Origin of the sequence: Salipiger marinus, assembly GCF_900100085.1 — a bacterium.
GTDB lineage: Bacteria > Pseudomonadota > Alphaproteobacteria > Rhodobacterales > Rhodobacteraceae > Salipiger > Salipiger marinus.
In genome coordinates this window covers 1-56,157 of sequence record NZ_FNEJ01000019.1, presented here as the reverse complement: position 1 = coordinate 56,157, position 56,157 = coordinate 1, and the positions used below count along the sequence as shown (strand labels likewise).

General features: G+C 67.3%; 53 protein-coding genes (1 of these 53 only partly in view). 28 read left to right on the top strand and 25 right to left on the bottom strand.

The window, feature by feature from the left end; genetic code table 11:
• Both BLR51_RS18985 and BLR51_RS18980 read left to right on the top strand, forming a co-directional pair.
• On the top strand, positions 1 to 469 hold the final stretch of the coding sequence (locus tag BLR51_RS18985; protein ID WP_089849927.1) for a M23 family metallopeptidase. It extends 833 nt beyond the left edge of the window; 469 of the gene's 1,302 nt are visible here — the last part of the coding sequence; its start codon lies beyond the left edge, outside the window; the stop codon is at positions 467 to 469.
• Positions 459 to 971: a bactofilin family protein gene (locus BLR51_RS18980; RefSeq protein WP_089849925.1), complete on the top strand. Its 513-nt coding sequence runs from the start codon at positions 459 to 461 to the stop codon at positions 969 to 971. The genes BLR51_RS18985 and BLR51_RS18980 overlap by 11 nt, the downstream gene beginning before the upstream one ends.
• A gap of 125 nt (positions 972 to 1,096) precedes the next feature.
• On the opposite strand, the gene BLR51_RS18975 is transcribed toward BLR51_RS18980, so the two are convergent.
• The 3 genes from BLR51_RS18975 to BLR51_RS18965 form a co-directional block, all read right to left on the bottom strand.
• A complete protein-coding gene (locus BLR51_RS18975) occupies positions 1,097 to 1,681 on the bottom strand; it encodes an HNH endonuclease (protein ID WP_089849924.1) in 585 nt (194 codons plus the stop codon).
• 191 nt (positions 1,682 to 1,872) lie between these two features.
• Complete coding sequence (locus BLR51_RS18970) at positions 1,873 to 2,538, bottom strand: alpha/beta hydrolase (protein ID WP_089849922.1); 666 nt, start codon at positions 2,536 to 2,538, stop codon at positions 1,873 to 1,875.
• The gene (locus BLR51_RS18965) at positions 2,535 to 3,164 is read right to left on the bottom strand and encodes a DNA-3-methyladenine glycosylase family protein (protein WP_089849920.1); all 630 of its coding nucleotides are present in this window, start codon (positions 3,162 to 3,164) and stop codon (positions 2,535 to 2,537) included. Before BLR51_RS18965 ends, BLR51_RS18970 begins: the two co-directional genes overlap by 4 nt.
• A 135-nt stretch (positions 3,165 to 3,299) precedes the next feature.
• On the opposite strand from BLR51_RS18965, the gene BLR51_RS18960 reads away from it, so the two are divergent.
• Entirely contained in the window at positions 3,300 to 4,517 is a 1,218-nt protein-coding gene (locus BLR51_RS18960; protein WP_089850001.1) for an MFS transporter, read from the top strand.
• A 5-nt stretch (positions 4,518 to 4,522) separates the two neighbouring features.
• On the opposite strand, the gene BLR51_RS18955 is transcribed toward BLR51_RS18960, so the two are convergent.
• From BLR51_RS18955 to BLR51_RS18930, 6 genes are all read right to left on the bottom strand, one after another.
• On the bottom strand, positions 4,523 to 5,287 hold the full coding sequence (locus BLR51_RS18955) for a squalene/phytoene synthase family protein (RefSeq protein ID WP_089849918.1): 765 nt from the start codon (positions 5,285 to 5,287) through the stop codon (positions 4,523 to 4,525).
• Entirely contained in the window at positions 5,284 to 6,912 is a 1,629-nt protein-coding gene (gene cimA, locus BLR51_RS18950; RefSeq protein WP_089849916.1) for a citramalate synthase, read from the bottom strand. The genes BLR51_RS18955 and cimA overlap by 4 nt, the downstream gene beginning before the upstream one ends.
• Before the next feature lie 112 nt (positions 6,913 to 7,024).
• Positions 7,025 to 8,386: a cysteine--tRNA ligase gene (gene cysS, locus BLR51_RS18945; protein ID WP_089849914.1), complete on the bottom strand. Its 1,362-nt coding sequence runs from the start codon at positions 8,384 to 8,386 to the stop codon at positions 7,025 to 7,027.
• Positions 8,387 to 8,622: 236 nt separating this feature from the next.
• Positions 8,623 to 9,786, bottom strand: coding sequence for an endolytic transglycosylase MltG (gene mltG, locus BLR51_RS18940; RefSeq protein ID WP_089849912.1), 1,164 nt, complete (start codon positions 9,784 to 9,786; stop codon positions 8,623 to 8,625).
• 1 nt (position 9,787) lies between these two features.
• A complete protein-coding gene (gene fabF, locus BLR51_RS18935; RefSeq protein ID WP_089849910.1) occupies positions 9,788 to 11,044 on the bottom strand; it encodes a beta-ketoacyl-ACP synthase II in 1,257 nt (418 codons plus the stop codon).
• Positions 11,045 to 11,159: 115 nt separating this feature from the next.
• On the bottom strand, positions 11,160 to 11,954 hold the full coding sequence (locus BLR51_RS18930; RefSeq protein WP_089849908.1) for a glycosyl transferase: 795 nt from the start codon (positions 11,952 to 11,954) through the stop codon (positions 11,160 to 11,162).
• Between the two features lie 200 nt (positions 11,955 to 12,154).
• Here BLR51_RS18930 and BLR51_RS18925 point away from each other — a divergent pair, with 200 nt between their 5' ends.
• A complete protein-coding gene (locus BLR51_RS18925) occupies positions 12,155 to 12,457 on the top strand; it encodes a DUF2934 domain-containing protein (RefSeq protein ID WP_089849906.1) in 303 nt (100 codons plus the stop codon).
• Between the two features lie 292 nt (positions 12,458 to 12,749).
• Here BLR51_RS18925 and BLR51_RS18920 read toward each other — a convergent pair whose 3' ends face one another.
• Positions 12,750 to 13,205, bottom strand: a complete 456-nt coding sequence (locus BLR51_RS18920; protein ID WP_089849905.1) for a hypothetical protein — start codon at positions 13,203 to 13,205, stop codon at positions 12,750 to 12,752.
• A 66-nt stretch (positions 13,206 to 13,271) separates the two neighbouring features.
• Entirely contained in the window at positions 13,272 to 14,288 is a 1,017-nt protein-coding gene (locus tag BLR51_RS18915) for an NADP-dependent oxidoreductase (protein ID WP_089849903.1), read from the bottom strand.
• 96 nt (positions 14,289 to 14,384) lie between these two features.
• Here BLR51_RS18915 and BLR51_RS18910 point away from each other — a divergent pair, with 96 nt between their 5' ends.
• Positions 14,385 to 15,350: a LysR family transcriptional regulator gene (locus BLR51_RS18910; protein ID WP_089849901.1), complete on the top strand. Its 966-nt coding sequence runs from the start codon at positions 14,385 to 14,387 to the stop codon at positions 15,348 to 15,350.
• Between the two features lie 140 nt (positions 15,351 to 15,490).
• Here the strand turns inward: BLR51_RS18910 and BLR51_RS18905 are convergent, their stop codons facing one another.
• Positions 15,491 to 16,558, bottom strand: coding sequence for an SDR family oxidoreductase (locus BLR51_RS18905; RefSeq protein WP_089849900.1), 1,068 nt, complete (start codon positions 16,556 to 16,558; stop codon positions 15,491 to 15,493).
• Positions 16,559 to 16,658: 100 nt separating this feature from the next.
• Between BLR51_RS18905 and BLR51_RS18900 the strand changes: the two genes are divergently transcribed.
• Positions 16,659 to 17,048 carry a winged helix-turn-helix transcriptional regulator gene (locus BLR51_RS18900; protein WP_089849898.1) on the top strand — a complete coding sequence of 130 codons (390 nt, stop codon included), beginning with the start codon at positions 16,659 to 16,661 and terminating at the stop codon, positions 17,046 to 17,048.
• Between the two features lie 38 nt (positions 17,049 to 17,086).
• Here the strand turns inward: BLR51_RS18900 and BLR51_RS18895 are convergent, their stop codons facing one another.
• The gene (locus BLR51_RS18895; protein WP_242656779.1) at positions 17,087 to 18,103 is read right to left on the bottom strand and encodes an HNH endonuclease; all 1,017 of its coding nucleotides are present in this window, start codon (positions 18,101 to 18,103) and stop codon (positions 17,087 to 17,089) included.
• Positions 18,104 to 18,188: 85 nt separating this feature from the next.
• On the bottom strand, positions 18,189 to 18,857 hold the full coding sequence (locus tag BLR51_RS18890; RefSeq protein WP_089849894.1) for a GntR family transcriptional regulator: 669 nt from the start codon (positions 18,855 to 18,857) through the stop codon (positions 18,189 to 18,191).
• 113 nt (positions 18,858 to 18,970) lie between these two features.
• Here BLR51_RS18890 and BLR51_RS18885 point away from each other — a divergent pair, with 113 nt between their 5' ends.
• From BLR51_RS18885 to BLR51_RS18840, 10 genes are all read left to right on the top strand, one after another.
• Entirely contained in the window at positions 18,971 to 20,479 is a 1,509-nt protein-coding gene (locus BLR51_RS18885) for an ABC transporter substrate-binding protein (protein WP_089849892.1), read from the top strand.
• An 84-nt stretch (positions 20,480 to 20,563) separates the two neighbouring features.
• The gene (locus BLR51_RS18880) at positions 20,564 to 21,481 is read left to right on the top strand and encodes an ABC transporter permease (RefSeq protein WP_089849890.1); all 918 of its coding nucleotides are present in this window, start codon (positions 20,564 to 20,566) and stop codon (positions 21,479 to 21,481) included.
• Positions 21,482 to 21,508: 27 nt separating this feature from the next.
• Positions 21,509 to 22,405 (top strand): ABC transporter permease, encoded by an 897-nt coding sequence (locus BLR51_RS18875; protein ID WP_375342691.1) that lies wholly within the window; start codon positions 21,509 to 21,511, stop codon positions 22,403 to 22,405.
• A complete protein-coding gene (locus BLR51_RS18870; RefSeq protein WP_089849888.1) occupies positions 22,405 to 24,066 on the top strand; it encodes an ABC transporter ATP-binding protein in 1,662 nt (553 codons plus the stop codon). The genes BLR51_RS18875 and BLR51_RS18870 overlap by 1 nt, the downstream gene beginning before the upstream one ends.
• Entirely contained in the window at positions 24,063 to 25,643 is a 1,581-nt protein-coding gene (locus BLR51_RS18865; protein ID WP_089849886.1) for a gamma-glutamyltransferase, read from the top strand. The genes BLR51_RS18870 and BLR51_RS18865 overlap by 4 nt, the downstream gene beginning before the upstream one ends.
• A 12-nt stretch (positions 25,644 to 25,655) precedes the next feature.
• Positions 25,656 to 27,050 (top strand): M20 family metallopeptidase, encoded by a 1,395-nt coding sequence (locus tag BLR51_RS18860; protein ID WP_089849884.1) that lies wholly within the window; start codon positions 25,656 to 25,658, stop codon positions 27,048 to 27,050.
• Complete coding sequence (locus BLR51_RS18855; RefSeq protein ID WP_089849882.1) at positions 27,050 to 27,865, top strand: sulfite exporter TauE/SafE family protein; 816 nt, start codon at positions 27,050 to 27,052, stop codon at positions 27,863 to 27,865. The genes BLR51_RS18860 and BLR51_RS18855 overlap by 1 nt, the downstream gene beginning before the upstream one ends.
• 31 nt (positions 27,866 to 27,896) lie before the next feature.
• On the top strand, positions 27,897 to 29,405 hold the full coding sequence (locus BLR51_RS18850; protein ID WP_089849880.1) for an amidase: 1,509 nt from the start codon (positions 27,897 to 27,899) through the stop codon (positions 29,403 to 29,405).
• Positions 29,406 to 29,422: 17 nt separating this feature from the next.
• A complete protein-coding gene (locus BLR51_RS18845; RefSeq protein ID WP_089849878.1) occupies positions 29,423 to 29,755 on the top strand; it encodes a RidA family protein in 333 nt (110 codons plus the stop codon).
• Positions 29,756 to 29,764: 9 nt separating this feature from the next.
• Positions 29,765 to 30,982, top strand: coding sequence for an NAD(P)/FAD-dependent oxidoreductase (locus BLR51_RS18840; protein WP_089849876.1), 1,218 nt, complete (start codon positions 29,765 to 29,767; stop codon positions 30,980 to 30,982).
• Between the two features lie 16 nt (positions 30,983 to 30,998).
• Here BLR51_RS18840 and BLR51_RS18835 read toward each other — a convergent pair whose 3' ends face one another.
• Positions 30,999 to 31,475 carry an Lrp/AsnC ligand binding domain-containing protein gene (locus BLR51_RS18835; RefSeq protein ID WP_089849874.1) on the bottom strand — a complete coding sequence of 159 codons (477 nt, stop codon included), beginning with the start codon at positions 31,473 to 31,475 and terminating at the stop codon, positions 30,999 to 31,001.
• 140 nt (positions 31,476 to 31,615) lie between these two features.
• On the opposite strand from BLR51_RS18835, the gene BLR51_RS18830 reads away from it, so the two are divergent.
• Positions 31,616 to 32,635: a 1-aminocyclopropane-1-carboxylate deaminase gene (locus BLR51_RS18830; RefSeq protein WP_089849873.1), complete on the top strand. Its 1,020-nt coding sequence runs from the start codon at positions 31,616 to 31,618 to the stop codon at positions 32,633 to 32,635.
• 129 nt (positions 32,636 to 32,764) lie between these two features.
• On the opposite strand, the gene BLR51_RS18825 is transcribed toward BLR51_RS18830, so the two are convergent.
• Complete coding sequence (locus BLR51_RS18825; protein WP_089849871.1) at positions 32,765 to 34,597, bottom strand: ABC transporter ATP-binding protein; 1,833 nt, start codon at positions 34,595 to 34,597, stop codon at positions 32,765 to 32,767.
• A 235-nt stretch (positions 34,598 to 34,832) separates the two neighbouring features.
• Here BLR51_RS18825 and BLR51_RS18820 point away from each other — a divergent pair, with 235 nt between their 5' ends.
• The 6 genes from BLR51_RS18820 to BLR51_RS18800 all read left to right on the top strand — a co-directional run bounded on the left by BLR51_RS18820 (position 34,833) and on the right by BLR51_RS18800 (position 43,393).
• Entirely contained in the window at positions 34,833 to 36,542 is a 1,710-nt protein-coding gene (locus tag BLR51_RS18820; protein ID WP_089849869.1) for a peptide ABC transporter substrate-binding protein, read from the top strand.
• A 284-nt stretch (positions 36,543 to 36,826) separates the two neighbouring features.
• Positions 36,827 to 37,864, top strand: a complete 1,038-nt coding sequence (locus tag BLR51_RS18815; protein WP_089849867.1) for an ABC transporter permease — start codon at positions 36,827 to 36,829, stop codon at positions 37,862 to 37,864.
• The gene (locus BLR51_RS18810) at positions 37,857 to 38,837 is read left to right on the top strand and encodes an ABC transporter permease (protein WP_089849865.1); all 981 of its coding nucleotides are present in this window, start codon (positions 37,857 to 37,859) and stop codon (positions 38,835 to 38,837) included. Before BLR51_RS18815 ends, BLR51_RS18810 begins: the two co-directional genes overlap by 8 nt.
• Positions 38,838 to 39,022: 185 nt before the next feature.
• Positions 39,023 to 40,066: a YeeE/YedE family protein gene (locus BLR51_RS18805; RefSeq protein ID WP_089849862.1), complete on the top strand. Its 1,044-nt coding sequence runs from the start codon at positions 39,023 to 39,025 to the stop codon at positions 40,064 to 40,066.
• 83 nt (positions 40,067 to 40,149) lie between these two features.
• Entirely contained in the window at positions 40,150 to 40,824 is a 675-nt protein-coding gene (locus BLR51_RS27465; RefSeq protein WP_131821842.1) for a heme oxygenase-like domain-containing protein, read from the top strand.
• The gene (locus BLR51_RS18800) at positions 40,817 to 43,393 is read left to right on the top strand and encodes an HWE histidine kinase domain-containing protein (protein WP_242656778.1); all 2,577 of its coding nucleotides are present in this window, start codon (positions 40,817 to 40,819) and stop codon (positions 43,391 to 43,393) included. The genes BLR51_RS27465 and BLR51_RS18800 overlap by 8 nt, the downstream gene beginning before the upstream one ends.
• A 113-nt stretch (positions 43,394 to 43,506) precedes the next feature.
• On the opposite strand, the gene der is transcribed toward BLR51_RS18800, so the two are convergent.
• Positions 43,507 to 44,973: a ribosome biogenesis GTPase Der gene (der, locus tag BLR51_RS18795; RefSeq protein ID WP_089849859.1), complete on the bottom strand. Its 1,467-nt coding sequence runs from the start codon at positions 44,971 to 44,973 to the stop codon at positions 43,507 to 43,509.
• 224 nt (positions 44,974 to 45,197) lie between these two features.
• Positions 45,198 to 46,724 (bottom strand): aldehyde dehydrogenase (NADP(+)), encoded by a 1,527-nt coding sequence (locus BLR51_RS18790; protein WP_089849857.1) that lies wholly within the window; start codon positions 46,722 to 46,724, stop codon positions 45,198 to 45,200.
• A gap of 460 nt (positions 46,725 to 47,184) precedes the next feature.
• Here BLR51_RS18790 and BLR51_RS18785 point away from each other — a divergent pair, with 460 nt between their 5' ends.
• Positions 47,185 to 47,862: a PRC-barrel domain-containing protein gene (locus tag BLR51_RS18785; RefSeq protein WP_089849855.1), complete on the top strand. Its 678-nt coding sequence runs from the start codon at positions 47,185 to 47,187 to the stop codon at positions 47,860 to 47,862.
• A gap of 27 nt (positions 47,863 to 47,889) precedes the next feature.
• On the opposite strand, the gene BLR51_RS18780 is transcribed toward BLR51_RS18785, so the two are convergent.
• The 5 genes from BLR51_RS18780 to BLR51_RS18760 all read right to left on the bottom strand — a co-directional run bounded on the left by BLR51_RS18780 (position 47,890) and on the right by BLR51_RS18760 (position 52,202).
• Complete coding sequence (locus BLR51_RS18780; protein ID WP_242656777.1) at positions 47,890 to 48,612, bottom strand: gamma-glutamyl-gamma-aminobutyrate hydrolase family protein; 723 nt, start codon at positions 48,610 to 48,612, stop codon at positions 47,890 to 47,892.
• Positions 48,609 to 49,586 (bottom strand): amidoligase family protein, encoded by a 978-nt coding sequence (locus tag BLR51_RS18775; protein ID WP_089849851.1) that lies wholly within the window; start codon positions 49,584 to 49,586, stop codon positions 48,609 to 48,611. The genes BLR51_RS18780 and BLR51_RS18775 overlap by 4 nt, the downstream gene beginning before the upstream one ends.
• Positions 49,570 to 51,339 (bottom strand): sensor histidine kinase, encoded by a 1,770-nt coding sequence (locus BLR51_RS18770; protein WP_089849849.1) that lies wholly within the window; start codon positions 51,337 to 51,339, stop codon positions 49,570 to 49,572. Before BLR51_RS18770 ends, BLR51_RS18775 begins: the two co-directional genes overlap by 17 nt.
• Positions 51,340 to 51,465: 126 nt before the next feature.
• Positions 51,466 to 52,023, bottom strand: coding sequence for an RNA polymerase sigma factor (locus BLR51_RS18765; protein WP_089849846.1), 558 nt, complete (start codon positions 52,021 to 52,023; stop codon positions 51,466 to 51,468).
• Positions 52,020 to 52,202 (bottom strand): NepR family anti-sigma factor, encoded by a 183-nt coding sequence (locus BLR51_RS18760; protein ID WP_089849844.1) that lies wholly within the window; start codon positions 52,200 to 52,202, stop codon positions 52,020 to 52,022. The genes BLR51_RS18765 and BLR51_RS18760 overlap by 4 nt, the downstream gene beginning before the upstream one ends.
• A gap of 129 nt (positions 52,203 to 52,331) precedes the next feature.
• On the opposite strand from BLR51_RS18760, the gene BLR51_RS18755 reads away from it, so the two are divergent.
• The gene (locus tag BLR51_RS18755) at positions 52,332 to 53,132 is read left to right on the top strand and encodes a response regulator (RefSeq protein WP_089849841.1); all 801 of its coding nucleotides are present in this window, start codon (positions 52,332 to 52,334) and stop codon (positions 53,130 to 53,132) included.
• Positions 53,133 to 53,257: 125 nt separating this feature from the next.
• On the opposite strand, the gene BLR51_RS18750 is transcribed toward BLR51_RS18755, so the two are convergent.
• Both BLR51_RS18750 and BLR51_RS18745 read right to left on the bottom strand, forming a co-directional pair.
• Positions 53,258 to 53,422, bottom strand: a complete 165-nt coding sequence (locus tag BLR51_RS18750; RefSeq protein WP_089849839.1) for a DUF1328 domain-containing protein — start codon at positions 53,420 to 53,422, stop codon at positions 53,258 to 53,260.
• Positions 53,423 to 53,452: 30 nt separating this feature from the next.
• Positions 53,453 to 53,641: a PLDc N-terminal domain-containing protein gene (locus tag BLR51_RS18745; protein WP_089849835.1), complete on the bottom strand. Its 189-nt coding sequence runs from the start codon at positions 53,639 to 53,641 to the stop codon at positions 53,453 to 53,455.
• A gap of 291 nt (positions 53,642 to 53,932) precedes the next feature.
• Between BLR51_RS18745 and BLR51_RS18740 the strand changes: the two genes are divergently transcribed.
• The 3 genes from BLR51_RS18740 to BLR51_RS18730 all read left to right on the top strand — a co-directional run.
• Complete coding sequence (locus BLR51_RS18740) at positions 53,933 to 54,193, top strand: PepSY domain-containing protein (protein WP_089849833.1); 261 nt, start codon at positions 53,933 to 53,935, stop codon at positions 54,191 to 54,193.
• Between the two features lie 158 nt (positions 54,194 to 54,351).
• Positions 54,352 to 55,146 carry a 2-keto-4-pentenoate hydratase gene (locus BLR51_RS18735; RefSeq protein WP_089849831.1) on the top strand — a complete coding sequence of 265 codons (795 nt, stop codon included), beginning with the start codon at positions 54,352 to 54,354 and terminating at the stop codon, positions 55,144 to 55,146.
• A gap of 416 nt (positions 55,147 to 55,562) precedes the next feature.
• Positions 55,563 to 56,157, top strand: a 595-nt coding sequence (locus BLR51_RS18730; protein ID WP_165616881.1) for an AMP-binding protein, incomplete at its 3' end; no start/stop codon positions are given.

Below are 56,157 nucleotides of genomic sequence, written 5' to 3'. Positions count from 1 at the left end.
TTCTGCCGATACCGAACGCGCCAACCGCATTCTGGGGCAGATGGACCGGCTCAACCTCTATCGCATCGCCGCTGAAAAGGCGCCCTTCGCCGTGCCGCTGAAAGATGCGTTCCGCTTCACCTCGGGCTTTGGCCGCCGCTGGGGCCGCATGCACGAAGGCACCGATTTTGCCGCTCCGCACGGCACCTCGATCTATTCCACCGCTGATGGCGTGGTCACTTTCGCGGGCTGGATGTCCGGATATGGCCGTCTGGTGAAGATCCAGCACGAGTTCGGCATCGAGACTCGCTATGCCCATATGTCCAAAATCACCGTGAAGGTGGGGGAAAGGGTCTCGCGCGGGCAGCAGGTTGGTGCTATGGGGAATACAGGACGCTCGACGGGCACCCATCTCCATTACGAGGTTCGTGTCGGCGGTGAAGCTGTCAATCCCATGATCTACATCAAGGCTGCAAACGATGTTTTCTAAGAGCAAGATCAACGAGCCCGGACCCAAGACCGAGGACAGCTCGGTCAAGACCGCGACGCCGGATCTGCCGCCGCGCTCCGGGTCCGATTTCAAGCCGTCCGCACCCAAGCCGAAGCCGGCAGCCTCGGTCCTGTCCAGCGATCTGCACATCACCGGCAACCTCAAGACCACCGGCGACATTCAGGTCGAAGGCACGGTAGAGGGCGACATCCGCGCCCATCTGCTGACCGTGGGCGAAACCGCCACCATCAAGGGCGAGGTCATCGCCGATGACGTGGTGGTCAATGGCCGCATCGTGGGCCGGGTGCGCGGGCTGAAGGTCCGCCTGACCGCCACCGCGCGCGTCGAAGGCGACATCATCCACAAGACCATCGCGATCGAATCCGGCGCCCATTTCGAAGGCTCCGTGCAGCGCGCCGACGATCCGCTGTCCAGCAAGGGCAAAGGTGGTGCAGCACCCGCAGGCGCGCCTGCCGCAGCCCCGTCGGATCCTGCCGCCTGAGGGCAGCCCGCCACAGACCAGACGTCAGACGCCGGGCCCTGCCCGGCGTTTTTATGTGCCGAGCCCGGATGCGGCGCGCGGCCCCCCTCCCCTGCCGGCAGGCATGACCCGCGGCTGCGGGCCGTTCAGGCCTGCAGTTCGGCATCCCAGTACAGGAAATCCATCCAGCTTTCGTGCAGATGGTTGGGCGGGAACTTCCGGCCCACATTCATCAGCTCGGAGGCGCCGGGCTGGCGCGGCGGCTTGCGCAGGCTCATGCCCACCTGCCGCAGCGATTTCGACCCCTTGCGCAGGTTGCAGGGCGAACAGGCCGCCACCACGTTCTCCCAGCTGGTGATGCCGCCACTGGCGCGGGGCACCACATGGTCAAAGGTCAGATCGCCCTTGCTGCCGCAATACTGGCAGCGGAATTCATCCCTCAGAAAAAGATTAAAGCGCGTGAAGGCCACGCGCTTTCTGGGTTTGACGTAATCTTTCAGCACCACGACGCTGGGAATTTTCAGCGTCATCGAGGGGCTTCGCACCTCCTCGTCATATTCGGCGATGATGTCGACCCTGTCGAGGAAGGCCGCTTTCACCGCCTCCTGCCAAGGCCATAAGGACAGAGGATAGTAGGACAGCGGCCGATAATCCGCGTTCAGCACCAGCGCCGGGTGGTTCCGCAGCGCCGCCGGTTCCCTCACGAAATGTGTTCTGAAATCGCCGTCCATGGGTGACTCGTCCCCCGCCCTGTCTGCTTGCCGTCAAGCACCAGAGCGGGACCACCCGCCCCAGCATCCCAGCCACTATATATCGCGGGAGACTTCTGGCAAGCCTCGCTATATGCGGTGACTGCCCTGTGGATAGGTCATGCCCATGACAGCGGCATGACAAGACAGGGCCAATGCCGGGGGCGTGAGGCTCAGAAACCGCACTTGTCGCGCAGGAAGGCCAGCGCCACACCCAGCCCGTCGGGCGCGATGCCATGGGCGGTGCCCTGCATCACGTGGGCATAGACCTCTTTCCAGCCCGCCTCCTGCAGCGCCTCCACGGCGGCGGGCAGCGACTGTACCGGCACCACGTCATCCTCGTCGCCATGCAGCAGCAGCACGGGCGGGCGGCTCTGCACCTCGTCCGCCAGCGACTCGGGGTCGAGCAGGCGCCCGGAAAAGCCCACCACGCCCGCCAGCTCGTCCTCGCGGCGCGGCGCCACATGCAGCGCCATCATCGTGCCCTGCGAAAACCCGACCAGCGCCACCTGTTCCGGCATCAGATCCTGATCCACCATCAGCGCATCCAGAAACGCATCCAGATCCCGCACCGCGCGGGCCATGCCCTGCATCGATTCCTCCTCCGAGGATCCGTCGATCCACGGAATCGGAAACCACTGAAACCCGAACGGCGCCCCCGCACAGGCCTCGGGCGCGTCGGGGGCGACAAACAGCGTGTCGGGCAGATGCTCCGCCAGCGGATCGGCCAGCCCCAGCAGATCGGCGCCATTGGCGCCATAGCCATGCAGGAACACCACGCAGGACCGGGTCTCCCCGGACAGGGCCTCTTTGCGGCCAGCCTTCAGAACACGGGTCATGCTATCCCTTCCCTCTGCTTTTGCACATGGTAGTAGGCCCAGAGCGCGCGCGCCGCAACTGCCCGCCACGGGCTCCACGCCTCGGCCATGGCGCGCAGGCCGCGCTCCCTTGGCCGCTCCTCCAGATCAAAAAGCAGCCGCGCGCCTTCCTGCAGGGCCAGATCGCCGGGCGCAAAAACATCGGCATGACCCAGCGAGAACATCGCATAGATCTCGGCGGTCCAGACCCCGATGCCCTTCACCGCCGTCAGATCCGCCACCACCTGTTCGGTGGGCGCCTCGCGCAGCGCGTCAAAATCAATGCCTGCCGCCGCCAGCGCCTGCGCATAGCCCGCCTTCTGCCGCGACAGGCCCAGCCCGCGCAGCGCCTCCGGATCCGCCGCAAGGATCGCTGCAGGCGTCACCATGCCCGCCCCCTCCAGCCGCGCCCAGATCGCCCGGGCCGAGGCAACGCTGACCTGCTGGCTGACGATGGCCGACAGAAGCTGCGCGAACCCGTCCTCCCGGCGCCGCAGCGGCAGCGGCCCGGTCAGATCCAGCGCATGGGCAAAACGCGGCTCGGCCGCCGCCAGCCACGCCGCCCCCTCCGCGACGCAGGCCTCGCTGGTGATGATGCGGCCCGCCATGTCCGCTCCTTTTCTTCTGACCTCAAATATCCCGGGGGTCCGGGGGCAGCGCCCCCGGCCTCGGCCCCAGCCTGCGGCACCTTCGCACAGCCATGGCTCTTGCTCCAGCCGCGGCTTGCGCCTACCGATATGCGCATGAGCAGCCAATCCCCCTCCCGCGCCACCCGCAACGTCACCGTGCTTGTTCTGGCGCAGGCTCTGCTGGGCGCGCAGATGCCGATGATCTTCACCATCGGCGGGCTGGCGGGGCAGTCGCTGGCCACCAATCCCTGCTTCGCCACCCTGCCGATCTCGCTGATCGTGCTGGGCTCCATGCTGTCGGCGACGCCGGTCTCGGCCTTCATGCAGCGCTTCGGACGGCGCGCGGGCTTCCTGCTCGGCACGCTCGGTGGCACGCTGGGCGGCGTGGTCGGTGCGGTGGGGCTTTACCTGCATTCCTTCCCGATCTTCCTCGCGGGCAGCCTGCTCACCGGGCTCTACATGTCGGCACAGGGCTTTTACCGCTTCGCCGCCGCCGACACCGCCCCCGAGGCCTTCCGCCCCAAGGCCATTTCCTATGTCATGGCGGGCGGGCTCGCCTCGGCCATCATCGGCCCGCAGCTGGTGAAACTGACGGCGGGGGCCTATGTGGTGCCGTTTCTGGGCACCTATGGCGCGGTCATTGCCATCAACCTCGTGGGCTCGCTGCTCTTCCTGTTCCTCGACATTCCGCGCCCGCCCAAGCCCGATGCCGATGCCCCGCGCGGGCGCAGCGCGCTGGAACTGCTGGCCACACCCCGCATCGCCGTGGCGGTGATCTGCGGCATGGTCAGCTACGCGCTGATGAACCTCGTGATGACCTCGACCCCTCTGGCGGTGGTGGGCTGCGGCTACGAGACCTCGGATGCCGCCAATGTGGTCACGGCGCATGTGCTGGCGATGTTCGCGCCCTCTTTCGTCACCGGCCATCTGATCGCGCGCTTCGGCGTCGAACGCATCATGGCGATCGGCCTGATGATTCTCGCCGCTGCGGGCGGGGTCGCGCTGACCGGCGTCGCGCTCGAGAATTTCTTCGTGGCCCTCGTGCTTCTGGGGATCGGCTGGAATTTCGGCTTCATCGGCGCCACGTCCATGCTGGCGGGGGCGCATACGGCGGCGGAGCGCGGGCGGATGCAGGGGCTCAACGACCTTCTGGTCTTCGGCGGCGTCACCTTCGCCTCGCTCGCCTCGGGCGGGCTGATGAACTGCTCGGGCGGCACGGCACAGGCGGGCTGGACCGCCGTAAACCTCGCCATGGCGCCGTTTCTGGTGCTGGCGGGCGCCGCGCTGATCTGGCTGGTGCTGCGCCCGCGCGACAGCGCCCCCCAGAGCTGAGCCCGCTAAAGCAGCAGCCCCCGGCGCAGCAGCGACAGGCGGCGCAGCACCTCCGGGCCGCCCAGCCGACCCTCGGGCACCGCCGCCGGATCGCGCAGCGCCCGGCGCAGGATCCCCGGCGCGCGCCAGCAGGCCAGCTCGGCAATGCTCAGCGGCCGGTCCGCCTGCCCCGACACGCCCTCCAGATGTCCGCGCAGCAGCGCCGCAAACTCCGCCTCGGTCATCGCGGGCAGCGGATTGACCCCGCGCGCCAGAAACTCCGGCACCGCCAGCAGGTAATTGGCCAGGGCCGACCGTGTTCCCGCCGCGCGGGCCCGCGCCTCCTGCGCCGATCCCAGCGCCCGCGCCGCTGCCCACAGCAGCGCGCCGCCGGTCTCGGCCAGATAGGCGCGCAGGGTCGGCACATCCGCCATCGGCTCGCGGGCGGCATCGCGCCGCCGCGCCTCGACCACCGGCATCAGCAGCCGCGCGCCTTCGGCATCCAGCAGCCGCGACAGCGGCGTGGCCACCTCGTGCCGCCGCACCCCCGCGCCCGAGGCGATCTCCGCCAGCACATCGGCCCACCACTGCACCCGCATCTCCGCGATCAGCGGCTCCTGCGTGGCCCAGGGCGCGCGCGCCACTTCAAGGTTGAAGGCATAAAGCACAAAAAGCCCGGGCCGCTGCGGCGCAGGCGCCGCCATGACGGCGGCGAACCGGTCGGGATCGCCCCGCTCCACCAGACCCGCACAGGCGGTCACATCCGCATCGAACCCCAAAGTCCCGCTCATGCCGCAGGCCCCGCGCCGCAGTCGCGGATCAGCTTCCAGCGCACCGCATCCAGCAGCGCCTCGAACGAGGCGTCGACGATGTTCGCGCTGACCCCCACGGTCTGCCAGCGCCGCCCCATGCCGTCCTGACTGTCGATGATCACCCGGGTCACCGCCTCGGTGCCGCCTTGGGTGATGCGCACCTTGAAATCCACCAGCCGCATGTCGTCGATCACCGACTGGTAGCGGCCCAGATCCTTGGCCAGCGCTTTTGACAGCGCATTGACCGGCCCCTGATCGCAGCCCGCCGCATCAAGGCTTTCCGACACCGACAGCGTCTGCTCGCCATCGATGCGCACCACCACCACCGCCTCCGACAGCGTCACCCGGCGTCCCTGCGCGTCGCGCCGCCGCTCGATGGTCACGCGGTAGCGCTCCACCTCGAAAAACTCCTGCAGGCAGCCCAGTTCCTCGCGGGCCAGCAGCTCGAAACTGGCCTGCGCGGTGTCATAGGTATAGCCCTCCGCCTCGCGCGCCTTGATCCGCTCAAGGATGCGCCCCAGCGCGGGCGCGTCGCGCGGCACCTCCAGCCCCATCTCCGCCAGACGGCGGCGCAGGTTCGACTGCCCGGCCTGATTGGACATCGGGATCACCCGGCGGTTGCCCACAAGCGCCGGATCCACATGCTCATAGGTCGCAGGATTCTTGAGGATGGCCGAGGCATGCAGCCCCGCCTTATGGGCAAAGGCGGAACTGCCGACATAAGGCGCCTGCCGCAGCGGCACCCGGTTCAGGATCTCGTCCAGCATCCGGCTGACCCGGGTCAGCCCCTCCAGCGCCGCCTCGGTCACGCCGATGTCGAACCGCCCGGCAAAGGGCGGCTTCAGCAGCAGCGTCGGGATGAGCGAGGTCAGGTTGGCATTGCCACAACGCTCGCCCAGCCCGTTGAGCGTGCCCTGCACCTGCCGCACGCCCGCCTCCACCGCCGCAAGACTGCCCGCCACCGCCTGTTCGGTGTCGTTATGGGTGTGGATGCCCAGCCGGTCGCCCGGCAGGCCGCGCGCGATCAGATCCGCCACCACCGCGCCGATCTGCCCGGGCATGGTGCCGCCATTGGTGTCACAGAGCACCACCCAGCGCGCCCCTGCCGCCAGCGCCGCCTCCAGACAGGCCACGGCATAACCCGCATCCCCGGCATAGCCGTCAAAAAAATGCTCGGCATCAAACAGCGCCTCGCGCCCCTGCGCCACCACATGCGCGACCGAGGCGCGGATCGCCTCAAGGTTCTCCTCGCCGGTGATCCCCAGCGCCTCGGTCACCTGAAACAGATGCGTCTTGCCCACCAGACAGACCGCAGGCGTGCGCGCATCCAGCACGGCGGCGAGCACATCGTCATTTTCGGCGGACCGCCCGGCGCGCTTGGTCATGCCAAAGGCGGTGAGCGTGGCGCGGGTCGCGCCCACCTCCTCGAAAAACGCGCTGTCGGTGGGGTTGGCGCCGGGCCAGCCGCCTTCGATGTAATCGACCCCCAGCGCGTCCAGCGCCTGCGCGATGCGCAGCTTCTCGGCGGTGGAGAAAGCCACGCCCTGCGTCTGCTGCCCGTCGCGCAGCGTGGTGTCGTAAAGATAAAGCCGCTCGCCGCCCATCACGCTCTCCCGGTTTCCATTGGCCACAAATATCCTCGGGGGGGCTCGGCAAGGCCGAGCGGGGGGCAGACAGCCCCCCTCCCCGCGTCCCGTCCCGCACAGAAGCCAGAGGTCATTCCAGCCCCTCCAGCGCGGAGGCATCGAACCCCGCCCCCGGCACCAGCTCCACACCCGCCTTGGACATGCGCACCTCGACCCCCGCCGCCACCAGCGCCGCCTTGAGCCGGTCCACTTCGGAAAAATCCTTGGTCTCCATGGCCGTGGCGCGGATCTCGGCCAGCCGCGCCGCAAGGCCGGACAGATCGGCGCCCGCCACGGCCCAGTCGCCCAGATCCGCCGTCAGCAGCCCCAGAAGCTGCGCCCCGGCTTTCAGCCCGGCGGCATCTCCGGCAGCCGCGAGCCGGTGCAGTTCGGTGATCGCGCCAGCGCTGTTGAGATCCTCCGCCACCGCGCGCAGCACGGCCTCGGGCAGCGCCCCCGCCGCCACATCCGCCGTCAGCGCGCGCCACTTGCGCAGCACCGCCTCCGCCTCGCGCGCCTTCTCCGCCGTCCAGTCCATCGGCTTGCGGTAATGGGTGGAAAGCATGACGAAGCGGATCACCTCGCCGGGGATGCCCTGATCCAGCAGGTCGCGCACGGTGAAGAAATTGCCCAAGGATTTGGACATCTTCCGGCCTTCGACCTGCAGCATCTCGTTATGCAGCCAGACCTTGGCAAAGCTGCCTTCGGGATGGGCGCAGCAGCTTTGCGCGATCTCGTTTTCGTGGTGCGGGAACATCAGGTCGTTGCCGCCGCCATGGATGTCGAAAGACGCGCCCAGCAGATCCTGCGCCATGGCCGAGCATTCGATATGCCAGCCCGGACGGCCCCGGCCCCATGGGCTGTCCCAGCCCGGAAGCCCGGCGGCAGAGGGTTTCCACAGCACAAAATCCATCGGGTTGCGCTTGTAGGGCGCCACCTCGACCCGCGCGCCCGCGATCATGTCCTCCAGAGACCGGCCCGACAGCGCGCCATAGTCCGCATAGCTTTCCACGGCGAACAGCACATGGCCTTCGGCCTCGTAGGCATGGCCCTTGGCGATCAGATCCGCGATCATCGCCACCATCTGCGCGATATAGCGCGTGGCGCGCGGCATGTGGTCGGGTTCGGCCACGCCGACCGCCGCCATGTCGTCGAGATACCAGCCGATGGTCTCTTCGGTGATCTCGGCGATGTCGCGCCCGGTCTCGGCGGCGCGGGCGTTGATCTTGTCATCCACGTCGGTGAAATTGCGCACATAGGTGACATGCTCGGCGCCATAGACATGGCGCAGCAGCCGCGCCAGCACGTCAAAGACGATGGCCGGGCGGGCATTGCCCAGATGGGCGCGGTCATAGACGGTGGGTCCGCAGACATAGACCCGCACATTGGCGGGATCGAGCGGGGTGAACCGCTCCTTCGTCCGGCTGCGGCTGTTGGTCAGAAAGATGTCCATGGCGCGCTCCTTCGCACGGGGTCGCGGCGGGAGTAGCAACTTCGCTTCTGGATGGGAATAGAAGACCGGCCCGCCGAAAGATCAGCGGGTAATGCAGCAGATCGGGAGGATCAGGTGCTGGGTCATGGCCCGACCCTAGCCTGCGCCGCGCGCCGCGTAAAGCCCGCGCCCCGGCCCGCGCGTGGCAGGGGAAACGGGGTCCCGCAGGGCCCCGCTTGCCTGCTGTGGCCCGGGTCTTACTGGCCCGCGCGTTCCGCCTCCAGCCGCCGATAGGCCGCGACATTGCTGTTATGGTCGTCAAGATTGGTGGCGAAGTTATGCCCGTCCGCCGGATCCAGCGTCTTGGCGACGAAGTAGATGAACTCGCTCTCCGCCGGGTTCAGCGCCGCCTCGATGCTGGCGCGGCCCGGATTGGCGATGGGCGTCGGCGGCAGGCCCGCGATGACATAGGTGTTATACGGCGTCTCTGCCCGCAGTTCGGACTGCCGGATGCCGCGCCCCAGCACGCCCTGCCCGTTGGTGATGCCATAGATCACCGTGGGGTCGGTCTGCAGCCGCATCCCGCGCTCCAGCCGGTTGACGAAGACGCTGGCCACCAGCGGGCGCTCTTCGGCGCCGCCGGTTTCCTTCTCGACGATGGAGGCCATGGTCAGCGCGTCCTGCGGCGTCTCGTAGGGCAGGCCCTCGGCGCGGTTCTCCCATGCCTGCGTCAGGATCGCCTGCTGCGCCTCCTGCATGCGCACCAGCAGATCGGCGCGGCTGTCGCCCGGCGTGATCTCGTAGCTGTCGGGGGCCAGCGCGCCTTCGGCGGGCAGTTCGGCCACCTCGCCCTCCAGCACGTCGATCTGGCCCAGTTCCTGCACCACCTGCCAGCTGGTCACGCCTTCGGCCAGCGCCACGCGGAACCGCGTGCCCAAGCCGGTCTTGAAGCTTTCGTATTCCGCCGGGGCCTCGCCCGCGCCGGGATCGAATTCCAGCACCTCGGCATAACGCCCGGTGGCGGGGTCAAGCTCGCGCACCTGCACTTCGGCGGCGGTGACGCCGATGCGGTAGACCACCTCGGTCCCGCAGGTCGAGGCGCCGCCGCGCGTCACGATGCCCAGAATCTCCGACATCGAGGCGCGTTCGGGCACCAGATAGGATCCGGCCTTCAGATCGCCGGTCTTTTTCTCGTAATCCGCGCCCAGCCGGAACAGCACGTCGGACGAGATCGCCCCCTGCCCGGCCAGATCTTCCGACACGCGGGACATGTTGGACCCGCGCGCCACCTGCAGGCAGATGGGCTGCGCCAGCGGCCCTTCGGAGCTGTATTCCTCTTGCGCCCAGAGCAGCACACCGCCCGCCAGAAACACCAGCACGACAAGGAAGGTCAGCGCGTTGGAGGCGATGTGGCGCCACATCTCAGCGCACCTTTCCGAAGATCACGCTGGCATTGGTCCCACCGAAGCCAAAGCTGTTGGAGAGCGCAAGGTCGATCTTGCGCGGACGTTTGGCATTGGGGGCAAGGTCGATGGGCGTTTCCACCGCCGGATTGTCCAGATTGATGGTCGGCGGCGCCACCTGATCGCGAATCGCAAGGATCGAGAAGATCGCCTCGATCGCGCCCGCCGCCCCCAGCAGATGGCCGGTGGCGGATTTGGTCGAGGACATGGTGACGTTCTGCGCGTGATCGCCCATCAGCCGCTCCACCGCCGCAAGCTCGATCACATCCGCCATGGTCGAGGTGCCATGGGCGTTGATGTAATCGATGTCCTGCGGCTGCAGGTTGGCCGAGCGCAGCGCCGCGCGCATCGACCGCTCCGCGCCCTCGCCGGTCTCGGCAGGGGCGGTGATGTGATAGGCGTCGCCCGACATGCCATAGCCCAGCACCTCGGCATAGATCTTGGCGCCGCGCGCCTTGGCGTGTTCGTATTCTTCCAGCACGACGATGCCCGCGCCCTCGCCCATCACGAAGCCGTCGCGGTCGGCATCATAGGGGCGGCTTGCCTTTTCCGGCTCATGCGCGCGCTTGGTGGACAGGGCCTTGCAGGCGTTGAACCCGGCAATGCCGATCCGGCAGATCGCCGCCTCGGCGCCCCCGGCCACCATCACGTCGGCATCGCCGAAGCTGATCAGCCGTGCCGCATCACCGATGGCATGGGCCCCGGTGGAACAGGCGGTGACCACGGAATGGTTCGGCCCGCGGAAGCCGTAGCGGATCGACACCTGACCGGAGATCAGGTTGATCAGCGCCCCCGGCACGAAGAACGGCGAGACGCGGCGCGGGCCCTTCTCTTCCATCATGACGGCGGTGTTGGCGATGGAATTTAGCCCGCCGATGCCCGATCCGATCAGCACGCCGGTGCGTTCCTGATCCTCGGGGGCGGTGGGTTTCCAGCCGCTGTCCTCCACCGCCTGCTGGGCGGCGGCCATGCCGAACAGGATGAAGGTGTCGACCTTGCGCTGCTCCTTGGGCTCCATGTAGCGGTCCGGATCGAACTCGCCGGGGCCGGAGCCGCGTTTGACCTCACAGGCATAGGTCGTGGTCAGACCCTCGGTGTCGAACTGCTGGATCGGCCCGGCTCCCGACTGCCCCGCCAGCAGCCGTTCCCAGCTTTCTTCGACCCCGTCCGCCAGCGGCGTGACCAGCCCCAGCCCTGTGACCACAACGCGACGCATCGTTAAGCCCTTCCCTCAAGTTTCTCACGTTGATCCCGCTCTTACCCCGTGCGCGGCGCGCGGGGCAAGTCCATGCGCAGGGTCAGGATCAGTCCTGACCTAGTCTTGATCGTCATCACGCCCAGTCCGGGCCAAGATCCGCCCGTGTCCTGTCGATCCAGTGCTCCCGCAGCCAGCCGCAGGGCTTCGAATGCCGGATCAGGCTGCCGTTCCAGCCCTCCAGCGCCTCGGTCATCTTGGGATGACCGTGAAAACACACCACGCGGGCCTCGGCGGGCAGGCGCGGCGGGTGGATCCAGTTGCGCGGAAACGGGTTGCAGTCATATTTGAACGACACCACCCACGGATCCGGCAGATAGGTGAACACGCCCCGGTCCATCGCCTTGTGGCTGGTATAGCGCTGTTCGGAGCCGCGCGCGCGTTCCACCTCGGCATAGGGCGCGCGGGCCAGATCCTCGTAAAGAAAGCCGTGCTGCGCCGGATCGAAGCGAAAGACCGAGCCATGGCCGGTGGGGCGGCCCTTGCGCTTTTCCACCCAGTCATGGCGCATGGCCACCGTGCCCGGCGCCAGATCGTGGAGCGGCCCCAGCGGCCCGGTGATGACCACATCCAGATCGAAGCCCAGCACGGGCCCCTCCAGATCGGGCACCAGACCGGGGCGGAACAGCGACACCTTGCGCATGGCGCCCTGCCGGTTGGCCACAGCCAGCGCCGCCGCCATCGGCCCGGCAAAGGGCTCCACCGGCAGCGGCAGCACCTCGATCTCGGGATGCAGCCCGGCGCCGTGTTCGGTCATGCAGAAAAAGCGCACCGGGCGGTCCATGTTGCGCCGCACCCCGGAATAGAGCCGGTTGACATATTCCGGCCCGAAGGCCGTGCCCCATTTGATGCAGAAGATATTGGCCTGCATGTCCGTCCCCGCTGCCCCGTCGCTCCGCGCCCGGGCTTAGCCCAAAGCCGCAGCCCCCGCCACCCGCTTCGGCAAAGCCCCGCCGACGGCCGCGCACGCCTGCCCTGCGGCATTGACCCGCGCCCGCCCCGCGCCAGTCTTTTTCCTCATCCTTCCGGCAGACTGCCCTTCCCATGCCGCCCCAGCAGAAAGACACGCCCATGTCCGATCCGCACTCCTCCCGCGAAACCCCGCCGCCGCTCTCCCCGCAGGCTCAGGCCGAGGCCGCCTATTTCCTCTGGCTCGCCGAAGGCCGCCCCGAGGGCCGCGCCGCAGAACACTGGGCCGAAGCCGAAGCGGCCCTCGCCGCCAAGCCCCACCGCCGCAAGACCGCCGAGGCCAAGGCCCCTAAGGCACCAAAGGCGGCAAAACCCAAGTCGGCAAAACCCGCCAAGGCCGCGCCCGCCGAAAAACCCGCCAAGGCGAAGGCCCCGCGCAAACCCCGCGCCAGCCCCGAAAGCTGACCGCCGCTTCTTCTGACCAGAAATATCCCGGGGGAGTCTGCGCCCCGCGCAGACGGGGGCAGAGCCCCCGGCCCGGCCATCAAGTGGCGTTTTCTCCCCGTGACTATGCGGCAGACTCGCGTTGCGAGAACATCATGCGGGATCCCCTGCAACGCCGGTGGCAGCGCGATGCGCGGTGAGGTCTGTCGCATTGTCGGCCACCAAGCCGAAGTCGGCCCGCGGCTCACGCTTCGGCGTGACGCGCCCGACGCGGGCCGCTAGGGGTTCCTTCGCGTGGCAGCGGCAACCAGACCTAGGGTGCAGCGCGTGGCGCTGCCGGGGGCGAGCCTGCGGTCCGGCGCACGATGTCGTCATGGGCTGCGGCAAACCAGGCGCCAAGCCTGGAGGGATCTCCGCTTACGTAAAGCTCACCGCTTGCTCGGGCTTCCTCTTGGACCTGCGCATAGGCCGGGTCGGAACTGTAGATCTGGTTCAGCCTCTGCGCCACCAAGGCGGTCACCTTGATGGTAATGTCCCCCAGCTCATGTGGCGCCACACCGACGCAGAAGCCCGGCACCCCGTTCCTGATGTCGAACCGGAGTCCCTGAAAAAGTCCCGGTGAAAGTTCGAACCCGTCGATGTAGTGCTCGACCAAGGACAGGTTCAGATCGTCAGGCAGGGCCGCTGACCGCGCGGCAGCCTGCAGGACCTCTCCGACCATGGTCAGCCAGTCGTGGCTGCCCGCAGTATGGTTGATCTTGGATGTCATGGCGGATTTCCTTTGCTCGACCTCCGGGGAAAGGGCCCTGCCCCTCGCCCCGGAGGCGCGTTTCGGTCAGGCGACGCTCAGGACGATCTTGCCCTGAATATGCCCCTCGGCGGCGCGCAGGTGGGCATGCGCCGCGTCGGCAAGCGGGAAGGCGGTGTCGATCACCACGTGGAGCGTGCCGTCGTCCAGCAGACGCGCCGCGGCATCAAGCTGGGCCCCGCTGGAGCGCACCTGCGTCGAGGAGACGGTCACGCCAAGACGGTCCGCCTCGGCATGGCCGTCGAATCCCAGCGGATTGACGATGAACAGCGCCCCGCCCGGCTTCAGGCAGCCCAGGAACCGAGCAGCGGCGGCCCCGCCGACACAGTCGAGCACGAGATCCAGATCCGCGCAGACCGCTTCGGGCTTCGCCTGCGTATAGTCGATGACCTCGTCCGCGCCGAGCCCGCGCAGAAGATCCCCGTGCCGGTTTGAGGCAACCGCGATCACATGTGCGCCCCGCCACTTGGCGATCTGAAGCGACAGATGCCCGACGCCGCCAGCGGCGCCGTTGACCAGAACACGCTTGCCCGCAAGCGGGACCGGCGCATGGGCCTGCGGCTGGAACGGGTTCGCGGCGTCATGCCCAAGCTCGACCAGGAACTGCCAGGCGGTCAGCAGGGACATGGGCGCACCGGCGGCGTGCTGGTGACCGATCCCCGCCGGCTTGTGGCCGACCTGATTGGCAGGAACGGTGACATATTCGGCATGCGCGCCAGCCCCCTCCACGAGGGCATCGGGAAAGCGCACCATGGCGTAGACCTCGTCTCCGGGGGCGAAGCCGGTCACGCCCTCTCCGGCCAGATCGACCACGCCCGAGACATCGGTGCCGAGGATCAAGGGGAACGCCCCCTCGGGCCGCCATTCCGGGGGGAGCGCGCGGTAGCCGTCCCGCAGATACCAGTCCGGAGGATTGAGGCTCGCGGCCATAACGCGGATGCGGATCTCGCCCCGGGCGGGTCTGGGGATCGGGGCGTCCTCGTAGGACAGGACCTCGGGTCCGCCAAAGGCATGCTGGCGAACGGCTTTCATCATTTCGGTCATCTTGGGGGTCCTTTCAGGGCCGTCTGTGATGACGGGTAGATACGCGCCTCGCCTTGGGTTTATAATAAACCCGAAAGTCAGTTGAGTTGTGCCCTCATGGAACAGATCGGACTGGAGCGCTTGACCGGCCTCATCGCCTTTGCCCGGACGGCGTCGCTCGGCAGCTACTCTGCCGCTGCCCGGTCGCTGTCGGTGTCGCCCTCTGCGGTCAGCAAGAGCGTCCGGCGGCTGGAAGACCAGCTGGGCATCGCGCTCTTCACGCGCACCACACGGTCGATCGCCCTGACGACCGAAGGGCAGGAGCTGCACCAGCGTGCCCTGCGCCTGATCGAAGCGGCCGAGGATATCGAGCAGACGGCCAGTTCCCTCCGGTCCGAGCCTGTCGGGCGGCTGCGGATCGCGGCACCCCTGCCGATCGGCATCCACGTGATTGCGCCGGCCCTTCCGCGCTTTCGCGCGCAGTACCCGAATGTTGTCCTCGATCTGCGGCTGAGCGACAGGTTCGTGGATCTGGTCGAGGAAGGCGTCGATCTCGCTGTCAGGATCGGCGAGCTTGCAGAGTCCCGTCTGCTGTCGCGGAAGCTGGCGGTGCAGACGCTCTGCTGCTTTGCCTCTCCCGACTACCTTGCCGCCCGCGGCGAGCCGCGCCGCCCCGCGGATCTCGAGGCGCACGAGACGGTCGCGCTGCGCTACCAGAGTTCGGGGATGCTGATGCCCTGGCCCTTCCGGACCAGCGACCGCACGACCGAAATCCTGCCCGAGGCCGCGATCACGGTCGATGCCAGCGATGCCCTGATCCAGGCGCTGCTTGCCGGTGCGGGGATCGGCATGACCTCGACGCTCCTTGCTGCGCCCCACGTCGCGCGTGGCACGCTTGTTCCCGTGCTTGGTGCCTTCGCCGTCGAGCGCAGCGCGATCACCGCGATCTGGCCGGAGAGCCGAAGAAGCACCCCATCCGTGCGGGCCTTCCTGGACTTCCTGCAGGCGGAATTTCGCAACTACGCTCTCCGACCAGAGCCGCCGGTCCGCACGCCCACGGAACCCGAAGCGCAGCAACACTGAACCCCGGCCCTTCATGCCTGCCGCAGTATGCCGTAGGTCACTCAGTTCCGTCTGACGGGCATGGGCCAGAATGAAAGCCGGTCGTGGCGCGAGGCCACGGCGCCGGTCGATGCCGACCCCGTGGCCAGGACACACCGGTTTCAGCTGGCCGGAATGAGCTTGTCAGCCCGAAGGCGTTCGAAGAGGTCGAAAAACGCGGCGTCGGTGGCGACGTAGCCGGTAAAGCCCATCCGGCGGCTCTTCGACATGTCGGTCACCACCTCGATCGGACGGCCAAGATCGGCGTCAGTGTGCCATGGCGAGACGAGCCGGGCGAGGTCGGCCTCGGCAAGGCCGTGGCGGGCGGCCATGTCGGACCAGACCTCCGCGTCGTCTTTCATCTGCTCTGCGAGTGGACGCTCGGTGCCGTCGAACTCCTCCGCCTCAATGCCGAACCAGCCGGCGATGCGCGACCACATCCAGCTCCAGCGGAAGACATCGCCGTTGACCACGTTGAAATCCTCGTTGCGAGCCTCCGGGGTGACCGCAGCCCAGACTGCCTGAGCTGCAAGCTGGCGCGCATCGGTCATGTCGGTGAGGCTCTCCCATTGCACCTTCGACCCGGGGAAGCGGAACGGGCGCCCGGTTTCCCGGCAGATCGCGGCATAGACCGCCAGCGTCGTGCCCATGTTCATGGCGTTGCCGACCGCCTTTCCGATCACGGTATGCGGGCGGTGGACGCTCCAGCCGAAGCCGTCGCGTTTGGCGGCGGCGAAGACCACATCCTCCTGCGCGTAATAGAAGTTCGCCACGTCGAGCCGACCCTGATCCTCGCGGAAGGGCGTCTTGGGCAGGGTGCCTTTGCCATAAGCTTCGAACGGGCCGAGGTAATGCTTGAGGCCCGTCACCAGCGCTACATGTTCGACAGAGCCCGCAGGGCGCAGCGCGTCAAGCAGGTTGCGGACCATCGCGGCGTTGACCCGGATATTCTCGGCTTCGGTGTCTTTCCGCAGCCATGTCGTAAGGAACACATGCGTGGGATCAATGCCCGCGAGGGCTGCGCCAAGGGTGTCAGGATCAAGCAGATCCGCCGCGACTGGCGTCACGCCATCCTGTTCTCCGGGCGTCCGGGCAAGGCCGAAGACCGTCCAGCCATCGCCGACAAGTTGCTCGGCCACGGCGCTTCCCTGAATGCCGGTGGCGCCCACCACCAATGCGCGTTTCGTCATCTCGCTCTCCAATTTGTCTTTCCACGCCACATCTAGGCGCGAGCCGGCACTTCGGGTAGACGGCACCGAATTGGGACATAGGCACCATGAGGTAACCACCATGCAACCCGGCACAGACGAGCGGGAATGGCGCGAGGATTGCGCGCCGCGCCGCGTGCTCGAGATCTTTTCGACGAAATGGACCAGCATGATCCTGCACACGCTCCATGCGCTTCATGACGGGCGGGCGCGCACCGGCGTGCTGCATCGCAGCCTGCCCGGGATCTCCAAGAAGATGCTGGTCCAGACCCTGCGCGAGATGGAGCGCAGCGGCCTGATCGACCGCCACGTCAAGGGCACGGTTCCGCCAGCCGTGGAATACAGCCTGACCTCGCTTGGACACCGTTTCGTTGGCTTGGTCGATCTGGTTTACGACTGGGGCCGCCAAAACTCCGACGCGCTGGATCTGCTGCAAGAGCGGCCCTCCTCCCGCCGGAAATCAGGTGACTAGGGGGTCCGGTGGCCAAGGGCCGCAGGGACAAAGGACGGCTACCCGAACGGCGCGGCGTCGTCCGGCAAGGACCGACCGAAAATGTTCTCGCGGTGCCAGCGCAGGTTCTCCGGGTGCGGCGCGTTTCGCGGATCCACAGGCCTGACAAGCTTGCCGCCGGGCGCCAGAAGCCGCCCCACGACATCACCGGGCACCTTGTTGTGAGAGACGAGAATCGTCTCGCAGTCAGCTGCAACCGAGATCAGGCCACGGTCGAACATCCAGTGCAGCGTGCCCGAAAGCGCCAGCCCGTTGCGCACGGAATCGCTTCCCAGGCTCTCGACGGGCCGGATATGCGCTGCCTGCACCTCGGGCCGCCCGCCGCCATTGCGCAGCATCAGGCCGGACATGGCGCAGCGATAGCCATACGCGTCCCGCACCTTCCGGCGGAACGCGACGTCGCGGTAGGGTCTCCGGGTCAGCCGCTCAAGCACCGGTCGCTCGAAAAGTTCGGCGCCATCGTCAAACTCTGCCGGCTGCGGGTCGTAGCGCGTCGCCTCGATCCGTTCCAGATCCTGAGGAAGCCCCAAGTTGACGATGTGGGCGAAATCCGCGTCAGGCAGGCGTCTGACGGCCAGCTGCACGGCGCCACCCTTCTTCGGCGTTCCGTCCGGTTCGGTCAGCGACGCCTCCATCGGCCGCCCCTCGACCAGCCGCGGCACCTCACGGTCGAAAGGAAGAAAGCTCCCGGGCTCGATCATGGCGAGAAACCGGCCCGCGGCGCCCGGTTTCGGGATCACCCGCTCGATCTTCGCCACCGCGAAATAACCGCGCGGCCCGGCTTTGACCGGTTCGTAATAGACGATCCAGTCACCAACCGCTTCCTCGACTGCCCTGAGATAGGAGCGCGGAAAATCATAGACGATGTCCGGCTCGTCCTCGTAGATCGAGTCGGCCTTATGCAAGAGGACCAGCTTACCCATGCCTTCAGGAACGCCGTAACCGACCGAGACGCAAGGATTTTCTGTGCGGAGCCTGCGTGAACGGCCTGATGCAGGCTCGTCGGCGAAACCCATCGCGCGGCTTTGGATCAAAGGGCGCCTGACCGCTGCACTTGGCGGCCAGACAGCGCCCCCGGCCCCTTTACCGCCCGCGCGCGGGTCAGCCCGCCTCGGCGCGCGGGCCGACTGCGGCGATATACTGGTCGTAGGTGCGGCTGAGCGCGGTGATGTGCACGCGCATCAGATCCGCCGCCGCCTCCGCCTCGCCCCGGTCCATGGCCTCCAGGATCGCGGCATGTTCGCCCATGGAGGCGCGCAGGCGCCCGGTCACATCCAGCTGCCGCCGCCGGAACGGGCTCAGCCGCCGCAGCAGGCGCCGGGTCTCCTCGGCCAGAAACTCGTTGCCCGAGGCCTCGTAGATCACCCCGTGCAGGCGTCCGTTGGCGGCGTAATAGTCATCCGCCCGGCCCTCTGACAGCGCCTCCTCGCAGCCGCGCGCGGCCTCCTGCAGGCGCAGCCGCTGCGCGGGCGTGATGCGCTTGGTGGCAAGCTTCACGCACAGCGCCTCCATCTCGCCCATCAGTTCGAACATCTCCACCAGCCGGGTCATCGACGGGCGCCGCACGAAGGCGCCGCGATTGGGAATCAGTTCGACCAGCCCGATGGCCTGCAGGCTCTGCAGCGCCTCGCGCAGCGGCGTGCGCGACACGTCGAACTGCCGGGCCAGCGCGACCTCGTTCAGCTTTTCGCCATCCTCATACGCACCCATCGCGATGGCCTGCTCAATTTCCGAGCAGATGCGGTCAGCGGCGCGGGATTTCTCTGGCATCAGGATTTTCCTTGACCCAATACAACGCTATCGTGATTGTATACAAAAATAGAAAAAATAACGCAACTCACAAAGGCAAGCCAACTGCCTGTAACAGAGAGGAAAATCCCAAGATGACCCCTGCACGGATGCTGCTTGGATCCACCTGTCTTGCGCTTTGCGCGGGCATGGCCAACGCCGATCAAGCCAGCGGCACGCTCAATCTTGCCTTCTCCAAGGAGGTCGAGACGGCGGATGTCTATTTCAACACCGCCCGCGAAGGCCTGCTGCTCAACCATGCGATCTGGGACGGGCTGCTGTACCGCAACCCCGAAACCGGCGCCTATGAGGGCAATCTGGCCACCGACTGGACATGGATCGACCCCACCACCATCGAATTCAAGCTGCGCGAGGGCGTGACCTTCCACAATGGCGAAGCCTTCACCGCCGATGACGTGGTCTACACCGTCGACTATGTGACCAACCCTGACAATGGCGTGAAGAACCTCGCCAATGTCATGTGGATGGAGCGCGCCGAAAAGATCGACGATCACACCGTGCGGCTGATCCTCAAGGCGCCCTTCCCGGCGGCAGAGGATTTCCTTGCCGGTCCCGTCGCGATCTATCCCGACGAATATTATGCCGAAGTCGGCCCGCAGGGCATGGGCGTGGCCCCCATCGGCACCGGCCCGCTGAAAGTGGCAGAACTGGATCCGGGCAAACATTTTGTGCTGGAGGCGAACGAGGCCTATTTCGACGGGCCCAAGGGCGCGTCTGCCATCGGCCGCATCGACATCCGCACCATTCCCGACGTGAACACCCAGATCGCCGAATTCTTCAACGGCACGCTGGATTTCCTGTGGAACGTCCCCGCCGATCAGGCCGAAAAGCTGGAGGCGATGGGCCGCTACGAGGTGGTGAACGCCCCCGCCATGCGCGTGGGCTATATCAGCATGGACGCGGCGGGCCGGTCCGGGGAGTCTCCGCTGACCGACAAGCGGGTGCGGCAGGCGATCTATCACGCCATCGACCGCCAGACGATCCTCGACGCGCTGGTGAAGGGCAGCTCCAAGGTGGTCGACAGCGCCTGCGCCCCGGTGCAGACCGCCTGCGCGCAGGATCTGCCGAGCTATGAGTATGATCCCGAAAAGGCCAAGGCGCTGCTGGCCGAGGCGGGCTATGCCGACGGGTTCACCATCGATTTCTACGCCTATCGCGACCGCCCCTATGCCGAGGCGATGATGGGCTTTCTGGATGCGGTGGGGATCAAGACCAACCTCAATTACATGCAATACGCCGCCCTGCGCGAACAGCACCGCAAGGGCGAGGTGCCGATGACCTTCCTGACATGGGGCTCCAATTCGGTGGCCGATGCCTCGGCCATGACCGCCGAATTCTTCACCGGCGGCCCGCAGGACGATGCCCGCGACCCCGAGATCATCGACTGGATCCAGCAGGCGGATTCCACCACCGACAAGGAAAAGCGCGCAGGGCATTACAAGCAGGCGCTCACCAAGATCGTCGAGGAAGCCTATTGGGTGCCGCTGTTCACCTACAACGTGAACTACGTGCTGGGGCCGGACATCGCCTATACCCCCACCGACGACGAGATCGTGCGCTTCTTCGCCTTCGACTGGAAATGACCGGATCCGTGCCGGGCCGCCTTCCGGCCCGGCACGGTTTCGCGGGATGCCCGGCCCCGCATGGCCGGCAAAAGGGCGCCTTACATGCTGCTATTCACTCTCAAACGTTTCGGGCTGGCGATCTGCGTGGCACTGACCGTGTCCGCGATCAGCTTTGGCCTGCTTTATATGGCGGGCGATCCGGCGGTGGCCATCGCGGGCGAAAACGCCTCCTCCGTGGATATCGCCGCCATCACCGCGCAATACGGCTTCGACCGGCCGCTGCTGGTGCAATATGCCGACTGGCTGGGCGGGGCGCTGACCGGCGATCTGGGCCGGTCATGGTATTTCGACCTGCCGGTGACGCAGATCGTCACCGACCGGCTGGGCGTCACCGTGACGCTGGGGGCGCTGGCCATCAGCTTTGCGCTGATCCTTGCCATTCCCATGGGGGTGGCGGCGGCGGTGCGGCCCAATTCGCTGATCGACCGCGCCGCGCTGTTCCTGTCGGTGGTGGGTCAGGCGATCCCGTCCTTCTGGTTCGGGCTGATCCTGATCGTGGTGTTTTCGATCAAGCTGGGGCTGGTGCCCGCCTCGGGCTCGGCCAGCTGGAAACATTTCATCCTGCCCACCGTGGTGCTGGGCTATTACGCCACCCCCGCCATCATGCGCCTGACCCGCGCGGGCATGCTGGAGGTGCTGTCGGCGGATTACATCCGCACCGCCCGCGCCAAGGGGCTCGACACCCGCAAGATCCTGTTCAAGCACGCGCTGCGCAACGCCATCATCCCGGTGATCTCGCTGGCGGCGGTGCAGATGGGCTTCATGCTCGGCGGCTCCATCGTGGTGGAATCGATCTTTGCGCTGCACGGGGCGGGGTATCTGGCGTGGGAAAGCATCTCGCGCAATGACCTGCCGGTGATGCAGGCGCTGATCCTCGTTTTCTCGATGTTCTACATCCTGTTCACCTTTCTGGCGGACCTGCTCAACGCGTGGATGGATCCGCGCCTGCGCGTCGGCTGAAAGGTCATGACCATGACGGATAGTTCCATGACCCATACCCCGCCCGTCCCCCCCGTGCGCGAGGTCCAGCCCAGCCCCCGGCAGATGATGCTGCGCCGCGCGCTGCGCCATCGCGGCCTGCTCTTTGGCGGCGCGGTGATGCTGGTGATCCTGCTGATCGCCATCTTCGCCCCGCTGCTGAGCCAGCACAGCCCCTATGCGCAAAGCCTGATGGCCCGGATGAAACCGCCGGTCTTTCTGGGCGGCGAGGCGACGCACTGGCTGGGCACCGATGCGCTGGGGCGCGATTACTGGTCGCGTCTGGCCCATGGCGCCCGGGTGTCGCTGATGATCGGGCTGTTCGCCGCCACCATCTCGGCGCTGATCGGATCGACGCTTGGCATCCTTGCGGGCTATTTCGGCGGGCGCGTCGACATGGCGGTGACCTTTCTCATCAACGTGCGGCTCGCCATGCCCGTGGTGCTGGTGGCGCTGGCGGTGGTGGCGCTTTTCGGCGGATCGCTGACCGTGGTGGTCACCGTGCTGGGCCTGCTGCTGTGGGACCGCTTCGCCGTGGTGCTGCGCGCCGCCACCATGCAGGTGCGCAAGCTGGAATATGTCGCCGCCGCCGAGGTGCTGGGCGCCTCGCTGCCGCGCATCCTGTGGAAGGACATCCTGCCCAACGTGATGAACCATCTCATCGTGATCTTCACGCTGGAAATGGCCCATGCCATCATCCTTGAGGCGGCGCTGTCCTTTCTGGGGCTGGGGGTGCAGCCGCCCACGCCGTCCTGGGGGCTGATGATCTCCGAAGGCAAGGAAATGCTGCTGTTCGAGCCGTGGCTCATCACCATTCCCGGCGTGGCGCTGTTCCTGCTGGTCCTGTCCATCAACATGCTGGGCGACGGCATCCGCGATGTCACCGCCCCCGAGGGGCGCAACTGATGACCGATCCCATCCTGTCCATCCGCAACCTGACCGTGGATCTGCCGCGCGGCGCCGACCGCCCCCATGCGGTCGAGGCGCTGACCCTGCAGGTCCAGCCGCGCGAGATCGTCTGCATCGTCGGCGAAAGCGGCTCCGGCAAGTCGATCACCGCCTTCACCACCATGGGGCTGCTGCCCAAGGCGCTGACCCCCAGTTCCGGCGAGGTGCTGTTCGAAGGGCGCGACCTGCTGACCCTGCCCGCCGCCGAACATGCCAAGCTGCGCGGGCGCCGCATGGCGATGATCTTTCAGGAGCCGATGTCGGCGCTCAATCCCTGCTACACCGTGGGCGACCAGATCGAGGAGATGTTCGAACAGCACACCACGCTGTCGAAGGCCGAGCGCCGCGCCCGCACGCTGCATCTGCTGGACGAGGTGCAGCTGCCCGACCCGCCGCGCATCTACGAAAGCTACCCGCATCAGCTGTCGGGCGGGCAGCGCCAGCGCATCGTCATCGCCATGGCGCTGGCGCTGGATCCGGCGCTGCTGATCGCGGACGAGCCGACCACAGCGCTTGATCTGTCGACACAGGCGCAGATCCTGCATCTGCTGAAGGATCTGCGCGAAAAACACTCCGCCGGCATCCTGTTCGTCACCCATGATTTCGACGTGGTGGCAGAGATTGCCGACCGCGTGGTGGTGATGAAGCAGGGCCGCATCGTCGAACAGGGCCCCGCTGAAGAGGTGCTGACCCGCCCCCGCCATCCCTATACCCGCCTGCTGATCGACGCCGTGCCGCGCCGCAGCCGGGCCGTGGGGCAGGATCTGTCGCGCTCGCCAGAGATCCTGCGCGTGGCGGGGCTGGACAAGACCTATCACATCCGGGGCACCATGTTCCGCCCCGCCCGCACCGTCCATGCCTGCCGCGATATCGAATTCGGCGTGCGCCGGGGTGAAACGCTGGGCATCGTGGGCGAAAGCGGCTCTGGCAAGTCGACGCTGGTCAAATGCCTGATCCGGCTGGAGGATCCGGACAACGGCGCGGTCTGGGTGGAGGGCACCAACATCGCGGGTTATTCGCGCCGGGCGCTGCACCCCTATCGCAAGGACATCCAGATCGTCTTTCAGGATCCGTATGGCTCGCTCAACCCGCGGCGCACCATCGGCGACCAGCTGGCCGAGGGGCCGACCAATTTCGGCGAACCGCGCGCCAAGGTGATGGCGCGCGCCCGCGAGCTGATGCGGATCGTGCGGCTGGAGCCGGAGGCGCTCAACCGCTATCCCAACCAGTTTTCCGGCGGGCAGCGGCAGCGCATCTGCATCGCCCGCGCGCTGATGGTCGAACCCAAGGTGCTGATCGCCGACGAGGCGGTGTCGGCGCTGGATGTGTCGGTGCAGAAAGAGGTGCTGAAACTGCTCAACGAGATCCGCGACCGCATGGGGCTGACCGTGCTTTTCATCACCCATGACCTGCGGGTGGCGGCACAGGTCTGCGACCGGCTCATCGTGATGCAGAAAGGCGAGATCGTGGAGCGCGGCACCGTCGACGAGGTGTTCGGCACCCCCAAACACGCCTATACGCAGAAACTGCTGGCCGCGCAGCCGGGTCAGGCCTGGGAGGTGCCCGACATCGCCTCCCTGCCCCCCGCGCGGCTTGATGCCATGGGAGGGTTGATATGAGCGGATCGTTTTCGCGTTCGCAAAGCGTGCGCAAGCCGGGGGTCACCGCGACCTCGGGCGGGGTGGTGGCGGCACAGCATGCGCTGGCTGCCGAAGCAGGCGCGCAGGTGCTGGCCGCAGGCGGCGACGCGGTCGATGCGGCGGTGGCGGTCAGCTTCGCCATCGGGGTGCTGGAACCGTGGATGTCCGGCCCCATGGGCGGCGGCGCCATGATGCTGTGGCGCGAGGACGAAGGCCGCGCCTATGCGGTGAATTACGGCATGTGCGCGTCCGAAGCGCTGGATCCGGCCCATTACCCGCTGGCGGGCACCGGCAAGGCCACGGGGGATCTGTTCCCCTGGGAAGCGGTGGTGGAGGATCGCAACGTCATCGGCGGATCCTCGGTGGCGGTGCCCGGCACCGTGGCGGGCGCGGCAGAGGTGCATGGCCGCTTTGGCCGGATGCCATGGGCCGACCTGCTGGCCCCGGCCATCAGCTTTGCCAAGCAGGGGATGCTGGTCGACTGGTATGCCGCGCTGATCATCGCCTCCTCGGCGCAGGCGCTGTCGCGCGATCCCGATGCGGCGGCGCTGTTTCTGGATCAAGGCACATGGCCCAAGATCTTTGGCTGGACGGCGCAGTCGGAACTGCGGCTCGATCAGTCCGCCATGGCCGCGACCCTGACCCGGCTGGCCGAGGCGGGCCCGCGCGATTTCTACGAAGGCGACATCGCGCAGGCGCTGGTGGCCGATGTGACCGCCAAGGGCGGCTTCCTGACCGCAGGCGATCTGGCCAGCTATCGCGCCGACTGGCAGGCGCCGCTGCACATCCCCTTCCGCGACGGCGGGCTGTGGGCGGTGCCCAGCTTCAGCGCCGGGCCGACGCTCGCCGATGCGGTGGCGCGCTGGCAGCAGGATTATGCCGCAGCGGAGGCCGCAAGCCCGCAGGCGCATGTGGCCCGCGCGACGGCCCTGCGCGCCGCCTATGAGGCGCGGCTTGCTGGCATGGGCGATCACGAGGCGGCCAAGGCCCCCGGCTGCACCACGCATTTTTCCATCGTGGACCGGCAGGGCAACATGGTCGCCATGACCCAGACGCTGCTGTCGATCTTCGGCTCGCGCACGCTGTCGCCGCAGACCGGGCTGATGCTCAACAACGGCATCATGTGGTTCGATCCGGAACCGGGCAAGCCCAACTCGCTGGCACCCGGCAAGCGCTGCCTGATGAATGTCTGCCCGGTGATCGGCGAGGCGCCGGGGCGGCGCTTTGCGCTGGGCGCCAGCGGCGGGCGCAAGATCATGCCCGCCGTGGGCCAGATCGCGGGCCACCTGATCGAACAGGGCATGACCCTGCAGGACGCGATCGAGGCCCCCCGGCTCGACGTGTCGGGCGGCGATGTGGTGATCGCCGACGAACGGCTGGCGGGCGCGGTGACCGGGGCGCTGGCGGCGCGCTTTCCCACCGCCACCGCCCAGCGCCTGCCCTTTCCCTATGCCTTCGCCTGCCCCGCCGGGGTGATGCGGACAGGCGATGTCAATTCCGGCACGACCGAGACCTTTTCGCCTTGGGGCGATGGGGTGGCCGAACCTTTGTCCTGAAAGACCGATCCGATGACCTCTCATGACGCGGCGCTGGCGATCAGCGCAGACTATTTCGACACGGGCCGCTTTCAGGCCGATCTGGCGCGGCTGGTGGCCTTTCCCACCGAAAGCCAGGAGCCGCATGGCGCGCCGCATCTGCGCGCCTATCTGGACGAGGCGATGATCCCTATGCTGCAGGCCATGGGCTTTGCCTGCCGCATCCATGCCAACCCGGCGGGGGCAGGCCCGATCCTGACGGCGGAGCGGATCGAGGATCCGGCGCTGACCACCGTGCTGACCTATGGCCATGGCGACGTGATCCGCGCCCAGACCGACCAGTGGCGCGCGGGGCTGACCCCCTTCACCCTGACCGAAGAGGGCGAGCGGCTTTATGGCCGGGGCAGCGCCGACAACAAGTGCCAGCATCTCATCAACCTGCGCGCCATGGCGGCACTGATCGAGGCGGAGGGCCGTCTGGGCTTCAACGCCAAGCTGCTGATCGAGATGGGCGAGGAAGCGGGCTCGCCGGGGCTGAAGCAGTTCTGCGAGGAGAATGCCGGTCTGCTGGCGGCGGATGTGTTCATCGCCTCGGACGGGCCGCGCCTGACCCCGGACCGGCCCACGATCTTTACCGGCTCGCGCGGCGGCGCGATGTTCGATCTGGTGGTGGATCTGCGCGAGGGCGCGCATCATTCCGGCAATTTCGGCGGGCTTCTGGCCGATCCGGCGATGATCCTTGCCCATGCGCTGGCCTGCATCACCGATGCGCGCGGCCAGATCCGGGTGCCGGAATGGCGCCCCGACAGCCTGACTCCGCGCATCCGCGAGGTGCTGGCGGTGCTGCCCGCCGTCGAGGCCGGGATCGCGCTCGACCCTGACTGGGGCGAAGAAAGCCTGAGCCCCGCCGAACGGGTCTTTGGCTGGAACAGCTTCGCGGTGCTTGCGATGAAATCGGGCGTGCCGGAGGCGCCGGTCAACGCCATTTCCGGCCATGCCCGCGCCACCTGCCAGCTGCGCTATGTGGTGGGCACCGATCCTGCGGACATCCTGCCCGCGCTGCGCCGCCATCTGGACGCGCAGGGCTTTACGCAGGTGCGCATCGAGGCTGCCGACAGCGGCAGCTTTCCGGCCACGCGGCTTGACCCCGATCATCCGTGGGTGCGCTTTGCCAGTGCGGCGCTGGAGCGCGCCACCGACCGCGCGCCGGACATCCTGCCCAATCTGGGCGGATCGCTGCCCAATGACTGCTTTGCCGAAGTGCTGGCGCTGCCCACGATCTGGGTGCCGCATTCCTATGCGGGCTGTTCGCAGCACGCGCCCAACGAACATATCCTGAAGCCGCTGGCGCGGCAGGCGCTGATCGGCATGACCGGGCTTTTCGCCGAGATCGCCGCAGGCGCCGGTCTGCCCGGGCGGGCCGCGTGATGCAGGAGGCGCTGCTGCTCCTGGTCCTGATCGCCGCCGCAGGCGGGGTGGCGGGCATCATTTCGGGGCTTCTGGGCGTGGGCGGCGGCATCGTGCTGGTGCCGGTGTTCTATTACGTCTTCGAGGCGCTGGACTATCACCCCGACCAGCTCATGCAGATCTGCGTGGCCACCTCGACCGGCACGATCATCTTCACCTCGCTGCGGTCGGTTCTGGCGCATCACCGGCGCGGCGCGGTCAGCGCCCACCTGATCCGGGGCTGGGGGCCGTTCATCGCCGTGGGCGCCGTGGCGGGGGTGTTTGCCGCCGCCGCCCTGCGGTCGCGCGAACTGCAGGTGGTGTTCGGCCTGATCGGCGTGACGCTGGGGCTTTATATGGCCTTTGGCCCGCGCCACTGGCGGCTGGCGCAGGATCTGCCCGGGCGCGCGCTCAGCGCCGTTTATGGCGGGTTCATCGGCTTCTGTTCGGCGCTGATGGGCATTGGCGGCGGGTCTTTCACCGTGCCGCTGCTGACCGCCTATAACGTGCCGCCGCATCGCGCCGTGGGCACCTCGCCCGGGTTCGGGCTGCTGATCTCGGTCCCCGCGTTCATCACCTTCCTGCTGACCGGCTGGCAGATCACCGGCAAGCCGCCCTACACCGTGGGCTATGTCAACCTGCCCGCCGTGGCGCTGGTCACGCTTGCCACGCTGGTCACCGTGCCCTTGGGCGTCCGGCTTGCCCACCGGCTGAGCCCCGCGCATCTGCGGGTGGTGTTTGCCGTCACCGTTCTGGTGCTGGCGGGCAACATGCTGCGCAAGGGCGTGATGGGCTGAGCCCCTCCTTATCCATGAAAGGCCATATTCCATGAGCACCTCCCTTCCCGCCGATCCCGCCGATCTGGGCGCCCTTGCCGCCCGCCGCCTGATCGCCCGCAAGCAGCTGTCGCCGGTGGAACTGGCCGAGGCCTGCATCGCCCGCACCGAGGCGGTGGATCACGCCGTCAACGCGCTGATCGCGCGTGATTTTGACGGCATGCTGGAAGGCGCGCGCAGCGCCGAGGCGGCGGTGATGCGCGGCGCGCCGCTGGGGGCGCTGCACGGGCTGCCGCTCGCGGTCAAGGACATGGTGGATGTGGCGGGCCTGCCCACCACCTACGGATCAGAGGTGTTCCGCGACAACATCGCCACCGGCGACGATGCCATGGTGGTGGCGCTGCGCGGCGCGGGGGCGCTGCCCATGGGCAAGACCAACACCCCGGAATGGAGCGCGGGCGCCAACACCCGCAACACCGTCAATGGCGTCACCGCCAACCCCTATGATCTGAGCCGCACCTGCGCCGGATCCTCCGGCGGCTCGGCGGTGGCTTTGGCCTGCGGCTATACACCGCTCGCCACCGGGTCGGATACCGGCGGCAGCCTGCGCAACCCGGCGGCCTATTGCGGCGTGGTGGGCTTCCGTCCCAGCCCCGGCGTGGTGCCGGGCGACACCCGGGGCACGGCGCTGATCCCGCTGCCCACCCCCGGACCCATGGCGCGCAGCGTCGGCGATCTGGGGCTGATGCTGTCGGTCATGGCCCGGCCCGACCGGCGCGATCCCTATACGGTGATGGTGGACGGGCGCACACCGTGGGATCCGGCGGGCTTTGCCACCCTGCCCGCGCGGGATCTGTCCTCGCTGCGGGTGGCCGCGACCGAGGATTTCGGCTTTGCCCCGGTCGAAGGAATGATCCGCAGCCATTTCCAGATGGCGCTGGCCGAGCTGGAGCCGCAGTTCGGGCGGCTCGACCACACCACCCCCGACTGCACCGAAGCCGACCGGATCTTTGCCATCCTGCGCGCGGTGCAGTTCTTGGGCAAACACGCGCAGCTTGTGGACACCATGCCCGACAAGGTGGGCCCCAACGTCACCGACAACGTCGCCGAAGGCCGCCGCTATTCCGCCGAGGACGTTTCCTGGGCGCTGCACCGGCAGGCGGAATATCACCGCGCGTGGCAGGGGTTCTTCGACCATCACGACATCCTGCTGTCGCCCGCCGTCACCATCAGCCCGCGCCCGTGGCGCGAGTTCTACCCCACCCAGATCGACGGCACGCCCACGCAAAGCTATTACCACTGGCTGGCGCTGGCCTATGCCACCACCATCCCCGGCCATCCCTCCATCACCATTCCCTGCGGCCATGACGCCAATGGCATGCCCTTCGGGCTGCAGATCACCGGGCGCCGCCATGGCGATGCCGAGGTGCTGGCCATCGCCGCCGAACTGGAGGCCGTCATCGCGGGCAGCTCCACCCTTGCCCCGCGCCGCCCGGATCTTGCACTGTTGCGCGCGGCCCCGGCGCTGCGCGACGCACCCGGCTTTTACACCTTCGACTGATCCTGAAAGGACCATCCATGGCCATCCCCCTGTCCAAGACCCGCCGCCACGGCGACACGCTTTATCTGTCGGGCGAGCTGGGCTTTGCCCCTGACGGCACCCTGCCCGAGGGCATCACCGCGCAGACCGAACAGTGCCTTAACAATATCGAGGCGACACTGGCCAAGGAGGGCAAGTCGCTGGCCGACGTGATCTCCTGCACCTGCTACCTGACCGATCCTGCGGATTTTGCCGCCTTCAACGCGGTCTATTCCGCGCGCTTTCCGGAACCCTTTCCGGTGCGCACCACCATCGGCTGCGCGCTGATGATCGACGCGAAGGTGGAAATCACCGTCATCGCCAAGGGCTGAGGCAGACCGATGACGGAGACTGTCATTCTGGGCGCAGGCATGGCGGGCTTGGGCGCCGCGCTTGCCCTGCAGGAGGCCGGACATGCGGTCACCGTCATCGACCGCACCGGCCCCGGTGCGGAAACCAGCCACGGCAATGCGGGGGCGATTCAGGCGGAAGCGGCGGAACCCTATGCCTTTCCGCGCGATCTCGCCACGCTCTGGACCTATGCGCGGGGGCGCAGCAACGATCTGCTGTGGCACCCGCGCGGGGTGCTGCGGCAGGCGGCAGCGCTCTGGACCTATTGGGGCAATTCCAGCCCGGTGCGGCATCAGGCGCTGTCGCAAAGCTATGCCCGGCTGGTGGCCCGCGCCACGACCGACCACGCGCCGCTCATCGCCGCCTCGGGCAGCGAGGCGCTGATCCGGCGCACGGGACTGGGCGAGATCCACCGCCAGCCCGCCACGCTGGAGGCCGCCGCCCGCCATGCCGACCTGATGCGGGAGCGGTATGGCATCGCCTCCACCCTCGCCACTGACGAGCCCGCGCTGCATGCCCCCGTTGCGGGCATCCTGACATGGACCGACAGCTGGAGCAGCAGCGACCCCGGCGCGCTTTGCCGCGCCTATGCGGATCTGCTGACCGCGCGCGGCGGGCGGATCGTCACGGCAGAGATCCTGTCCCTGTCGAATCGCGGGCCGGGCTGGCGGCTTTACACCAGCGCCGGAGAGGTCACCGCCTCGGACGTGGTGGTGGCGCTTGGGCCTTGGTCGCCCGCCCTGCTGGAACGGCTGGGCTACCGCGTGCCGATGGTGACCAAACGCGGCTATCACGGCCATTTCGCCAGCCCCGCGACGCTGGCGCGGCCCTATGTGGATGTGGACAATGGCATCGTGCTGTCGAGCATGGCGCGCGGGCTGCGCATCACCACGGGCGCGCATCTGACCGGGCTTGCCGCGCCGCGCGACCTGCGCCAGCTGCAGCGCGGCGCGCAGGCGGCGGCGGAGCTTGTCCCCTTGGGCGATCCTGTGCCGGACAGCATCTGGCACGGCCACCGCCCCTGCCTGCCCGACATGCTGCCGCTGGTGGGGGCAGCACCGCGCCATCGCGGGCTGTGGTTCGATTTTGGCCACGGCCATCAGGGATTTACCCTTGGCCCCACCACGGGGCGGCTGCTGGCAGAAATCATGGACGGGCGCGAGGATGAGCTGACCCGCGCGCTGTCCCCCGGCGCAAGGCGGCTCTGACCCCCGGAACGGCAGGTCAGAACGGCAGCGGCGCGTTCTCTTTCACCTCCTTCATCACGAAGAAGGTGCGGATCTGGCGCACGCCCGGCAGCGCGATCAGCATGCGCCCGTGCAGCAGGTTGAAATCCGCCATGTCGCGCACCCGGATTTTCAGCAGGTAGTCGAAATCTCCGGCGACAAGGTGGCAGTCCAGCACCTCCTTGCGGGCGCTGACCGCGCCCTCGAAGGCGGCAAAGCTGTCCGGGGTGGACCGGTCCAGCACCACCCCCACCATGACCAGCGCCCCCAGCCCCACCGATTGCGGCGCCACCCGCGCCTGCACCCCCATGACATGGCCCAGATCGAACAGCCGCTGCGTGCGCCGGTGACAGGTGGCGGCAGAGACATTCACCAGCCGCGCGATCTCGGCATTGGTCAGCCGCCCGTCGCGCTGCAGATGGCGCAGAATCGACCGGTCGATTCGGTCCAGATCCTGTGTGGAAGATTCTTCCATTCCAGCGGCTCCTGTCTGGCAAAGCTGCGACCCTGCTCCGTTATTTCCCCACAGATCACAAAAACCAAGCCCCAAGTTTGCAAGCACCTTTCAGGGATACGGCGCTAGTCTGCCGCCCATCGCAACAAGGAGGCTGCCGCATGTCGCTGCTGGACAAATTCGACCGTTACCCCCTGACCTTCGGACCCACCCCCATCGAACACCTGCCCCGCCTGACCGAGGCGCTGGGGGGCGACGTGCAGATCTATGCCAAGCGCGACGACTGCAATTCCGGCCTCGCCATGGGCGGCAACAAGCTGCGCAAGCTGGAATACATTGTGCCCGACGCCCTGAAGGAAGGCGCCGACACGCTGGTGTCGATCGGCGGCGTGCAGTCCAACCACACGCGGATGGTGGCGGCCACTGCCGCAAAACTGGGCATGGACTGCGTGGTGGTGCAGGAAAAATGGGTGCCGCATTTTGATGCCGTCTATGACCGCGTCGGCAACATCCTGATGACCCGGCTCATGGGCGCCGAATCGCGCATGGTCGAGGATGGCTTCGACATCGGCATCCGCAAAAGCTGGGAAGACGCGATCCAGTCGGTCAAGGACCGCGGCGGCAAGCCCTATGCCATCCCCGCTGGCGCCTCGGTGCACAAATATGGGGCACTGGGCTATATCGGCTTTGCCGAGGAAGTGGCGCAGCAGGAGGCCGATCTGGGCTTCCAGTTCGATTACATCGTGGTCTGCGTGGTCACCGGATCGACTCAGGCGGGCATGATCGTGGGCTTTTCCGCACAGGACCGCGCCGACCGGGTGATCGGCATCGACGCCTCGGGCACGCCCGAGCAGACCCGGGCGCAGGTGCGCCAGATCGTCGACAACGCGGCGGAGCTGGTCGACCTCGGCCGCCCGGTGCGGGACGATGAAATCGTCATCAACGAAGATTACGCCTATCCCGCCTATGGCGTGCCCTCGGAAGAGACCAACGAGGCCATCCGCCTTGCCGCCCGCACCGAGGCGATGATGACCGACCCGGTCTATGAGGGCAAATCCATGCAGGGCATGATCGATCTGGTGAAGAAGGGCTTCTTCCCCAAGGGATCGAAGGTGCTTTACGCCCATCTGGGCGGCGCGCCCGCGCTCAACGGCTACAGCTATTACTACCGCGAAGGCTGAACGCAGACCCCCGCCCGCAGGTGCTGCGGGCGGGGGGATGTTTATTGTCCGGGCGCCCGCAGACGCTGCAGGCGGGGGCTGATGCCTATTTTCCGGGCGCGCAGGGCGCCGGAGCGCCGGAGCGCAGGCTCAGTAGCCGCTGTCCGAGGTCAGCACGAAATGTCCGGGCGACACCTCGTCATAGACATTGGGCGCGGGTTCATAGCCCACGGGATGGATCGGCGACGGGATCGGCTTGAAGTTCAGATCCTTTTCCGACTTGCGCCGGTGCGGGTCGGCCACCGGCACCGCCAGCATCAGCGCCCGCGTATAGGGGTGCTGCGGGTTCTCGAACACCGCCGCGCGCGGCCCGATTTCCACGATGCGGCCCAGATACATGACCCCCACCCGATGGCTGACCCGTTCCACCACCGCCATGTCATGGCTGATGAACAGGTAGGACAGGCCCAGTTCGGCCTGAAGCTCCATCATCAGGTTCAGCACCTGCGCCTGCACCGACACGTCCAGCGCCGACACCGCCTCGTCGGCGACGATCAGCTTGGGGTTCAGCGCCAGCGCGCGGGCGATGGCGATGCGCTGGCGCTGCCCGCCCGACAGTTCATGCGGATAGCGGCGCATGTAGCTGCGCGGCAGTTCCACCCGGTCGAACAGATGCGCCACGCGGTCCATCACCTCGGATCCCTTGTGGGTGCCGAAATTGCGCATGGGCTCGGCCACTGCATCGGCCAGCTTCTGCTGCGGGTTGAGCGAGGCGAAGGGATCCTGAAAGATCATCTGCATGTCGCGCCGCGCGTCGCGCAGATGTTCGGGGCCAAGCCCCATCACATCCACCCCGTCCAGCACGATGCGGCCCTGCTGCGGTTCGATCAGCCGCAGGATCGACCGGCCACAGGTGGATTTGCCACAGCCCGATTCGCCGACAAGGCTCAGCGTCTGGCCCTTGTTGACGGTAAAGCTCACATTCTCCACCGCGTGGACATTGGCGATGGTGCGGCGGAAAAAGCCGCCCTTCACCGGAAAGCGCGTCACCAGACCTTCGACGGTCAGCAGCGGCTTGTCGCTGCCGGGGATGGGCTTGGGCACCTCGGCCTCGCGGCCCAGCAGCTTCATCGGTTCGGGCAGCGCCTTGCCGGTCATCTCGCCCAGCTTGGGCACGGCAGCCAGCAGCGCCTGCGTATAGGGATGCTTGGGCCGCTCGAAAATCTCCTCGACCGTGCCTTCCTCGACCTTGGTGCCGCGGAACATGACCACCACGCGGTCGGCCATCTGCGCCACCACCGCCATGTCATGGGTGATGAACATCACCGCCGTGCCGGTTTCCCGCTTCAGCCGGTCCATCAGCGCAAGGATTTCCGCCTGAATCGTCACGTCAAGCGCGGTGGTCGGCTCGTCCGCGATCAGCAGGCGCGGCTTGCAGGCCAGCGCCATGGCGATCACCACCCGCTGCCGCATGCCGCCCGACAGTTCATGCGGATACTGTTTCAGCCGCCGCTCCGGTTCGGGGATGCGCACCTGCTGCATCAGTTCCAGCGCCCGCGCCTCCGCCTGCTGGCGCGACATGCCGCGATGCACCCGCAGCCCTTCGGTCAGCTGGCGGCCCACGGTGAAGACCGGGTTGAGCGCGGTCATCGGTTCCTGAAAGATCATGCCGATCTCGTTGCCGCGGATGGTGCGCATCAGATCCTGATCCATCTGCGCCAGATCGACCTGCCCGCCCTCCTTGCGGTCGAACAGCAGGCGGCCATTGGCAATCTCGCCGCCGCCATATTCGATGAGCCGCATCAGCGACAGCGAGGAGACGGATTTCCCCGACCCCGATTCGCCCACGACGCAGACCGTCTCTCCGGGCGCGATGTCGAAGCTCACGTCCTCGACCCCGGTGACGGGGCCGTCCTTGGTCTGGAATTGCACCCGCAGGCGTTCGATGCGGGCGATGGGCTGCGCGGGGGCGCTGTCCAGCATATGAGCTCTCCGTGCTTGTCAGATGCAAACGCTAAGGGCAGCGGCGCGGAACTGTCAAACCCCTGACCCTGCTTACTCCAAGGCAATGCTTGCATTTTCCTTCCGTTCTGTTTCGATATTCGGCAAGGAGAGCGGCGCGAACCGGCGCCCGGGGGAATGGGCCGGGGAAAAACGCTGCCCCCTTCGACGAAACAGAGACGACTCAGATCAACTGATGTCCAACAAGGAGAGATCCATGAAGCTCAAGACCCTCTTGCTCGGGGCTGCCGCTGGCGTTTCGCTGGCGCCCGCCGCCTTTGCAGAGCGTGGCTCAGACGGCCATGTGAACATCATCTACTGGCAGGCGCCGTCGATCATGACCCCCTTCCTGTCGGGCGGGACCAAGGACATCGAAGCCGCGTCGCTGGTGCTGGAGCCGCTGGGCCGCTACGACCAGACCGGCGCGCTGGTGCCCTATCTGGCCCAAGAAATCCCCACCGTGGAAAACGGCGGCGTGTCCGAGGATCTGACCCAGATCACGTGGAAGCTGAAAGAGGGCCTGCTGTGGTCCGATGGCACGCCCGTGACCTCGGCTGACGTGAAATTCACCGCCGATTACTGCATGGATCCCGAAGGCGGCTGCGCGCAGCTGGCGAAATTCTCCAACGTGGCCAGCATCGACACCCCCGATGATCTGACCGTGGTGGTCACCTTCGACAAGCCGATGCCGAACCCCTACGGCCCCTTCATGGGCAACCAGTCGCCCATCCTGCAGAAGGCGCAGTTCGAGCAGTGCAAGGGCGCCAACGCCTCCTCCTGCACCGAGGCCAACTTCAACCCGATCGGCACCGGCCCGTTCGTGGTGGACGAGTTCAAGCCTAATGACGTGATCTCGCTTTCCGCCAACCCGAATTACCGCGACCCGGCCAAGCCCGCCTTCGCGACCGCCACGCTGAAAGGCGGCGGCGATGCCGAATCCGCCGCCCGCGCCGTGCTGCAGACCGGCGAATTCGACTATGCGTGGAACCTGCAGCTGGCACCCGATGTCATCGCCTCCATGGCCGAAGGCGGCACCGGCGAGCCCATCACCGCGTTCGGCACGCTGGTCGAGCGGATCGAGATGAACATGACCGATCCCTCGCCCTCCCTGCCCGAGGGCGAGCGGTCCACCGTCGCTCATCCGCACCCGATCCTGTCGGATTTCAACGTGCGCAAGGCGCTGTCCATGGCGATCGACCGCGCGCTGCTGACCGAGATCGGCTATGGCGTCGCCGGTCGTCCGACCTGCAACCTCGTGCCCGCGCCCGAGCTTTACGCCTCTGAAACCAACACCGAATGCCTGACCCAAGACCTCGAAGGCGCCAAGGCGCTGCTGGAAGAGGCCGGCTGGACCGACAGCGACGGCGACGGCGTGCGTGAGAAGGACGGCATGAAGCTGTCGCTGCTCTACCAGTCCTCCACCAATGCCGTGCGTCAGGATTTCCAGGCGCTGATCAAGCAGTGGTGGGAAGAGATCGGCGTGGAAACCGAACTGCGCAACGTCGATTCGTCGGTGTTCTTCGGCGGGGATCCGGGTTCGCCCGACACCTTCCAGAAATTCTATGCCGACGTGGAAATGTACGCCAACAACTTCGACGGCACCGATCCGCAGTCCTACCTGTCCATGTATCGCTGCGGCAACGAGCCGAAGCCGTCCAGCCAGTGGCAGGGTGAGAACATCAACCGCTTCTGCAACGAGGAATATGACGCGCTGCTCGACGAGCTGGCCCAGACCGGCGAGCTGGAAAAGCGCGGAGAGATCGCGAAGCGGCTGAATGACATCATCACCAAGGAAACCATGACCATCGTGCCGCTGGTGGACCGGGGCCGCGTTTCCGCCAAGTCGAACACGCTGGGCGGTGTGGTGCTGAACACGTGGGACAGCGAACTCTGGAACGCTGCCGACTGGTATCGCATCGACGGCTGACGTCCTTCTGACACACCGGTCCCCGCGCCTGCGGGGGCCGGTTTTCTGGAAGGACAGCGCGTGACGGATTTCCTCCGGACCCCACCCGGCCACGACTTCGGGGCCTGCCGATCCGGCGGTCGCGGTTTCGCTTTTCGGCGCTGGCTGCCCCGCCCCTTCGGCCCTCTTACATCCGACAAGGACGATATGACGACCAGACCCTGCACCGCCTTGCGGCGACGTGGCAGGCCGCGGCATTTCCCGGCCTGCCCCCACCTTCACCCGCAGTCACCGGGGGGCACCCCATGCTGACCTTTGCCGTCCGCCGCCTTGTGCTGGCGATTCCCACGCTGTTTTTCATCAGCTTCGTGATCTTCATGCTGCTGCAGCTGGCGCCGGGGGATCCCATGGCGCAGGTGCCGCTGACCGTCCCGCCCGAGGTCAAGGAAAAGATGCGTCAGGCGCTGGGTCTGGGCGAACCGGTGCTGGTGCAGTACTGGAAATGGCTGGTGCAGGTGTTCTGGACCGAGCCCAAGATCTTCATCGACTGGCTGACCCGCGACAGCCTGCTGCTGGGCTGGCTGCCCGACACGCAGCTTTATCAGGGCGAATTGCGGGTGATCTCGTGGCAGACCCGCTCGCCAGTCATGGACATCGTGCTGCAGCGCCTGCCGCAGACGCTGTGGGTGGTGGGGCTTGCCTATGTGGTGGGGGTGCTGATCGCGCTGCCCATCGGCATCTATTCCGCCTACCGGCAGTATTCCGTCTTCGATCAGGCGGGCACCTTTGTCACGATGATCGGCTTTTCGATCCCGCCCTTCTTCACCGGGCCGCTGCTGATCGTGATCTTCTCGGTCTATCTGGGCTGGTTCCCGTCGATCTATGACACCACCCATGTCGTCAACGACTGGGCCAGCTTCAAGGTGCAGATCTATCAGATGGTGATGCCGGTCATGGTGCTGGCGCTGCAGACCACGGCGCAGCTGTCGCGCTACATGCGCGCCTCGATGCTGGACAACCTCAATCAGGATTACGTCCGCACCGCCCGCGCCAAGGGCCTGTCGGAGGCGGTGGTGGTCATGGTCCATGTGCTGCGCAATTCCATGATCCCGGTGGTCACGGTGATCGCGCTTGGCGTGCCTGCCATCTTCGGCGGCGCCATCATCACCGAAAACGTGTTCAAGGTGAACGGCATCGGCCAGCTGCTGCTGACCGCGCTCTTTGCCAATGACCTGCCCATGGTGATGACGCTGACCTTCATCTTCGCGATGCTGATCGTGCTCTTCAACCTGATCGCCGACATCCTCTACGGCCTTCTCGACCCGAGGATCCGCTATGACTGAACCCGTGCCCTCCTCCCCCGCTCCGATCGAGGCCCTTCGCGACAAGGGGCCGGACCGCCCGCCCCGGTCGCAGTGGCGCGATGTCTGGAGCCAGTTCCGCAAGCACAAGGGCGCCATGGTCGGGGCCGCCTTCCTGCTGATCATCACGCTGGGCGTGCTGTTCGGGCCATGGCTCTGGACGCTGGACCCGCAGCGGCTGGACATCCGCGCCAAGGACATGCGCCCCATCTACACAGCCCTCTGGGACAGCACCGCCAAGACCGGCTGGGGTCATCCGCTGGGCACTGACCAGCTGGGCCGCGACAACCTTTCGCAGCTGATCGCGGGGGGCCGCGCGTCCATGGCGGTAGGCTGGGCGGCGATGCTGCTGTCGCTGATCATCGGCACCGGCATCGGCGTCATGGCGGGCTATTTCCGCAAGGCGGATGGCGTGCTGATGCGGCTCACGGACCTGTTCCTGTCGCTGCCGATCCTGCCGCTGCTGCTGGTGGCGGTGACGCTGTTCCGCCAGCCGCTGCGCGCCAATTTCGGCCCTGAAGGCGGGATGTTCATCCTGATCGTGGCCGTGGTCGGCATCACCTCGTGGATGCCCACGGCACGGATCGTGCGCGGCGAAATCCTTGCGCTGAAGGAACGGGAATTTGTGCTGGCGGCGCGCTCCATCGGCACGCGGCCCTTCAAGATCATCCGCCGCCACCTGCTGCCCAACGTGCTGTCGCCGATCATGGTCTCGGCCACGCTGGGGCTCGCCACGGCGATCATCACCGAATCCGCGCTGTCCTTTCTGGGGGTGGGCTTTCCGTCGGACTTCCCGACATGGGGCAAGATGCTGGCCGATGCCGTCGCCCGGATGGAGGATTTCCCCGAACGCGTGCTGCTGCCGGGCATCGCCATCTCGCTGACCGTGCTGGGGGTGAATTACCTTGGCGACGGGCTGCGCGACGCGCTGGACCCAAGAATCCGCGGGCGCTGAAAAATAGGAACGCGCGCATCGCAGGCACGGGCGGGGGACGGACCATCCCCCGCCCGTTCCGCATCCGGCGGAACAGCGGTTCGCCCCAAAGGCAGGCAGGCGGGAAATCCTTCGCCCCGCCCCCCTTGCCAAGCCGCACAGGCTCGGCCATCTGGTCCGGTGTTCCAGACCCCGGAGGATGCGCCATGTTCGAAACCCTTGGCTTTCAGTCGCTGACAGCGCCGCAGGTTGCGGTGGGCTTTGGCGTGGGGCTTGGCCTGCTGTTTGGCCTGCTGGCGGAACGCACCGCCTTCTGTTTCCGCCGCGCGCTGGTGGGCGAGGACGCCCCGCAGGCCCGTGGCGTCTGGCTCGCGGGCTTTGCCGCGGCCCTGCTCGGCACGCAGGCGGCGGTGGCTCTGGGCTGGATCAGCTTCGACGATCACCGCTTTTACGCGCAGGCCCTGCCGGTGGCGGCCATCCTTGCGGGCGGGCTGATGTTTGGCGCGGGCATGGTGCTGACGCGGGGCTGCATCTCGCGGCTGACCGTGCTCACCGGCTCGGGCAACCTGCGCGCGCTGACCGTGGTGCTGGTCTTTGCCGTCACCGCCCATGCCACGCTGAAGGGCCTGCTGGCGCCGCTGCGCACCACGCTGGGCGGCGTCACGCTGGATCTGGGCACGCTCACCGGCTTTGCCGCCCTGCCCGGCGGCCCGCTGGTCTGGACGGCGCTGCTGGCGGCGGGCGCGCTGGTGCTGGCGCTGCGCTCCGGCGCGCGGCCCGCGCTGCTGGTGCAGGCGGCGGCGCTGGGTCTGCTGGTGCCGCTGGGCTGGGTCGGCACCGGGCTGGTGCTGCAGGATGAATTCGACCCCATCGCGGTGGAAAGCCTCGCCTTCACCTCCAGCATGGCGGACAGCCTGTTCTGGGCCATCGCCGGCACTGCCGTGCCCGCGAATTTTGGCGCAGGTCTGGTGGGCGGCGTGCTGCTGGGGGCGCTCGGCTCCGCGCTGGTCAGCCGCCGGTTCCAGTGGCAAAGCTTCTCCTCCCCGCGTGAGACCGGACGCTATCTGGCGGGTGCGGTGCTGATGGGCGCGGGTGGCGTTCTGGCCGGGGGCTGCACCGTGGGTGCGGGCCTGTCGGGCACCGCCACCCTGTCCTTCGCTGCCTTTCTGGCGCTGGCGGCCATCGCTGCGGGGGGCTTGGGAATGGCGGCCCTGCTGCAGATCCGGCCCGCCCTGCAGCCCGCAGAATAGATCACGAAAAAATCTCGTATTTCCGGGAACCTGCGGGTCTGTTCCCGCGTTTACGGGGAAATGTGGCAGCGTGCCCCGGCTTTTTGCCGGGGTTTTGTCACGATGCCGCAAGACAGGGAAACGACCAGATCACGCCGACCACCATCGCCCCGACCGCCTGCCCGCCTGCCCCCGCAGCAGAGAGCTTCCGTCACCTCCTTCGCCGCAGCACCGCCCGCGACCATGATCGCGTCGAGAAGCTGTTTGCCCCGATGCTGGCGGATCCGGTCCGCCATCTGGACCGCTTTCTGCAGGCGCAGGCCGCAGGCTTCGCCGCGCTGAGACAGGCCGCGCCCGATCTGCCCGGCGGATCGGTGCTGCCGCAGGTGCTGGACGTGCTGCAGGCCGACTGTGCCGCGCGCGGGCTCGCTGTGCCCCGCCTTGCCGCGCCCCACCGGCTGGACCCGCTTGCGGCAGAGTATATCGCGACCGGATCCCGGCTGGGCACGGAGGTGCTGCGGCGACGGCTGACCGAGGCGGGCCATGCCCCGCTGCCCCGCTCTTTCACCGCCACGCAGGCCCCGGCAGAGTGGCGCGCGCTCTGCACCCTGCTCGACGGCATCGACCCCGCCAGCCCCCGCGCCGCCCGGATCTGCGCCGATGCGCGGCGCGCCTTCCAGATCTTCGCGCTGGCCGCGCAGGCCCCCCCAGCGGCATCTCCCCCGCGGCAAGCCCCGCCGCGCCCCGCCCAGACACGGAAAGACCTTCTTCTTGGCTGACACGTTTTCCCCCGAAACCGGCACGGCGCCCGTCGACCTGACCAATTGCGACCGTGAACCGATCCACCAGCTGGGCCGCGTGCAATCCTATGGCGCGCTGCTGGCGGTGTCGCAGGACTGGATCGTGCAGCACTGTTCGGAAAACGCAGCCGGACTGCTTGGCCTGCCCGAAGACAGCCTGCTGGGCCGTCCGCTGTCGGATCTGATCGTCAGCGACGGGTTCGAGCGGCTGCGCAGCAACCTGCGCGCCGCCGGACAGCAGGACGGCACCACGCGGCTTTTTGACGTGGTGCTGACCGCGCGGGGACAGGGCTTTGACGTGTCGATGCATTACAGCGGCGCGCATCTGATCGTGGAGCTGGAGCCGAAGACCCCGCGCCGCGGCGGCGACGTGATGAGCGAGGTCTATCCGCATATCCGCGCCCTGCCCCCGGAGGCGGGTCTCGCCGATCTTGCCCGCGAGGCGGCGCGCGGCCTGCGCGCGCTGTCGGGCTTTGACAGCGTGATGGTCTATGAATTCCAGCCCGACCAGTCGGGCCGGGTGATCGCCGAAGACCGCGCCGACCGCGGCCCGCGCTACATGGGCCAGCGCTTTCCGGCCTCGGACATTCCCGCGCAGGCCCGCGCGCTTTATGCCCGGGCGCTGCTGCGGCTGATCGCCGATACCGAAGATCCGGGCGCCGCCATCCTGCCGCCGCAGACCGTGACCGGGGCGCCGCTCGACCTGTCGCTGTCGGTGACGCGGGCGGTCTCGCCCATCCATATCGAATATCTGCGCAACATGGGGGTGCGCGCCTCGATGTCGGTGTCGATCATGCGCGACGGCGAGCTGTGGGGGCTCTTTGCCTGCCACCATGACAGCCCGCGCTACATCGATTTCGAACGCCGCACCGCCATAGAGATGTTCGCCCATCTCTTCGCCTATGAACTGGGCCGCCATCTGGAGCGGCAGAAGGCCAAGGCGCAGGCCGACATGGCGCAGCTGCAGAGCCGTCTCATGGCGCATATGGCCAATGGCGCGGCCCTGCCCGAAACGCTGCTGTCGGTGTCCGACGACCTGCGCGCCGTGATCCCGCATGACGGCATGGTGCTGTTCACCGACGGCCATGTGCATGCCACCGGCGACACCCCCACCGAAGAAGAATTCCGCGCCCTTGCCCGCGTCTTCGACCGCAGCATCGGCTCGGGCGTCTTCGCCTCGGAACATCTTGCCGAGGTGCATCCCCCCGCCGCGGATTACGCCGGACGCTGCGCGGGGGTGCTTGCGATCCCGATCTCGCGCCGCCCGCGCGATTACATTGCCCTCTGCCGCCGCGAACAGGTGACCACGGTGGACTGGGCGGGCGATCCCGCCAAACCCGCGACGCTCGGCCCCAACGGTGTGCGGCTGACCCCGCGCAAAAGCTTCGAAGTCTGGCAGGAAACCGTGCGCGGCCGTTCCGCGCCATGGTCCCCCCATGCCCGCCATGCCGCCGACCTGCTGCGCACCGTGCTGCTGGAGATCTTCCTCAAGATCACCGATGCCGCCTCCGAAGAACGCCGCCATGCCCAGCAGCAGCAGCAGCTTCTGATCTCGGAACTGAACCACCGGGTGCGCAATATCCTGAACCTGATGCGCGGGCTGGTGGCGCAGACCAAAAGCAGCGCGCGCAGCCTTGGCGAATTCACCGCGAACCTAGACGGGCGCATCCAGTCGCTGGCCCGCGCCCATGACCAGCTGACCGCCGAACGCTGGGAGCCCGCCTCGCTGAAATCGCTGATCACCTGCGAGTTTGACGCCTATGCCCAGCCCGGCGCAAGACGGCTGCGCATCGACGGGCCCGATGCGCTGATCGGCCCCAATGCCTACACGGCGCTGGCGCTGGTGCTGCACGAGATGACCACTAATTCGGTCAAATACGGCGCGCTCTGCGACAATTCGGGATCGGTGCGGATCACCCTCTCCGAAGACAGGGGCGGCGCGCTGGAGATCCGCTGGGTGGAACGCGGCGGCCCGCCGGTAAGCCCGCCCAGACGGCGCGGCTTCGGCACCACGATCATCGAAACCTCGATCCCGCACGAGCTGAAAGGCGACGCGCAGGTGGATTATCACGTCACCGGGCTCGAGGCCCGCTTCCGCATCCCGCCCGCCCATGTCACGGCCTTCCTGCCCGAGGACCAGCAGCCCGCCGCAGCCCCCCAAGCAAGGGCCCCCCGCGCCCCTGCGGCTCTGGAGGGGCGCGGTCTTGTGGTCGAGGACAGCCTGATCATCGCGCTTGACGCGCAGAGCACGCTGGAAGCGGCAGGCGCCTCCGAGGTCACCATCTGCGCCTCGGTCTCCGAAGCGCTGGCGACCATCGCCGCCGGACCGCCGGATTTTGCGCTGCTCGACGTCAATCTGGGCAAGGAACAGTCGGTGCCGGTGGCGGAACGGCTGGCGGAACTGGGCATCCCCTTCGTCGTCGCCACCGGCTATGGCGAGGCGCAGGAGATCATCGCGGCCTACCCGCCCTGCGAGATCGTGCAGAAACCATTTTCGGAACACAGCCTCGCCGAGGCCTTCCGCAAGGCGCTCGACCGTCAGAGCTGACCCGAAAAAAAGGGGCGGGCGCGCGGCCCTGCCCCTTCATCTTGCCCCTAAACTCCGGGGGTGAATGCGGCAAAGCCGCAGAGGGGGCAGCGCCCCCTCCCTTGGGAGCGGGCTCAGCCCTTCTTGCCCAGATGCTTCTTCAGCGCGCCGGCATTGCGTTCGCGGCGGCCCTTGTAGGGGTTCTTGTCGCCCTGCCCGCGCAGCACCAGCCGGATCGGCGTGCCGGGCATGTCGAAGCTCTCGCGCAGGCCGTTGACCAGATAGCGCGAATAGCTGTCCGGCATGTCCTCGGGGCGCGAGCACATCACCACAAAATGCGGCGGGCGGGTCTTGGCCTGCGTCATGTAGCGCAGCTTGATGCGGCGGCCCTGCGGCGCGGGCGGCGGGTGCGAGGACACCATCGCCTCCAGCCAGCGGTTGAGCTGCCCGGTGGTGACGCGGCGGTTCCACACTTCCCACGCCTTCATGATCGCGGCCTGCAGCCGGTCCAGCCCGCGCCCGGTCTTGGCCGAAACCGTGACCAGCGGCGCGCCGCGCAGCTGCGGCAGCAGCCGGTCGAAGGCCTCCTTGAGATCGCGCAGCTTTTCCTGCTTGTTGTCTTCCACATCCCATTTGTTGACCGCGACCACCACGGCGCGGCCCTCGCGTTCGGCGAGGTCTGCGATTCGCAGATCCTGCTGTTCAAAGGGGATGGCCGCGTCGAGCAGCACCACCACGACCTCGGCGAATTTCACCGCGCGCAGCCCGTCGGAGACCGAGAGCTTTTCCAGCTTTTCCTGAATCTTGGCGCGCTTGCGCATGCCTGCGGTGTCAAAGACCCGCATCGGCACGCCTTCCCAGTCCAGCCGGACCGAGATGGCATCGCGGGTGATGCCCGCCTCGGGGCCGGTCAGCAGCCGTTCCTCGCCCAGAATGGCGTTGATCAGCGTGGACTTGCCCGCATTGGGCCGCCCCACCACCGCGATCTGCAGCGGCTTGCTGGCGGTGGGCAGGACCAGCTTGGCCTCCTCGCCCTCGGCGAGTTCGCCATCGGTGTCCAGGTCCACCTCGGTTTCCGGGGCCTCGGCCTCGGCGCGTTCGTCAAAGGCATCGGCCAGCGGCTGCAGCATGGCGTAAAGTTCGGGCATGCCCTCGCCATGTTCCGCCGAAATCCGCACCGGTTCGCCCAAGCCCAGCCCGTAAGCCTCCAGCACGCCCGCATCGGCGGCGGAGCCTTCGCCCTTGTTGGCGGCAAGGATCACATGGGCGGCGCGCTTGCGCAGGATTTCCGCAAAAATCTCGTCGGTGGGGGTCACGCCCACCCGCGCGTCGATCATGAAGAGGCAGATATCGGCCATGTCCACCGCGCGCTCGGTGAGCTTGCGCATCCGGCCCTGCAGGCTTTCGTCGGTGGCCTCTTCCAGACCCGCCGTGTCGATCACGGTGAACCGCAGATCCCCCAGCCGCGCCTCGCCTTCGCGCAGGTCGCGGGTCACGCCGGGCTGGTCATCGACCAGCGCCAGCCGTCGGCCCACAAGACGGTTGAACAGCGTGGACTTGCCCACATTGGGGCGGCCGACGATGGCAAGGGAGAAGGACATCAGCTGCGCTCCATGATTCCAAGCGGGTCGAGTAGCGCATTTTGCGCCAAGGCGAAAGGGCCGACCGGCGATGCGGTCGGCCCTTTCGGGTCCGGAGGGGGGCCGCCCGCTGCCGCTGCTGCGGCGGGGCGGGCAGTGCGGGGGCGCTGCCCCCGTCCCCTTGCGGGGACTCCCCCGGGATATTTGCAGCCGATGGACGCGCCGGAGCGGTCCGGGCGGCAGCGTTACTTCAGGTCGTCCGGCAGCAGCGCGTCGGGCAGGTTCTGGTAGCTGACCGGGCGCAGGAAGCGGCGGATCGACATGGTGCCCACGGAGGTGGCGCCGAAATTGGTCGAGGCGGGGTAAGGTCCGCCATGGACCATTGCATCGCTGACCTCGACCCCAGTCGGGAAGCCGTTGACCAGCACGCGGCCTGCCTTGCGTTCGAGCACCGGCATCAGGCGCTGTGCCAGCGCGGTGTCCCCCTCGTCCATGTGGATCGTCGCGGTCAGCTGGCCTTCGAAGCCGCGGGCCAGCGTTTCCATCTCGTCCGCGCCGGAGACGCGCACCACCAGACCCAGCGGGCCGAACACCTCTTCGCCCAGCGCGTGATCCTGCAGGTAGTTGGAGGCATCGGTCTGGTAGAGGTTGGGGGCGGCGTTGCGGCCTTCGCTGTCGGTGGTCAGCACCGGCTCCACGGCATTGCGCCCGTCAAAGCGCGCCTTGCCGTCCTTGTAGGCCTTGGCGATGCCGTCGGTCAGCATGACCTGCGGTGCGGCGCCTTTCAGGGCTTCGGCGGCGGCGGCGACAAAGGCGTCGCCCTCGGGGCCGGTCTGGACCACGGCGATGCCGGGATTGGTGCAGAACTGGCCCGCGCCCATGGTGAGCGAGCCTGCCCAGCCCTTGCCGATGTCGGACCCGCGGGCCTTGACCGCTTCGGGCAGCAGGAACATCGGGTTGACCGAGCCCAGTTCGCCGAAGAAGGGGATGGGTTCGGGGCGCTGCGCGCAGAGATCGAACAGCGCGCGGCCACCGCCAAGCGAGCCGGTGAAGCCCACGGCCTTGATCAGCGGGTGCTGGACCAGTGCCTGACCGACATCGCGCTTGCCGCCCTGGATCAGGCTGAACACGCCCTTGGGCATGCCGCAGCTTTCGATGGCGGCGTGCACGGCTTCGGCGACGATCTCGCCGGTGCCGGGATGGGCGGAATGGCCCTTGACCACAACCGGGCAGCCTGCGGCCAGCGCTGCGGCGGTGTCACCGCCTGCGGTGGAGAAGGCGAGCGGGAAGTTCGAGGCGCCGAAGACCGCGATCGGGCCGATCGGGCGCTGCACCAGCTTGATGTCCGGGCGCGGCAGCGGCTGACGGTCGGGCAGCGCGCTGTCATGACGGCGGTCCAGATGATCGCCCTTCAGGATATGTTCTGCAAAAAGCCGCAGCTGGCCGGTGGTGCGGCCGCGTTCGCCGTTCAGGCGGCCTTCGGGCAGGCCGGTTTCCTGCGTGCCGATCTCGGTGATCTGGGCGGCGCGGGCTTCGATCTCGTCGGCGATGGCGTGCAGGAATTTGGCGCGCGCCTCGCGCGTGGTGTAGCCATAGGTCCAGAATGCCTCTTCCGCGGCGCGGCAGGCTTCATCGACCAGCGCCGGGGTGCCCACGGAAAACTGATGCACCGGACCATGCGCCGGTTCGGAGGCGAAGGTCGTGTCGCCCGCGACCCATGCGCCAGCGATCAGATGTTTGCCATGAGGGGTGAAAACGGGTTGGTCGGACATGTGGTCGTATTCCTTTCGCTTGTGGCGGACCCGGACCGGAGCCCGGGGGATTCGAAAAATGGTATACCAGAGGCGAAGCCCGTGCCGTCAAGGCATGATGGGCCCGCAGCGGGGTTTTCGGCCTCTCTCGGGCCGGACCGGGATGGCGGCTCCCGCTGGGGAGCCGCCATCCGGATGCACGCATGCGCAGGGACAGGCCGCTGGTGAGTTGCGCCCCGGTCACCAGCCGGGGCATGTCACGCGATCAGCGCGAATCCTCGTCCCCCCGGTCGGCGTCGGTCAGCGCCAGAATAAGGATCGCGATGACGATGAGAGCGGCCAGCCCCACGATAAAGATATCGACGGACATGGCTGTCTCCCTTTGCAGTCACAGCAGGAACGCCGCCGGGGCAAGGGCAGTTCCGGAACCATTTCCCGCATTGCCCGGTTGGATTAGACAAATCGAGGAAGGGGCGGATCTATGCTTATCAGTCTGACGGACTTGCTGTCGTGGCGCGTACGCGCGGGAGAGCGGCGGCTTGCGCTGCACGACCTGCTGTTCGAGGCCGAAACGCGCAGGCTGGTCTATGTCATGGTGGAACCTGCGGGGCTGGCCCCCGGCGACCGCGTGCTGATCGCGGCCTCGGCGCTTGGGGTGCCCGAGGCGGAGGCGCAGGAGATGCCGCTGCACCTGCGCGAGGACGAGCTGGACCGTGCGCCCCGCTGTGGCGGCGGCCATGACGAGATGGTGGCGATGCTGGCCGCGATGCCCCCCATGGTGATCGGGCCGTTTGGCGCGCCCTCTGCGCCGCTGCTGATGCCCGAGCATGAACGCCCCGGCGAGGACGAGCCCGATCCGCGCGCACAGGCGGCGCTGGCGCGCTATGACCGGCTGGGCGACTGGCTGGGCCATCCGGTCTTTGCCCGCGACGGCGAGGCGGGCACGGTGTCGGATCTGCTTTATGATCCGGTGGCGGGCGAGCTGACCCATATCGTCGTCGACAATGGCAAGCTTTTTGGCCACCGCCAGCGCGCCGTGCCGATGTTCGAACTGGTGACGCGCGCCGAGGCGGAGCGGGGCGGCCATGTGGTGCTGGATGTGACACTGGCGGGTCTGGAGACCGCGCCGCTGGCCAGCGACATGCTGACGCCCGAGTGATCCACAGCGCGGCGTTGCGCGGCCCCGCTAGCCGCGCGGCTCTGCCGCCATCGCCTCTGCCGCGTCCATCTGGCTGGCGCGGCTCTGGCGGGCGCGCGCCGCCGCGACCAGCGCGCGGAACAGGCGCCGGTGGGCGCGGCGGTAGACCAGATATTCCGGATGCCACTGCACCCCCAGCGCGAAGGGGTCGCTCATCCGTTCCACCGCCTGCACCATGCCGCCCTCGTCGCGGGCGGCGATGCGCAGATCCTTGCCCAGATCATCCACCGCCTGCGAATGCAGCGCGTTCACGTTCAGGCAGATCGCCCGCGTGGTGCGCGCCAGCAGCGTGCCCCGCGTCACGTCCACCCGTTTGCGCGGCAGCACCGTGTTGAACTTGCGCGAGGGGTGCACGGCATAGGCATCGGCATGCAGCGTGCCGCCCAGCACCACGTTCAGCATCTGCGCGCCGCGGCAGATGCCGAGGATCGGCAGGCCCCGGTCAAAGGCGCCGCGCAGCACCTCCTGTTCCAGATCGTCGCGGGCGGGGTCAAGCCGCACCCCCACCGACAGCTCGCCGCCGTAGAGCGTGGGCGTGATGTCATCGCCGCCGCCGATCACGACGCCATCCACATCATCCAGATCGACGGCGCGGTGGCCCGCCTGCCAGCGCAGCGCCCGCCCCCCGGCCAGCCAGACCGCCAGCGCCATGAAAGGAAAGACCCGCCAGCCCGAGCGGCGGGACACCGTGACCCCGATCCTTGGCTTCACAGGCCCGCGCCCTCCAGAAGCCCGCCCGACCGCCATGCCCAGTCCGCCCGGATCGAGGTCAGCGAGGCGCGGTGATCGCGCCATGCCTCCTTGAGCCGCTCCAGCAGGTCGGGGTTTTCCGCCACCTGTTCCACCAGAACCCAGCGGTTCCATTCCAGCGCCAGCGACCAGTCCGGCTCGTCGATGCGGCAGTCGGGCAGGCGCCAGTGATAGGTGGGCCGGGGCGAGATCAGTTCCATGTCCATGCTGCGCGCGACGCGGGGCCGGTCAATCTCGGCAAAGATGCACATCATGTCCAGCCCGTGATTCCGGGTGGGCGCCAGCCGCAGATAGGTGTCCATCAGCGCCGTCATGTCGGCGGGGGCATCGCGCGCCGCCAGCCGGTCCACCAGCGTGCGCGGATAGGGATCGACCCATGTCATCAGCCGCCGCGCCAGATCGGTGCCGGTGCGGCGGCGCAGGTGATCCTCGATCAGCGCATGGGCGGTGAGCACCGGCGCCACATCGGCAAAGTCCAGCGACACCACCTCGGGATTGAAATGCAGCCCGAAGCCCGACAGCATCCCCGCCCCGGTGCCCTCGGCCCCGGCCTCGCGCAGCGCCGCCATCGCCTCGTCCAGCGGTGCCAGATCATCGACCTGCAGCGGATCGCTGACGATTTCCACCGGCACCACGGCGCGGGCCAGATCGCGGATATGGTTGCCCAGCCCGTCATGATGCAGCGCCTCCAGCGGGCGGCTGTCCAGATAGACCTCGAACCCGCCCAGACGGCTGTCCTCGACCAGCCAGCGACCGGGACGCTGTTCATGGGCACGCCCGCCCAGCACCTCGGTCAGGATGCCCGCCACCTGCTCTTCGGTCAGGCCGGAAAACTCCACCTCCACCCCGACGCGGCGGGGCTTGCCCGCAGCGGTCATCGGGCGCGGCAGGGGCAGCGGCCTTGTGTCGGGCGCAAGGTCAGAAATTGGGGACATTGGGCACCTTGTCGGGAACGCTTGGGTCGGGGATGAATTCTTCCAGCGCGAAGCGGATCGCCACGCGGTAGCCGTCGGCCACCGGCCCCTGCTCCAGCTGGCCGCCGAGCTGCATCGCAAAGGCCTGCATCAGCTTGGAGCCGAGCCCCGCCGGTTCGCCGTCAAACCGCCGCTCCTGCGCCACGGCTTCGGAATCGCCGGTATTGACCACCTCCAGCAGCGCGCGCCGCCCCGGTTCGCGGCGCAGCACCACACGCACGGCGATGCGGCCATCGGCGCCGGGACCGGCATATTTGGTGGCATTGGTCAGCGCCTCGGCGGTCAGCAGCGACAGCGGCACCGCCTGATCGGGCACGGCCTCGATATCCTCCGCCTCGACGCTGACATCGGTGTCGGAATTGGCCACCTGACTCATCTGCGCCACCATGTCCTTGAGCAGCACGCCCGCGTTCACATGGCCCAGATCCTCGGTCTGGTAGAGGTTGCGGTGGATGGTGGCCAGACTGCGCACGCGGTCCTGCAGCCGGTGCAGGATGGCGCGGGTCTCGTCGTTGCGGGACTGGCGGATCTGCATGTTCATGATCGAGGAGATCAGCTGGAGGTTGTTCTTCACCCGGTGGTGCACCTCCTTCAGCAGGATGGTCTTTTCACGCAGGGCATTTTCCTGGAGCGCCTCGTCGCGCAGGATCGCATCGGCCATGTCGAGAAAGTCATCCTCCATGTCCGCCAGTTCGGCAGGCATGGCGCCATCCCGCGCATCGGGCACGCGGCGCGACAGGGCAAAGGCGCGCATCCGCCGCGACAGCCGGTGAATGTGGCGGATCACCAGCCGGTTGACCGCCAGAAACGCCACCACGACCGAGGCCGCCCACATCAGCAGCGGCAGCGCCACTGCCACCATCGCCAGCCCGCCGACGCTGATCGCCTGCGCCTCGGCGTTCTGCGGGCTCCAGATCCCCAGCGCGTGGATCATCCCCGGCACCAACGGCGCAGAGGCATAGACGCGGGTCTCGCCATCGGCGCTGCGTGCGGCAAAGCTCTGCGGCTTGGCGCCGATCAGGCTTTGCAGATCCAGATCGGCGGGCAGCAAATCCTCGACCTGCGCGAACTCGTCGCGCGCCGACAGGATCTCGCCGTTTTCATTGATGGTGATAAGCTCTTCGAAATCGGCGGGGACCTCGGTGTTCTGCCCGCGCGGCAGCAGCGTCGAGGGCACCGACAGCAGCACGTGCCCCGCCAGCGCGCCGGACAGGAAAAACGGCTGCGCCACCACGATGACCGACCGCCCGCTCATCGGGCCCTGCGGGTTGAGCCATGCCGTGGCGCCCGGTGTGTCCACCAGCTGCGCAAGGCGGGGATAATCCTCGATCCGCATCTCGATGGCCATGGAATTGCACACGATGGTGCCGTCCCGCGTCATGATCGCGGCAAAGCTGTAACCCGGAGAGGCGGTCAGATAGCTGGCCAGACGGCGCGAACAGTCAGCGCGGTCGCCCAGCGACTGGCCCAAGGTCGCGCCAATGGCCTGCGCGCCGCCCTGCGCGCGCAGAATCGTCTCGCGCTCGCCAAGGGCCGCCGTCTCGGTCAGCGCCACAAGGCTCAGCTGCGACCGCAGACGGGTTTCCTCTGCAAGTTTGGTTGTCTGGAAATAGGCAACGACCCCGATCGGCACCAGCGCCAGAGAAAGAAACAGGATGATCCGCGCGGCCAGCCCGGTAGGCCTTAGCCGCCACACCCCAGCGGTCCCGGTCATGACACCCTTTCTTGTTCTCCGGCTCTGATGGTCGGTCGCCGCATCGCGGCGTCCGGCCCGTCGTTCTGTTCCGCGCATCGCGGCACCCCTTCCGGCGTTCCCTGTCTTACGCCGGGCAGTGCTGTCTCAACCCAAGGCGCCGGCCCGCGACCCGGACACAACCGCCATGGTTGCCTGATCCGTCATCTCAAGCTCGTCGTTTTCGTCAAGCTGCAAGAGCTCGCTCAGTCTGGCCCGCGCCCGGTTGACGCGGCTCTTGATGGTGCCGACCGCCACTCCGCAGGTTTCCGCAGCTTCTTCGTAAGAGAAACCCTGCGCCCCCACAAGAATTAGCGCCTCGCGCTGTTCATCCGACAGCAGGATGAAGGCGCGGCGGAAATCGGCCATCTGCAGCCGCCCGTCATGGGCAGGCTTCTCCGACAGGCTTTCGGTGAACACGCCCTCGGAATCAGACACCTCGCGCCCTGCCTTGCGCCGGTTCGAGTAGTAGGTGTTTCGCAGGATGGTGAACAGCCATGCCCGCATGTTCGTGCCCTGCTCGAAGGTGCCGATCTTGGTCCATGCCTTGACCAGCGTGTCCTGCACCATGTCATCGGCCAAGGCGCCGTTGCGGGTCAGCGAAAAGGAAAATGCGCGCAGGGCCGGCAGGTGTTCCACGATTTCATCGCGGGGATCGGCGCTCATGCCACATCCTCGCCCTTGCCAGCCGCGTCGGGCGCGGGGGCCTCGTCCTGAGACTTCAGTTGCGAGATGAGGTCAAGAAAGCGGTCTGGCACCTTCTCGTCGAGCATGTCCTGGTACACACGCCGAAGGTTTTCATCTATGACTTCCGCTTCCTTGGGATTTCTCCGTGAATGGGGCATTTTATTCTGGTCGATCCTTGGCTCTGGGGTGCGCGTCCGCGCACTTTTCTTTGTATATCTCTTGTTGTCGCGGAACCAATGCGCAGATCTGGCGTTGGGTTCCCGAAAAAAGCGAAAAAGGATGAATTCATGACACAGGGTGATTTGGGCCAGACCATCGGCGCCGCCCTTCCCTATCTGCGGCGCTACGCTCGGGCGCTGACCGGGAGCCAGACCACCGGCGACAATTACGCCGCCGCCACGCTTGAGGCGATTCTTGCCGATCGCGGGGCGATGTCGGAAGCGTCCGGGCCGAAGGTCGGTCTGTTTCGCGTCTTTCACGGCATCTGGGCCAGCACCGGCGCCCCCGTCGTCGACGAGGATTCGGGACCGCGCGCCGCGGCGCAGGCCCGGCTGGGCAAGCTGACCGCCAACAGCCGCGAAGCCCTGCTGCTGCACACGATCGAAGAGTTCACCCTGCCCGAAGTCGGAGAGATCATGCAGATCGGCAGCGACGAGGCCGGGCAGCTGGTGTCGCTGGCGCGGCAGGAAATGGCGGATGCGGTGTCTGGCCGCGTGCTCATCATCGAGGATGAGGCGATCATCGCCATGGATCTGGAAAGCATCGTCGCCGATCTGGGCCACCGGGTCACCGGCGTGGCGCGCACCCGGGACAAGGCGGTGGATCTGGCGCAGCGCGACATTCCCGATCTGGTGCTGGCCGACATCCAGCTTGCCGACAATTCCTCGGGCATCGACGCGGTGAACGACATTCTGGCCAGCATCGGCCACCGTCCGGTCATCTTCATCACCGCCTTCCCCGAACGTCTGCTGACCGGCGAACGTCCCGAACCGGCCTTCCTGATCTCCAAGCCCTATTCCGAAGATCAGGTGCGTTCTGCGGTCAGTCAGGCGATGTTCTTCTCCTCCACCGAGACGCTGAAGGCCTGACAGGCCGCTCTGCAATGGATCAACGCCCCTTTCCGGATGGAGAGGGGCGTTTTTTATGCCCCATCCTGCGGGGAAGGAGGTGAGGGCCGGGGCGCATGGCGCGCTCACCGGCCCGGCTGGACGGGTCACGCCCGACGCACCAGCCGCATGATCAGCGTCACCACGAACAGCACGAGGAAGATGAAGAACAGCACCTGTGCGATGCCTGCGGAGGCGGACGCGATGCCACCAAATCCGAACACGGCGGCGACGATGGCAACGATGAAGAAAAGAAGTGCCCAGTACAGCATGATAAGGTCCTTTTGTCAGAGAATGTAGGGTCAGACCACAGAGCGTGACGACCGCGGCCCCGCGATGAGCCAGATGATGAAGCCGAGGATCGGCAGCACGAGGATGAGCAGCACCCAAAGCACTTTTGCTCCCGTGCTGGCGCGCGACCCGATGACCGAGACAATCGCCCAGATGTCGAGCGCGAGGACAATGAGGCCCCCGATGCCTGCATATTCCATGGCAGGTTCTCCTTCGTTTCATATGGCGGGAAGCCGTGCCGCTCCGGCCCGGCGGGACAACCCGCCAGCCCCGCCGGGCCAGAGCCCCGCGCGATCCGTCTTCCTGTGATGTGGGCCCCGGCACCCATGGCACCGGCGTTCCTGTGTCAAGAACCCCCGAGCAGAAAAAAGGTTCCGTCCCCTGCCCGGGCCGCGCAAGCCGTTGCGGCGGCGGAGTTTCTTAACAATTAAGAATTGCGTGTCCGGCAGGGGCGACGCAGTCTGGACCCAACACGGAGGAAGGAGACCCCCATGCGCCTGCTGATCGCCGCGACCCTTGCCTTGACCACCACCCTGCCCGCCGCCGGTCTGGCCGATGACCACGGCCCGACCGAGGCGCAGGTCACCCAGATCATGACCCTGCTGGAGGGCATGGACTGCGAGATGGATGTTGATGACATCGAGATGGAGGAGGGCGGCGGCTTCGAGCTTGACGATGTCTACTGCGCCGATGGCCAGTATGACATGGATCTGGACGCCGCGATGACCGTCACCAACAAGCGCAAGGAATAACCGCAGATTCGGAACGGCAGTCCGTTTCTCCCGCCGTTTCCGTTGCCGGGACGCCGCCTGTTCTCCGCAGGCGGCGTTTCCATTTCTGCCGCCTTGGCCCTTGCCGGGAGCGGGCTGCCGCCGCAGAGTGGCGCGCGCAGGACAGGGGGAGTTTTGGCATGGACGAGGCACAGATCACCAACCGGCTGATGACGCTCTGGGGTGGCACCGGGCAGGACGCGACGCTGGAGGTGGCCGACATGGAGGCCGCAGGGCGCATCCGCAGCCGGATGCACCAGCTGCGCGCCGGGGCGGGCGACCGCGTCGCCGGGCGCAAGATCGGCTTTTCCAACCGCACGCTCTGGCCGCTTTACGGTGTCGACGGGCCAATCTGGAATTACGTCTGGGACAGCACCGTGATCGAGGCCGAGGCGGGCGTGGCGGAGATTCCGCTTCATGCCCTGCCCGAGCCCCGGATCGAGCCCGAGATTGTGCTGCATCTGGCCCGCGCCCCCGAACCCGGCATGAACGAGGCCGATCTGATGGGCTGCATCGACCGCATCGCCCATGGCTGCGAAATCGTGGTCTCGGTCTTTCCGGAGTGGCGGTTCAGCGCGGCGGGGGCGACCGCCGCCTATGGGCTGCACGGGCGGCTGGTGGTGGGGCCGTGGTTCGAAACCCACCGCAACCCGCAGGCGCTGGCGGCGCAGCTTTCGGATTTTGGCGTGGCGCTGCGCCGCGACGGCGCGCTGCTGGACAGCGGCCATGCGCGCAACGTGCTGGGCGGCCCGCTGAGCGCGCTCCGCCATCTGGTCGAGACGCTGGCGCAGGAGCCCGATCCCGCCCCGCTGCAGGCGGGCGAAATCATCAGCACCGGCACGCTGACCGACGCCCATCCGGTCCAGCCCGGCACGGTCTGGAGCACCGAATTTCAGGGGATCTCGCTGCCCGGGCTCGAGATCCGCTTCGTCTGACCTGTCGGCATCCGGCCCTTCGGGGCCGGTGCCCTGCCCCGGTCGCCGGGCCCATGCGCGGGTCGTTTCGCGGAACCGCTGCCGCCGCCTGAGTCGTTTGGCGCGGCTGGCAGCCGCAATCTGGTATACCATTGTATCCCGCATCATTTTGTCACACCCGCCGCGCGGCGGCCCGTGCCCCCATTCCCGTCATCGCTGAAAATCCCCCCTGTCCGCAGGCTATTGAATCCATGCGATATTCCGGGGCGATGCAAAGAAATTTGCACCATACGCGTTGATCCGGAAAATACTTTACAAATAAACCCTTATATTCCCGAGGGTTATTTCATTATTTTCGCTTCCCGGTATGATCCTTGCAGGGATGGAGATGTGCAGCCTGCGGCGCGCATCGCGAGATTTAAAACTGGGAGGTGTCCATGAAGGACGAGGTTCAATCCACCACGGGTGCGTTTGCCCCCTCGGCGGAATTTGTGTCGCGGGCGCATGTGGATGCGTCCGGGTATGAGGCGATGTATGCGCGGTCGCTGTCGGACCCCGAGGGGTTCTGGGCGGATCAGGCGGGGCGGCTGGACTGGGTCAGCGCGCCGACGAAGATCAAGAACACCTGCTTCGATTTTGGCGCAGTCTCGATCAAGTGGTACGAGGATGGCCTGCTGAACGTCGCCTATAACTGCGTCGACCGGCATCTGGCCACCCGCGCCGACCAGACCGCGATCCTGTTCGAGCCCGACAACCCCGAAGAACCGGCGCAGCACATCACTTATGCCCAGCTGTCGGACCGGGTGAACCGCATGGCCAATGTCCTGCTCAGCCAGGGGGTCATGCGCGGCGACCGCGTGGTGATCTATCTGCCGATGATCCCCGAAGCCGCCTATGCCATGCTGGCCTGCGCCCGCATCGGGGCGGTGCATTCCATCGTCTTTGCCGGGTTTTCCCCCGATGCGCTGGCCAACCGCATCAATGACTGCGGCGCCAAGCTGGTCATCACCGCCGACACCGCCCCGCGCGGCG

Coding starts and splice junctions, on each gene's coding strand:
- BLR51_RS18980 (WP_089849925.1), top strand. CDS start 459: ATGTTTTCTAAGAGCAAGATCAACGAGCCCGGACCCAAGACCGAGGAC.
- BLR51_RS18975 (WP_089849924.1), bottom strand. CDS start 1,681: ATGGACGGCGATTTCAGAACACATTTCGTGAGGGAACCGGCGGCGCTG.
- BLR51_RS18970 (WP_089849922.1), bottom strand. CDS start 2,538: ATGACCCGTGTTCTGAAGGCTGGCCGCAAAGAGGCCCTGTCCGGGGAG.
- BLR51_RS18965 (WP_089849920.1), bottom strand. CDS start 3,164: ATGGCGGGCCGCATCATCACCAGCGAGGCCTGCGTCGCGGAGGGGGCG.
- BLR51_RS18960 (WP_089850001.1), top strand. CDS start 3,300: ATGAGCAGCCAATCCCCCTCCCGCGCCACCCGCAACGTCACCGTGCTT.
- BLR51_RS18955 (WP_089849918.1), bottom strand. CDS start 5,287: ATGAGCGGGACTTTGGGGTTCGATGCGGATGTGACCGCCTGTGCGGGT.
- cimA (WP_089849916.1), bottom strand. CDS start 6,912: ATGGGCGGCGAGCGGCTTTATCTTTACGACACCACGCTGCGCGACGGG.
- cysS (WP_089849914.1), bottom strand. CDS start 8,386: ATGGACATCTTTCTGACCAACAGCCGCAGCCGGACGAAGGAGCGGTTC.
- mltG (WP_089849912.1), bottom strand. CDS start 9,786: ATGTGGCGCCACATCGCCTCCAACGCGCTGACCTTCCTTGTCGTGCTG.
- fabF (WP_089849910.1), bottom strand. CDS start 11,044: ATGCGTCGCGTTGTGGTCACAGGGCTGGGGCTGGTCACGCCGCTGGCG.
- BLR51_RS18930 (WP_089849908.1), bottom strand. CDS start 11,954: ATGCAGGCCAATATCTTCTGCATCAAATGGGGCACGGCCTTCGGGCCG.
- BLR51_RS18925 (WP_089849906.1), top strand. CDS start 12,155: ATGTCCGATCCGCACTCCTCCCGCGAAACCCCGCCGCCGCTCTCCCCG.
- BLR51_RS18920 (WP_089849905.1), bottom strand. CDS start 13,205: ATGACATCCAAGATCAACCATACTGCGGGCAGCCACGACTGGCTGACC.
- BLR51_RS18915 (WP_089849903.1), bottom strand. CDS start 14,288: ATGACCGAAATGATGAAAGCCGTTCGCCAGCATGCCTTTGGCGGACCC.
- BLR51_RS18910 (WP_089849901.1), top strand. CDS start 14,385: ATGGAACAGATCGGACTGGAGCGCTTGACCGGCCTCATCGCCTTTGCC.
- BLR51_RS18905 (WP_089849900.1), bottom strand. CDS start 16,558: ATGACGAAACGCGCATTGGTGGTGGGCGCCACCGGCATTCAGGGAAGC.
- BLR51_RS18900 (WP_089849898.1), top strand. CDS start 16,659: ATGCAACCCGGCACAGACGAGCGGGAATGGCGCGAGGATTGCGCGCCG.
- BLR51_RS18895 (WP_242656779.1), bottom strand. CDS start 18,103: ATGGGTTTCGCCGACGAGCCTGCATCAGGCCGTTCACGCAGGCTCCGC.
- BLR51_RS18890 (WP_089849894.1), bottom strand. CDS start 18,857: ATGCCAGAGAAATCCCGCGCCGCTGACCGCATCTGCTCGGAAATTGAG.
- BLR51_RS18885 (WP_089849892.1), top strand. CDS start 18,971: ATGACCCCTGCACGGATGCTGCTTGGATCCACCTGTCTTGCGCTTTGC.
- BLR51_RS18880 (WP_089849890.1), top strand. CDS start 20,564: ATGCTGCTATTCACTCTCAAACGTTTCGGGCTGGCGATCTGCGTGGCA.
- BLR51_RS18875 (WP_375342691.1), top strand. CDS start 21,509: ATGACCCATACCCCGCCCGTCCCCCCCGTGCGCGAGGTCCAGCCCAGC.
- BLR51_RS18870 (WP_089849888.1), top strand. CDS start 22,405: ATGACCGATCCCATCCTGTCCATCCGCAACCTGACCGTGGATCTGCCG.
- BLR51_RS18865 (WP_089849886.1), top strand. CDS start 24,063: ATGAGCGGATCGTTTTCGCGTTCGCAAAGCGTGCGCAAGCCGGGGGTC.
- BLR51_RS18860 (WP_089849884.1), top strand. CDS start 25,656: ATGACCTCTCATGACGCGGCGCTGGCGATCAGCGCAGACTATTTCGAC.
- BLR51_RS18855 (WP_089849882.1), top strand. CDS start 27,050: ATGCAGGAGGCGCTGCTGCTCCTGGTCCTGATCGCCGCCGCAGGCGGG.
- BLR51_RS18850 (WP_089849880.1), top strand. CDS start 27,897: ATGAGCACCTCCCTTCCCGCCGATCCCGCCGATCTGGGCGCCCTTGCC.
- BLR51_RS18845 (WP_089849878.1), top strand. CDS start 29,423: ATGGCCATCCCCCTGTCCAAGACCCGCCGCCACGGCGACACGCTTTAT.
- BLR51_RS18840 (WP_089849876.1), top strand. CDS start 29,765: ATGACGGAGACTGTCATTCTGGGCGCAGGCATGGCGGGCTTGGGCGCC.
- BLR51_RS18835 (WP_089849874.1), bottom strand. CDS start 31,475: ATGGAAGAATCTTCCACACAGGATCTGGACCGAATCGACCGGTCGATT.
- BLR51_RS18830 (WP_089849873.1), top strand. CDS start 31,616: ATGTCGCTGCTGGACAAATTCGACCGTTACCCCCTGACCTTCGGACCC.
- BLR51_RS18825 (WP_089849871.1), bottom strand. CDS start 34,597: ATGCTGGACAGCGCCCCCGCGCAGCCCATCGCCCGCATCGAACGCCTG.
- BLR51_RS18820 (WP_089849869.1), top strand. CDS start 34,833: ATGAAGCTCAAGACCCTCTTGCTCGGGGCTGCCGCTGGCGTTTCGCTG.
- BLR51_RS18815 (WP_089849867.1), top strand. CDS start 36,827: ATGCTGACCTTTGCCGTCCGCCGCCTTGTGCTGGCGATTCCCACGCTG.
- BLR51_RS18810 (WP_089849865.1), top strand. CDS start 37,857: ATGACTGAACCCGTGCCCTCCTCCCCCGCTCCGATCGAGGCCCTTCGC.
- BLR51_RS18805 (WP_089849862.1), top strand. CDS start 39,023: ATGTTCGAAACCCTTGGCTTTCAGTCGCTGACAGCGCCGCAGGTTGCG.
- der (WP_089849859.1), bottom strand. CDS start 44,973: ATGTCCTTCTCCCTTGCCATCGTCGGCCGCCCCAATGTGGGCAAGTCC.
- BLR51_RS18790 (WP_089849857.1), bottom strand. CDS start 46,724: ATGTCCGACCAACCCGTTTTCACCCCTCATGGCAAACATCTGATCGCT.
- BLR51_RS18785 (WP_089849855.1), top strand. CDS start 47,185: ATGCTTATCAGTCTGACGGACTTGCTGTCGTGGCGCGTACGCGCGGGA.
- BLR51_RS18775 (WP_089849851.1), bottom strand. CDS start 49,586: ATGTCCCCAATTTCTGACCTTGCGCCCGACACAAGGCCGCTGCCCCTG.
- BLR51_RS18770 (WP_089849849.1), bottom strand. CDS start 51,339: ATGACCGGGACCGCTGGGGTGTGGCGGCTAAGGCCTACCGGGCTGGCC.
- BLR51_RS18765 (WP_089849846.1), bottom strand. CDS start 52,023: ATGAGCGCCGATCCCCGCGATGAAATCGTGGAACACCTGCCGGCCCTG.
- BLR51_RS18760 (WP_089849844.1), bottom strand. CDS start 52,202: ATGCCCCATTCACGGAGAAATCCCAAGGAAGCGGAAGTCATAGATGAA.
- BLR51_RS18755 (WP_089849841.1), top strand. CDS start 52,332: ATGACACAGGGTGATTTGGGCCAGACCATCGGCGCCGCCCTTCCCTAT.
- BLR51_RS18750 (WP_089849839.1), bottom strand. CDS start 53,422: ATGCTGTACTGGGCACTTCTTTTCTTCATCGTTGCCATCGTCGCCGCC.
- BLR51_RS18745 (WP_089849835.1), bottom strand. CDS start 53,641: ATGGAATATGCAGGCATCGGGGGCCTCATTGTCCTCGCGCTCGACATC.
- BLR51_RS18740 (WP_089849833.1), top strand. CDS start 53,933: ATGCGCCTGCTGATCGCCGCGACCCTTGCCTTGACCACCACCCTGCCC.
- BLR51_RS18735 (WP_089849831.1), top strand. CDS start 54,352: ATGGACGAGGCACAGATCACCAACCGGCTGATGACGCTCTGGGGTGGC.